Annotated in this window: 45 protein-coding genes (2 of these 45 running past the window's edge); 12 read left to right on the plus strand and 33 right to left on the minus strand. The window is 37.0% G+C overall.

Annotation, left to right across the window (positions count from 1 at the left end; translation table 11 throughout):
- The 9 genes from K350_RS0111310 to K350_RS0111350 form a co-directional block, all read right to left on the minus strand.
- On the minus strand, positions 1–404 hold the start of the coding sequence (locus K350_RS0111310) for an efflux RND transporter permease subunit (protein WP_028980017.1). It extends 2794 nt beyond the left edge of the window; 404 of the gene's 3198 nt are visible here — the first part of the coding sequence; its start codon is at positions 402–404; its stop codon lies beyond the left edge, outside the window.
- Between the two features lie 12 nt (positions 405–416).
- Positions 417–1376: an efflux RND transporter periplasmic adaptor subunit gene (locus tag K350_RS28355; RefSeq protein WP_051313056.1), complete on the minus strand. Its 960-nt coding sequence runs from the start codon at positions 1374–1376 to the stop codon at positions 417–419.
- A gap of 12 nt (positions 1377–1388) precedes the next feature.
- Positions 1389–2642: a TolC family protein gene (locus K350_RS0111320; protein WP_028980018.1), complete on the minus strand. Its 1254-nt coding sequence runs from the start codon at positions 2640–2642 to the stop codon at positions 1389–1391.
- 74 nt (positions 2643–2716) lie between these two features.
- Positions 2717–3112 (minus strand): hypothetical protein, encoded by a 396-nt coding sequence (locus tag K350_RS0111325; RefSeq protein WP_028980019.1) that lies wholly within the window; start codon positions 3110–3112, stop codon positions 2717–2719.
- Between the two features lie 428 nt (positions 3113–3540).
- On the minus strand, positions 3541–5403 hold the full coding sequence (locus K350_RS0111330; RefSeq protein WP_162144160.1) for a fatty acyl-AMP ligase: 1863 nt from the start codon (positions 5401–5403) through the stop codon (positions 3541–3543).
- 276 nt (positions 5404–5679) lie between these two features.
- Entirely contained in the window at positions 5680–8010 is a 2331-nt protein-coding gene (locus tag K350_RS28360; protein WP_156027006.1) for a PAS domain-containing sensor histidine kinase, read from the minus strand.
- A gap of 259 nt (positions 8011–8269) precedes the next feature.
- Positions 8270–8899, minus strand: a complete 630-nt coding sequence (locus tag K350_RS0111340) for an FISUMP domain-containing protein (RefSeq protein ID WP_028980021.1) — start codon at positions 8897–8899, stop codon at positions 8270–8272.
- Positions 8900–9054: 155 nt separating this feature from the next.
- On the minus strand, positions 9055–10263 hold the full coding sequence (locus K350_RS0111345) for a patatin-like phospholipase family protein (protein ID WP_028980022.1): 1209 nt from the start codon (positions 10261–10263) through the stop codon (positions 9055–9057).
- Between the two features lie 110 nt (positions 10264–10373).
- A complete protein-coding gene (locus K350_RS0111350) occupies positions 10374–12770 on the minus strand; it encodes an endonuclease MutS2 (protein ID WP_028980023.1) in 2397 nt (798 codons plus the stop codon).
- Positions 12771–12962: 192 nt separating this feature from the next.
- Between K350_RS0111350 and K350_RS0111355 the strand changes: the two genes are divergently transcribed.
- Positions 12963–14222, plus strand: a complete 1260-nt coding sequence (locus K350_RS0111355) for an anthranilate synthase component I family protein (protein ID WP_028980024.1) — start codon at positions 12963–12965, stop codon at positions 14220–14222.
- A 257-nt stretch (positions 14223–14479) separates the two neighbouring features.
- Here the strand turns inward: K350_RS0111355 and K350_RS0111360 are convergent, their stop codons facing one another.
- The 3 genes from K350_RS0111360 to K350_RS0111370 all read right to left on the minus strand — a co-directional run bounded on the left by K350_RS0111360 (position 14480) and on the right by K350_RS0111370 (position 16707).
- A complete protein-coding gene (locus K350_RS0111360) occupies positions 14480–15496 on the minus strand; it encodes an alcohol dehydrogenase catalytic domain-containing protein (protein WP_028980025.1) in 1017 nt (338 codons plus the stop codon).
- A gap of 139 nt (positions 15497–15635) precedes the next feature.
- Entirely contained in the window at positions 15636–16445 is an 810-nt protein-coding gene (locus K350_RS0111365; RefSeq protein WP_028980026.1) for a hypothetical protein, read from the minus strand.
- A gap of 1 nt (position 16446) precedes the next feature.
- The gene (locus tag K350_RS0111370) at positions 16447–16707 is read right to left on the minus strand and encodes a hypothetical protein (RefSeq protein WP_156027007.1); all 261 of its coding nucleotides are present in this window, start codon (positions 16705–16707) and stop codon (positions 16447–16449) included.
- Between the two features lie 721 nt (positions 16708–17428).
- Between K350_RS0111370 and K350_RS0111375 the strand changes: the two genes are divergently transcribed.
- The 4 genes from K350_RS0111375 to K350_RS0111390 all read left to right on the plus strand — a co-directional run bounded on the left by K350_RS0111375 (position 17429) and on the right by K350_RS0111390 (position 23890).
- Entirely contained in the window at positions 17429–19162 is a 1734-nt protein-coding gene (locus K350_RS0111375; protein WP_028980028.1) for an amino acid permease, read from the plus strand.
- A gap of 67 nt (positions 19163–19229) precedes the next feature.
- On the plus strand, positions 19230–19706 hold the full coding sequence (locus tag K350_RS31045) for a DUF2062 domain-containing protein (protein ID WP_051313057.1): 477 nt from the start codon (positions 19230–19232) through the stop codon (positions 19704–19706).
- A gap of 215 nt (positions 19707–19921) precedes the next feature.
- Entirely contained in the window at positions 19922–23149 is a 3228-nt protein-coding gene (locus K350_RS0111385) for a caspase family protein (RefSeq protein ID WP_028980029.1), read from the plus strand.
- Positions 23150–23311: 162 nt separating this feature from the next.
- Entirely contained in the window at positions 23312–23890 is a 579-nt protein-coding gene (locus tag K350_RS0111390; RefSeq protein WP_028980030.1) for a hypothetical protein, read from the plus strand.
- An 84-nt stretch (positions 23891–23974) separates the two neighbouring features.
- Here K350_RS0111390 and K350_RS0111395 read toward each other — a convergent pair whose 3' ends face one another.
- The 3 genes from K350_RS0111395 to K350_RS0111405 all read right to left on the minus strand — a co-directional run bounded on the left by K350_RS0111395 (position 23975) and on the right by K350_RS0111405 (position 27354).
- A complete protein-coding gene (locus K350_RS0111395) occupies positions 23975–24181 on the minus strand; it encodes a heavy-metal-associated domain-containing protein (protein WP_028980031.1) in 207 nt (68 codons plus the stop codon).
- Between the two features lie 85 nt (positions 24182–24266).
- Positions 24267–26480: a heavy metal translocating P-type ATPase gene (locus tag K350_RS0111400; protein WP_028980032.1), complete on the minus strand. Its 2214-nt coding sequence runs from the start codon at positions 26478–26480 to the stop codon at positions 24267–24269.
- A 307-nt stretch (positions 26481–26787) separates the two neighbouring features.
- Positions 26788–27354 (minus strand): AraC family transcriptional regulator, encoded by a 567-nt coding sequence (locus K350_RS0111405; RefSeq protein ID WP_028980033.1) that lies wholly within the window; start codon positions 27352–27354, stop codon positions 26788–26790.
- 179 nt (positions 27355–27533) lie between these two features.
- Here K350_RS0111405 and K350_RS31050 point away from each other — a divergent pair, with 179 nt between their 5' ends.
- Both K350_RS31050 and K350_RS0111415 read left to right on the plus strand, forming a co-directional pair.
- Positions 27534–28043: a heavy-metal-associated domain-containing protein gene (locus tag K350_RS31050; protein WP_051313058.1), complete on the plus strand. Its 510-nt coding sequence runs from the start codon at positions 27534–27536 to the stop codon at positions 28041–28043.
- The gene (locus tag K350_RS0111415; protein WP_037575269.1) at positions 28040–29008 is read left to right on the plus strand and encodes a hypothetical protein; all 969 of its coding nucleotides are present in this window, start codon (positions 28040–28042) and stop codon (positions 29006–29008) included. The genes K350_RS31050 and K350_RS0111415 overlap by 4 nt, the downstream gene beginning before the upstream one ends.
- Here the strand turns inward: K350_RS0111415 and K350_RS0111420 are convergent.
- From K350_RS0111420 to K350_RS0111430, 3 genes are read right to left on the minus strand one after another with little or no spacing between them, the layout of a single operon-like run.
- The gene (locus tag K350_RS0111420; RefSeq protein ID WP_037575270.1) at positions 29005–29517 is read right to left on the minus strand and encodes a hypothetical protein; all 513 of its coding nucleotides are present in this window, start codon (positions 29515–29517) and stop codon (positions 29005–29007) included. The genes K350_RS0111415 and K350_RS0111420 overlap by 4 nt on opposite strands.
- A 44-nt stretch (positions 29518–29561) precedes the next feature.
- Positions 29562–30041, minus strand: coding sequence for a nucleoside deaminase (locus tag K350_RS0111425; RefSeq protein WP_028980036.1), 480 nt, complete (start codon positions 30039–30041; stop codon positions 29562–29564).
- A gap of 49 nt (positions 30042–30090) precedes the next feature.
- Positions 30091–30477 (minus strand): DUF7793 family protein, encoded by a 387-nt coding sequence (locus K350_RS0111430; protein WP_028980037.1) that lies wholly within the window; start codon positions 30475–30477, stop codon positions 30091–30093.
- A gap of 190 nt (positions 30478–30667) precedes the next feature.
- Between K350_RS0111430 and K350_RS28375 the strand changes: the two genes are divergently transcribed.
- On the plus strand, positions 30668–33010 hold the full coding sequence (locus K350_RS28375) for an arylsulfatase (protein WP_037575271.1): 2343 nt from the start codon (positions 30668–30670) through the stop codon (positions 33008–33010).
- A gap of 153 nt (positions 33011–33163) precedes the next feature.
- On the opposite strand, the gene K350_RS0111440 is transcribed toward K350_RS28375, so the two are convergent.
- From K350_RS0111440 to K350_RS0111455, 4 genes are all read right to left on the minus strand, one after another.
- A complete protein-coding gene (locus K350_RS0111440; protein ID WP_156027008.1) occupies positions 33164–34282 on the minus strand; it encodes a chromate efflux transporter in 1119 nt (372 codons plus the stop codon).
- A 152-nt stretch (positions 34283–34434) separates the two neighbouring features.
- On the minus strand, positions 34435–34890 hold the full coding sequence (locus tag K350_RS0111445; RefSeq protein ID WP_028980039.1) for a chromate resistance protein ChrB domain-containing protein: 456 nt from the start codon (positions 34888–34890) through the stop codon (positions 34435–34437).
- Positions 34891–34905: 15 nt separating this feature from the next.
- Positions 34906–35661, minus strand: coding sequence for a DUF2490 domain-containing protein (locus K350_RS0111450; protein WP_037575272.1), 756 nt, complete (start codon positions 35659–35661; stop codon positions 34906–34908).
- Positions 35658–36326 (minus strand): response regulator transcription factor, encoded by a 669-nt coding sequence (locus tag K350_RS0111455; RefSeq protein WP_028980041.1) that lies wholly within the window; start codon positions 36324–36326, stop codon positions 35658–35660. Before K350_RS0111455 ends, K350_RS0111450 begins: the two co-directional genes overlap by 4 nt.
- A 255-nt stretch (positions 36327–36581) precedes the next feature.
- Between K350_RS0111455 and K350_RS0111460 the strand changes: the two genes are divergently transcribed.
- Positions 36582–36995, plus strand: a complete 414-nt coding sequence (locus K350_RS0111460) for a DUF4345 domain-containing protein (RefSeq protein ID WP_028980042.1) — start codon at positions 36582–36584, stop codon at positions 36993–36995.
- Here the strand turns inward: K350_RS0111460 and K350_RS0111465 are convergent.
- Together K350_RS0111465 and K350_RS0111470 are read right to left on the minus strand one after the other, a co-directional pair.
- A complete protein-coding gene (locus K350_RS0111465) occupies positions 36985–37587 on the minus strand; it encodes a Crp/Fnr family transcriptional regulator (RefSeq protein WP_028980043.1) in 603 nt (200 codons plus the stop codon). The two genes, K350_RS0111460 and K350_RS0111465, sit on opposite strands and share 11 nt — an antisense overlap.
- Positions 37588–37737: 150 nt before the next feature.
- Positions 37738–38145, minus strand: coding sequence for a DoxX family protein (locus tag K350_RS0111470; protein WP_028980044.1), 408 nt, complete (start codon positions 38143–38145; stop codon positions 37738–37740).
- A gap of 116 nt (positions 38146–38261) precedes the next feature.
- Between K350_RS0111470 and K350_RS0111475 the strand changes: the two genes are divergently transcribed.
- Positions 38262–38600, plus strand: a complete 339-nt coding sequence (locus K350_RS0111475) for a winged helix-turn-helix transcriptional regulator (protein WP_028980045.1) — start codon at positions 38262–38264, stop codon at positions 38598–38600.
- A gap of 126 nt (positions 38601–38726) precedes the next feature.
- Here K350_RS0111475 and K350_RS28380 read toward each other — a convergent pair whose 3' ends face one another.
- The 4 genes from K350_RS28380 to K350_RS0111495 form a co-directional block, all read right to left on the minus strand.
- Positions 38727–39350: a glycohydrolase toxin TNT-related protein gene (locus K350_RS28380; RefSeq protein WP_051313060.1), complete on the minus strand. Its 624-nt coding sequence runs from the start codon at positions 39348–39350 to the stop codon at positions 38727–38729.
- Positions 39351–39455: 105 nt separating this feature from the next.
- On the minus strand, positions 39456–39794 hold the full coding sequence (locus K350_RS0111485; protein ID WP_028980046.1) for a cupin domain-containing protein: 339 nt from the start codon (positions 39792–39794) through the stop codon (positions 39456–39458).
- A 160-nt stretch (positions 39795–39954) separates the two neighbouring features.
- A complete protein-coding gene (locus K350_RS31055) occupies positions 39955–40428 on the minus strand; it encodes a GNAT family N-acetyltransferase (RefSeq protein WP_051313061.1) in 474 nt (157 codons plus the stop codon).
- A 49-nt stretch (positions 40429–40477) separates the two neighbouring features.
- Complete coding sequence (locus tag K350_RS0111495; protein WP_028980047.1) at positions 40478–41224, minus strand: hypothetical protein; 747 nt, start codon at positions 41222–41224, stop codon at positions 40478–40480.
- A gap of 313 nt (positions 41225–41537) precedes the next feature.
- On the opposite strand from K350_RS0111495, the gene K350_RS0111500 reads away from it, so the two are divergent.
- Positions 41538–42164, plus strand: coding sequence for a T9SS type A sorting domain-containing protein (locus K350_RS0111500; protein WP_081670969.1), 627 nt, complete (start codon positions 41538–41540; stop codon positions 42162–42164).
- A gap of 13 nt (positions 42165–42177) precedes the next feature.
- On the plus strand, positions 42178–46950 hold the full coding sequence (locus tag K350_RS0111505) for a hypothetical protein (protein ID WP_028980049.1): 4773 nt from the start codon (positions 42178–42180) through the stop codon (positions 46948–46950).
- A gap of 129 nt (positions 46951–47079) precedes the next feature.
- Here K350_RS0111505 and K350_RS28390 read toward each other — a convergent pair whose 3' ends face one another.
- The 5 genes from K350_RS28390 to K350_RS31060 form a co-directional block, all read right to left on the minus strand.
- A complete protein-coding gene (locus K350_RS28390) occupies positions 47080–48954 on the minus strand; it encodes a sulfatase family protein (protein ID WP_051313062.1) in 1875 nt (624 codons plus the stop codon).
- A 157-nt stretch (positions 48955–49111) separates the two neighbouring features.
- Positions 49112–51421 (minus strand): arylsulfatase, encoded by a 2310-nt coding sequence (locus tag K350_RS28395; protein WP_051313063.1) that lies wholly within the window; start codon positions 51419–51421, stop codon positions 49112–49114.
- A 17-nt stretch (positions 51422–51438) separates the two neighbouring features.
- Positions 51439–53292 carry an arylsulfatase gene (locus K350_RS0111520; protein ID WP_037575278.1) on the minus strand — a complete coding sequence of 618 codons (1854 nt, stop codon included), beginning with the start codon at positions 53290–53292 and terminating at the stop codon, positions 51439–51441.
- 428 nt (positions 53293–53720) lie between these two features.
- A complete protein-coding gene (locus tag K350_RS0111525) occupies positions 53721–54077 on the minus strand; it encodes a hypothetical protein (protein WP_028980051.1) in 357 nt (118 codons plus the stop codon).
- 233 nt (positions 54078–54310) lie between these two features.
- Positions 54311–57671, minus strand: the 3' portion of a protein-coding gene (locus K350_RS31060) for a M48 family metallopeptidase (protein ID WP_051313064.1). It continues 455 nt past the right edge of the window; only the last 3361 of its 3816 coding nucleotides appear in the window; its start codon lies beyond the right edge, outside the window; the stop codon is at positions 54311–54313.

Consider the following 57671-nt stretch of genomic DNA (forward strand, 5'->3'; position numbering starts at 1 on the left):
CCTGTGGGGGAAGAAAGAGGCCCAAGCTCAGGCGTCACTCCGGGTGGAAGCTCAGCATTCTTTAGCTTTTCTGAAACATATTGTCTGGCAAAGAAATCTTCAACGTTGTCATCAAAGGTAAGCTGCACCACAGATAATCCAAAGATTGTTCTTGACCTTCTGAATATAACGCCAGGTACACTATTCAGACTTCTTTCAATAGGCATTGTCACTTGTTGTTCAACCTCTTCTGCTGCCCTTCCCTGATATTGTGTTATAATAACAACATTGGTATCAGATATGTCCGGATAAGCTTCTATCCTTAGAATGGTATATACATATATTCCCCCCACAATGATGGCAAGAACACCGGCGATAGGCACCCATCTGTTCTTAATCGAAAATGCAATAAGTTTTGAAATCATCTTGTCAGGTAATTAATAGCCAAAACTTAAACCTTTCAATAACATTGCACCCTCATAAACAATGGAATCGCCCTCTTCTATTCCGTCCAGCAGAATAATATCTTCGCCCATTTCATTTTCAGTAATGACTTCCTTGCGCTTAATAATGCTGTTGTTTTTTACAAAAACATAATTTTTTCCTTCAACAGATATTACAGATGAAACCGGCACGGATAAAGCATTTTCTTCTTCGATAGGGAATTTTACTTTAGCATACATACCTGGCTTAAATCTTTCCCCAGGATTAGCAAGAGTAATTCTCACCTTTGCTGTACGTGTCTGTTTGTCGAGAACATCTCCTACTGCAGTTATCTTACCAGTGAATCTTTCACCCGGATAAGATGTAAAAAGTACCGTGCAAGATTTACCATTTTCAAGACTTCCGATAATATTTTCAGGGACGTTTGAAATAAGCCAGATGTTGCCAACAGGTATATCTGTCATTGTAACAGGGTCAAATCCACGCATCCGTAATTGGCCTTCTTTTTCGGCCATTTCCGTTGCAGCGTCAGTAAGCCCTGTTTCTGCCTGCTTCAGCTCGGTGCCAGTTGCTGCCTTGTGTACATACATATCCTTTACCCGTTGCAAATAATCTGAGTCTCTTTTATAATGTGCTACACTTTGCAAGTACTCTGTATAAAGCTGATTCAACTCTTCATCGTCAAACAGAATAATGGTATGCGCCTCTTTTAATCTTGGCCTCAGAATACTGGCGACGACAGTAGCAGGAGCCATATATTCACTGTTAAGAGCTTTTTTCTTTGCTACCATAGTTTTAAATACTCCATTTTCACTTTTCAAAACTATGACCTGTCCATTATTCTTGACAACAGGGTCTAAAAAATCACTATTACTTGTTTTCTCCTCGTTTTTGGAGCAAGAAACAATCAACAGAAATATGATTATATAAATAATGTTTTTATAACCGAACATAAACCAATGATATTAAATTGTTAATCTGTCTAATATTGACGCCACATACAACAATTCAATCTGACTTCTTTTCAGATCATATTGCGCCTGGTTGTAAATGAGCATGGCATCATAAAAAGTTCTCTGCGCTTCCAGGAAATCAATGATAGTGGTATTGCCTTTCAGATAAGCATACCTGACTATCTCAAGCACCTCTTTAGATTGATTTAAGATCAATTGAACCTGAACTACATTGTCCTTTTTCTGAAGATAGGTGTTATAATTATTTCTCAACTCAACCATCACTTGAAGTTTCAATGCCTCCAAAGCTACTTCAGACTTTAGCTTCATTACTTTGGCCTTTTGAATCTCACCTTGATTTCTGTCAAAAAAAGGAATAGGTAAAGTGAGATAGGTCCCATAGTATCCAACTGAATTCTGAGGATTGTAAATACCTCCAGCTTCTATGTTTGGCATTGCATAGGCTTTCTGAAGTTTCTCATTGACTTTACTCAGATCCTTTTCATAATTCGAAGCAGCAATATCCGGTCTTTTCTCAAAGGCAAGTTTAAGCATAGTATCCAATGGTTCTATCAACGACTCTGAAAACAAGCTATCGGAATCTTCAATTAAAACCGAATCACTGGTACCTAAAAATATCTCAAGCGTTTTAAGCTCATTAAGGTAGGTCCTCGTGGTGTTTCGTTCCTGCAAGGAATATTGTTCGAACAGGATTTTAGTTCGGATCAATTCAGATGGTGTGATTACCTCATTTTTCAGCCTTACCTTATTAATATTGACTAGCGTATCAATATTGGCTTTTACTGTTTCCAGAAGATTCAGATTCTTTTTATAAAGCCAGAGTTCGAGGTATTTGAGCGACACGTTCAATAACAAACTACGCTCTGTCTCCTGAATATTCTTTTTAGTGATATAGGAGTTTACCTCAGCATATTCTATTTTATAATCTCTTTTGTGAAATGTCTGAAACTGCTTGGTAAATTGATACCATACCTGCCGATTGGTGGCATTTAAATAACCACCTGCTTTTTCAGGGTATGGATTGTTTCTTGCAGCACCAATCTGAAGAAATTGATTATTAAATACGGGATTTGGTCTTAGTCCTGCAGATACAATATCAGCATTTGCCATCGAGGAATCATAAACAACAGCTTTCAAAAAGAGGTTGTTTTTTCTCGATAAACTTAAAGCCTCTTTGAACGAAACCTTTGTTTGGGCAAAAACAGAATGTACGCATAGAATAAAAACCAGATAAATGTTTTTCATTCTGATGGAATAATTTAAAAGAAGTAATAAAAGGGATTTTTGTTTTCTGAATGAGGTTCAGAAATTTAGTCTATTCAGGAAAGTACCAGCAGTGAAATGTATCGAGGAACACCTTTCCTGTAAGAGATAAAATTAAGTTCTCTTATATTTTCTGATAGAATCTTACTATTGATCTGATCTTTGGGAAATAAAAAATCTACATCTAAAAATGGAAGTACGACAAAGCAAACCTTTATAAAGGAGACTGATTCTTCTTCCGGAGAAATCTGATAATCATATTCATCATCATCCTCATCTTCCGGATTTGAATCAGACATACCAAAAATATCTTCAAAGATTAATTCAGTAACCGAATTAATCTCTTCTTTTTCCAGACTCTTCCTGCCCGAAAGGGAAGAAAATTCCGGAAACAAGAGGCTTGAATTCAGAATAAGAATTACAAAAAGATATTTAAGAATCTGAAAATTCATTTTAGTTATACAAAACTATCCATTTTACAGAAATATTAAAATCCGTTTTTTACCGAAGTTCCCCGTCAATCTCAATAAAAAACAATTCTGAATTATTTTTTTCCTATAGCAACTTTTATCTATTCTGTATTTCTATAGTGACTATTGTTCTGAAGGTATACGGTCATTTACTACATCAGGACAAATTGTCAATACTTTTTTTTACACACAGATTATAGGATTTCTTCTTTGGAAGATAAAGAAGTACTCTTAAAGTTATCAATATGACAAAAGACAAAGTGTACAAAATTGAGAGGGCAGTTGTATCTTCAATAACTCCGTCAAATAGAAAGTGCAAGGGGCCCGCTATAGTTGGCCCGAATTGTAGTTGTTAAAAATTTACTTTCCGGCAAATAGATTTCGATACTTATAACGCCTATTTGCCGATTTTAACTTATGGTTATAGCTCCTCTGCTTCTCCCCTCAGTCAATTGTGGTGGCAAGTACTTTAGAGCTGAATAGTTTATCTCCTTAGATGGAGTAAAGCCACTTTGTCGGCAGGCAACTACTTTCAAAGTGTTTTGTAAAAACTGTGCCTTCGTGGAACTTCTCTGGATTTTCCCATTGAAAGTTTTAGGAATGGAGGAAGGGAATGTTAGGCACACCATAGAAGGCTCTATACCATTTATTGTAATAACTTCGGTCCGTATTTTTTCCAGAAGCTCTTCCAGATTCACTTTATTTACAGCATCTCTAGAAATTTCCTGTACTACGACTAAGAATTCTTTATTCTCCCTTGTTACTGTAAAAGCTGCACAGCAACCTTTTCTTAAAGCAGGATGACTATGAGATACGCTGTATTCAATATGATGCGGATAATGAAATGCACCATTTAATACAATAAGATCTTTCAACCTTCCAGTTATGAACAATTCATTATTTTTAATAAATCCAAGATCCCCTGTTTTGAAGAATTTGATTCCATTGTAAATTTTATAAAAAGACTCTTTTGTGAATTCTATATTGTTATAATAATTCAAAGTAAAACATGGATCAGCAATCAAGATTTCTCCGACAGATCCATCTTCAAGCTTCTGGCTGCTTTTGGAATCAATGATCATAATCTGATAGTTATTCAGAATATTACCACTACTTGTGAGCTTTACGCTATTACCTCCATGGGGTGTTTCAACTGCGATATTATTTCTGAAAAGAGTTTTACTGAAGGAGCATGTTGTTACTCCTTTTCCGATGCTTCCTGCAGATATAAATGAGCTAGCCTCTGTAAGTCCATATACAGGAACAAAAGCTTTTGAAGAAAATCCACAAACGGCAAATTTATTTATAAATCGTTCCAGAGTTTCCTGTTTTACTGGCTCACCACCATTAAAAGCGACTTTCCAATGTCGCAAATCAAGTTCGGCAAGCTGTTCATCCTTGATTTTATGACAACACATTTCAAAGGCATAATTCGGCCCTCCGCTAACTACTTTGCCTTTGAGATTACTTATTTCCTTTAGCCAGTTGAAAGGTTTTTTGATAAAGGTTAATGGAGCCAACAATGTTGTTTGTATGCCTGAAAAAACAGAAGCTATAATTCCTCCTATGAGTCCCAAGTCGTGATACGGATGAAGACAGCTTACCAAATGTGTTTCAGAGTTTAAATCAAAAGCCTTAATAAATTGCAAAGAATTTAAATAAAGATTTCTATGTGTTACTTCTATCCCTTTGGAAAAGCTTACAGTTCCTGATGAATATTGTATCAATGCTATTTGATTATTGCTATAGGAATCTTCCTTTTTTTTCCTGAAAACGCCATTTGCCTTTATTAGATCTGAAGGTATCCAAGGTAAATCGTACAAGGCTTTAAGTTTTCTCTTTCTTTCTATTTCAGCGGAATTTTGCATTCTTGTCTTTGACTCAAAATCATCCAGTGTGGAAAGTACAGAATTAGTGCAAAGGACAAGGTTAGGGTTGCAATCGTCAGCAATAGTAATAAGACGATCAATATTTTCGCTATCAGGAGGATAGGCAAGCACCGGTATAATATCAGCATATAGACATGCGAAAAAAGCGACTATAAAATCAATACCTGAAGGATATAGCAGCAGGGCCTTATCTCCTGAGACTGTCTTTTCCTTTAGCGCAAAGGCAAGGGTTTTAGCCTTTCGCCCCAACTCTTTATAAGTCAGAGAAACATATCCTTCCTTAATTTCATGTAGAAATCTGAATGCTACAAAATTTGGTCTTGAAGTAATCAGCGAATCCAGCTTGTCTGTGAGAAAAATATAATCTTTTGCTGTCGTTTCCATATGGTTTGACTTTATTGACTTGTCAAAAGTAGAGACGATGAATTGCAAAATCCATACGGCAAAATAAGGATTTGAAAAATATCCCATTTTACGGGAGGAGTGTGACTCAGCGGAAAGCTGAAAGCTTAAAGCGAAAAGTAAAAAAAGCAGCATCAGTTAGGGCAGGAATAATATTCACAGTAACCCTACTGATGCTAATGACTTTAACATTCTCAAAATTAATGGAGTTATACGATCTTGACTTTCAGCTTTAAGCTTTAAGCATTCCGCTTTCCATTATTGCAGTTCTAATTCTCCTTTGGGCAAAAAAACTTTAAATACAGAACCCTCGCCTTCTACACTTTCCACATCTATTCTTCCACCAGCATTTTCTATGATTCTTTTAACTATATATAGTCCGACTCCACTCCCTTCTACATGATCATGAAATCTTTTGAACATATTAAATATCTTATCTATATTTTCCGCCTTTATACCTAGTCCGTTATCCTGACAAATAATAGTATTATAATATTCATCAGAACTGCACATTATTTTTACAATCGGATTCCTTTCAGGACTCCGGTATTTGATACCGTTGCTTATCAGGTTATAAATAATACTTTTAAGATTTTTTCTCACAAACTTGATTTCATTGCAATCATCAAGATGATAAATTATTTCTGCATTATTTCTGGATATCTGATCTGAAATAGTAATTTTCACATCATCTATAAGCTCTGAAAGGCCAACTAATTCTACATTTTCAAGACTTTCTTTCTGAATTTTAGCGATCTCTGTAAGATCTTTAATTGTAATCTGGAACTTTTCAACAGATATACCAATCATTGCCTTTATATCTTTAAGATCCAGGTTTAGAGAAGAAACTTCACCAAGCTCTTCGAATAAACTATTGATCAAACCTTCAATATTAGAGATTGGAGCTTTTAAATCATGTGATGCCGTATATATGAAATTATCCAGATCATTGTTAATCCTCTTTAACTCCATAATAGTTTTTAATAATTCATCTGTCCTTTCCTTTACTTTATTCTCCAGGTCGGCATTCATTGTTTGTAGACTTTCTTCAAGGAATTTTCGCTCAGTAAGGTCTCGGGTAATTTTGGAAAAACCGATTAATTTACCTGAAGTATCATGTAAAGCAGTAATTAAAACATTTGCATAAAATGTACTTCCGTCCTTACGTACTCTTAATCCTTCATCTTCAAACTTCCCATGTTTGGTTGCCTGAACAAGTTCATATTCGGGATACTTTTGTTGTTTCTTCTCTTCAGTATAAAATATGGAAAAGTGTTTTCCTATTATTTCACCTTCATTGTATCCTTTGATTCTCCTAGCACCCTCATTCCAGGAAGCAATAGTTCCATCAGGCTCAAGCAAAAAGATTGCATAATCCTTTACCCCCTCTATCAGGGATCTAAATCTTTCTTCACTTCTTTTTAATCTTTCTTCTGCAAGCCTTCTTTCAGTAAGGTCTCTGGTAATTTTGGTAAACCCTACCAAATTTTTATTTTCATCAAATAAAGCTGTAATAACCACATTTGCCCAGAAACGGGACCCATCTTTTCTAAGCCTAAAGCCTTCCGCTTCAAATCTGCCATGCAGCGTTGCCTGCTTAAGTTCATATTCAGGAAAGTGTTTTTCCTTGAGATCATTTTCATAAAATATAGAAAAATGCTTTCCGATTATTTCATTTTTCTCATAACCTTTTAATGACTCAGCTCCTTCATTCCAAGAATTTATATATCCTTCAGGAGTCAGCTTAAATATGGCATAATCTTTAACTGCATCAATGAAATTCCGGAACCTTTTTTCTGCCTCTATTCTCTCAGTGACATCAATACTAAATCCAATTACCCCATTGTTATCCTGAATAAAATAATTCTGAAACTCCCTGACTTCCCCATTTACAGCTTTGGCTCTTCCTAAATAAGAAACAGGTTTTCCTCTCAGTGCCTGTTCGATATTTTCAACGTTTTCGGGGAATATAAAATCATGATAAATGTTAATGTTCTTTAAATCATTTTCTTTATGTCCCAGGGATTCCAATCCTTTGCCTGCAGAGTATGTGATTTTACCTTCTTTGTTAAGTCTTGTTACTATAACAGGAACGCTAGTTAATATCCCATGAATGATTTCATTTTTATCGCCCAGCTCTTCGGCCTTAATCTCTTCAAGAGCTTTAAGTTCCATTTCGGTAGAGGTTTGGAAATAATCAGAGATTTCCTTTACCAAGCAAATCAGTTCTGATTTGGAGCATTCATAGTATTTTAAATAATCCAGCAGAACAGTCTTTCTTATATAATGAATTGAAGTAATATCACTTACAGTAAAGGCATTTCCGGGTATTGAGCTTTTGCCATCCTTCCACAAGTCTATTTTCTCAGTTGAAGCTTTAAATGGAGTATCATTAATTATACCCTGTAAAATTTCCTCGAATTTTCGTTTAGTATTTGCATAAAGAATCTCCTCTGGAAATTGTATTAAAAACCTACGGGCTGAGAAATTCCCCTTTTTTGCCACTGCAATCGCATCTTTAGATAAATCTTCGATGTAATTTTTCAACAAAAAAGCTGAATAAGATTTTAGATAGTTAGGATAATTCATTTTTTGAGATCAAACCTTTCGGTGTAATTTTTCTCCTTAAAAAAACACTTTAAGTGGAGAACCACAAAACTAGATAAAAAGATTCATCTATGTCCTGGATAAAATTGACGAATTTTTATAATTAACTATTTTAAGGGAAATAAAGCTAAATTTAAAATAAAAAAACTTCACCCAGATACAATTACCTAAAAATCAACCACTTCAAAAAATATAATTAAATAAAAAATGTCCCAATTAGGACATTTTTTATTTAATTCAACTACTTGTTTTTCTTTATAAAGCGGATATTAAACCTACTTGCGTCATTTTCCAGGTATTCATAAATTCTAATGTTATGATTTTTCAAATCTGCACTTTCCTGAATACTCACTGTTGCAGTATCATTAGTCCAAAACTCGCTAATATCGCCCTCTATAGGAGATTCGACAGAAATTGCATAACCGCCTGGATAAGCATTAAATCCTGACTTATTATTCCCATTAATATTTAACCAGCGCGTTTGAGAAACAAGGTTTTTTATGGCATCCTGCTTTATTGCATTCTGACCACTAAAAACAACACCTTGAGATTCTGCAAGCTCAATAAAATCCTCAGTCGTAGGAATTTTCCAGCCAACTGGTATTGTGATATTCTGAAGTTCCTCGAAACTATAATATTTACCATATTCCGGTCTTGAGTTCAAATTATCATAAGGTATCCCACCGGGACCTTTGTAATTGCCCGCTGTCCAGGTCTGATTGCCAATAGTTACTATTGGGTATTGCTCCCCGTTGATTTCTACAAACTGAGCTTGAGGTGTAACTTCCTTTTTATCATCCTTTTTACAGGAAAGCAACAGACCTAAAAATACAATTGCCAAAACTTTGAATGAAACATAATTAGTTTTCATACTGATTATTTAAAAATTTAATAATTTAAAAAGCTTCCTAAAGTTAGTGAATTCATTTAACAATTCTGTTTTAAAAAAACTGTATATCTATATACCTGTCTGCTCAAGATTCCTTCTGAACACTTACTAGTAGCGATCAAAAAAGCAATCATTAATTAATTACATCGTTTGAGCCATTCGATTTTTGCAGCAGAGAAATTACTATGGCCTATCTTACATTGAAAAGTTTTAGCACTATACCGAATGCTTTGATTTACCACTTTGTCAGTTAACCACCAGTTTCCAAACTTAACAATATTATCCATTTCAGATTGTTTCAATGCATCTATTTCATACTTTGTCAACGCTAAAAAATCCTTTTCTTCATTGGGTAAAATACCTTCAGGAAATATCCATTTGCCTCCTTTTAGAATAGGCTGGATCATAGGGTTCATCCGGATGATACATGGCTTATTTTCAGTTTCATTTCCGCCCAAAAGCATGTGAGCCATAAAATTTGCAGCATCAGGTGGCTCCGAAATGATGGACAGACTTAATTTTCTCATATCTCTGGCGAGATTGGATTTCCCTATTGGCAGAATAAGTTCTTTTCTCGTTGCAACTGAAGAGTCAGTAAATCCATCTACAGGCAGCAATAACCCGGAATTTCCTATACTTAGCACCTGTATATCTTCTGAATTACGTTTAAGATCATCAAAAATCCTCAATGCTTCCGTAATGCCTATCAGCACAGGATTGTTATTACCTGCAACTGCTCCATCCCAGTATTGATGTGATGTATTATGATCATAATTAAAACTTACTGGTTTGTCAAAATAGTTTACGGAAGCATTTGTAGACGCATTGACAGCTTGCGCTAAGGTATAATCATAATTGCTTCCATCCTGTGCTGTTTTGAAAAATGCACCTCGGCGTAAGTCATAATCAAAACTGGTCAAGACGATATGAGGTTTAATATTTAATTTCTCCCTAATCTCGCACATTTTGATTTTACCGGATTTTTTCAATGCTCCTTCAAGCCCGTTGATCTTCCTTTTCGCTTTGTATTTGGGTCCAACGTTAAACAATCTGGACAAGCTTTCAAGATTCCAATCCCAAAAAGTTAACTTACTGAATATCCTTTTCCTTAGCTCCTCATCAAGGAACAATTTTATAACCTCATCAATGTCTTCATCAGCTTTTTCAATCAAGCCTGCAAGCACAAGACTCCCGCCTGAGTTCGCCGCTATAACATCAAATTCATTCAAAATTTTCCTACAATTAGTGCCTACGGACTTTACATCTTTATATATTTCTTTCAGAGCCATAACCTGTAATACAGCCCAGGTACCGCCTCCATCAAGTGATAGTACTTTTTTTCCCATAGTGATTAATATTAAAAGTCTGTTTTAAAAATCAAATAAATCCAAAGCAAAGAAAATAAAAAAGGATTGCCTTTAATCAACAATCCTTTTAAATAATAATCAACATTTTTTTATTTCATTCCGACGATACTGACTCCCGGCCCTCCTCGGTCAGCATGCTCATCCGTTATTGACCTGATCTGTTTATATTTTCTCAGATGCTCTCTTACAAGATTTCTAAGTATTCCATCGCCTTTTCCATGAATGATTCTTATTTCAGGAATACCCAGCATGATTGCGGAATCCATAAATTCTTCCAGATCTTTCATCGCTTCATCCCCTCTTTTGCCGCGCAAATCCAGGTTAGATGAGAAAGACATCATCTTCTCATTCATAAGCATAGCAGTGCTTCTTCTGGAAACCTCGTCAAACTGTTTTTTCACAGTTCTTCTGGAAACCTTCTCAAGACGATCAAGCTTTACTTTTGATTTTAAATCCCCTATTACTATCTCTGCCGTTTTACCTGATATTCCCAGCACCTCACCAACAGTATCAGTGCCTTTTAATCTTATAGAATCTCCTATGTTGATTTCTCCTTCAAGAACTAATGTCTCTTCTTTCGGCTCTTCCTTTGTCAATAAAGCTTCTGGCTGAAGCTCAATATCTTTATAAAGATCAAGCTCCTTCCTTAGTGTTTTGGTGATTTCCTTGTCAGCATCACTGCTGCGTATAGCCCTTATGGTATTTTCTATCTTTTGATTTGCATCAGCTACAAGCTGTTTAGCCTGCTGCTTAGCCTCGTTAAGCAAACGTCTTCTGTTTTGTTCAAGATCCTCCTTCAGCTTGTTATATTCCGTAAGCGTTTTATCAAGCTGCTGTTTATCCCCTCTGGCTTCCTGATTTTGCTTTATCAGCAAATCTTTTTCTTTCTGAAGTTCATTGGCAAGACGCTCAAAGTTTACCTGACTTCTTCCCAGCTTGGATCTGGAACGTTCTATAGTAGCTTTGTCCAACCCTATTTTAGCCGCAATTTCGAATGCAAAAGAACTCCCCGGACGACCTATTTCAAGTTGATATAAAGGCTCCAGCATATCCAGATCAAACCTCATGGCACCATTGGTAATACCGGGAGTTTTCTCTGCCATTGTTTTCAGGTTGGAATAATGGGTAGTAATAACACCCCATACTTTCTTTTCATTAAGTCTCTCCAGCACTGCTTCCGATATTGCAGCACCAAGCTGAGGCTCTGTTCCGGTTCCAAACTCATCTATCAGCACTAGTGATTTCTTCCCTGAAAAATTAAGGAAAGCCTTCATATTGGTAAGATGAGAGCTGTAGGTACTCAAATCATTTTCAATGGACTGTTCATCACCTATATCCAGGAAGATATCCTGGAATATACCAAACTCAGAAAATTCATCTGCACTGACAAGCAAGCCGCACTGGAACATGTATTGCAATAGTCCTGTCGATTTCAGGCATACAGATTTACCTCCTGCATTCGGACCTGAAATAACGAGAATCCTGCTTTCTTCCGTAAGCTCAATATCCAAAGGAATGATTGTCTTTCCTGATTTCTTAAGGTTAAGAAATAATAAAGGATGCCTTGCACTTTTCCACCTCACTACTGGTTTGTCGCTGATCTTAGGTAATTGAGCCTGTATCGCAATGCCAAATTTTGCTTTTGCTCTGATAAAATCTATAATACCAAGAAAGGCATATGCTTTTTGAAGATCAGGAACAAAGGGACGGATATGATCTGTAAGTAGAGTAAGAATCCTAATTATCTCACGTCTTTCTTTGTACTCCAGTTCTCGAATGATATTATTCCCTTCCAGAACTTCTGCAGGCTCAATAAAGACAGTTTGCCCTGAGGCAGATTCATCCTGGATAAATCCTTTCAAACGTCTCTTGTGCTCAGCCTGCACAGGGATTACCATTCTTCCATTACGGATCGTAATTTCCACATCCGACTCTGTATACCCTTCTCTCTTGGCCAGCTTTAACAGCCTATCCAGCTCTCTTCTGATTCGACTTTGCTCGGAGATAAGACTCCTTCTGATTTCAAGCAACTCAGGAGAAGCATTGTCACGCACCTGACCGCGATCGTCGATAATTTCATCAATAGCTTTATAAATCTTCTCGTCTGCATTTACTGACTTCGCCTGCTCTTTCAGATAAGGATAAGCTTCATTCTCATCAAAGAATTCAAGGCAACGGATAATTGTCCTGAGAGAAAGCTTTATATCGAAGAAAGCTGAAGGCTCCAGAAAAACTCCATGAATTCTGATATTCTGGAGGTAAGGGGTAACATCGATATAATTAGAAGAAGGAAACAGCACCTGCTCTGTAAGTATCCTTGTAAATTCCCAGGTCTGGTTCAGAAGACGGGAAACAAGTGATGCATCCGTCGAATAACGGATTCTCTCTACATAATGCTGACCAAGAGTACTAAGGCATTCCTGCTTTAACAATTCTCTGATCTGATTAAAACCTAATTTGGTTTCTATATTTTCGGGATAATTCAATGCTAAAAACGCTAATATTTTCTTTGTGTCTACCTGACAACATTTTAAACAGCAAAATTATCACTTTTTGCTTAAGAAATATGGAAACCAGGGAGAGGATTTGAATTATTGATTTTGCGCCAGAATATTCCTTTGGTTAGATTTACTGACTCAAATAGCACAATAGCACATAATACACTCATTATCAACTGCATGATTTTTAATATTCATAATAGGGAATTATTCAGAAAAAAGGCACTTCAATGGGCAGAAACTTTTTCTCACTTTGCCTGGCTTGATAATAATCAAATTCCCTATCTATACAATGGTTTTCCTAATGTACTTGCAGCTGGAAGAAAATCAATTATTAGTCCGAATCAAAACGGATTCACTTTACTTCAAGAATGGATAAAAAAGAATAATGGCTGGTTATTTGGATTTTTGACCTATGATCTCAAAAATGAGATTGAAAAACTCCAAAGCAAAAATCCCGAATATATTCAGTTCCCTCAAATCTGCTTCTTTGAACCAGAACACCTGCTCTTGATTCATGACAATCGAGTGACAATTCATTCTGATAATCCTGAATCTATTTTTCAACAAATAAATTCTATTGAAATAGATCCTGCTGAAATCATAAAAAAAATAAATAACGCTCCTGTCTCTTCTGTTTCTAAAGAAAGCTACATTCAGAAGGTAAATAAGATCAAAGAACACCTAGGTGACGGGGATATCTATGAACTGAACTACTGCATTGAATTTACGGCAAAAGGTAGCATCTCCCCACTTTATACTTATATTAAGTTGAATGAAATTTCACCTATGCCTTTTTCTTCTTTAATTAAGGTTGATTCTCTTTATCTGATATCAGCTTCACCCGAGAGATTTCTGAAAAAGGAAGGAGACAAGTTAATTTCACAGCCGATCAAAGGAACACGTAAAAGAGGCGCTACACTTGAAGAAGATGTTGCGTTGATTGAAGAGTTAAAGACAAGCGAAAAAGAGATTGCGGAAAACATGATGATTGTGGACCTTGTCAGAAATGATCTTTCAAGAAGCTGTAAACCAGGCACAGTGGTTGCTGAAGAGCTTTTCGGAGTTCATACCTTTAAGCAGGTACATCAGATGATTTCAACCATTACAGGTATTAAATACGAAAACATAGATTCTGTGCAGGCGATTAAAAATGCTTTTCCAATGGGCAGCATGACCGGAGCGCCCAAAATCAGAGCGATGGAGCTTATCGATGAAATAGAGGAAAGCAAAAGAGGGATATTTTCAGGAGCTGCAGGTTACTTTAATCCCAATGGAGATTTTGATCTCAATGTAATCATCAGAAGTATTTTTTATGATCAGCAAAATCAGAAGATTTCATTTCAGGTGGGAAGTGCTATAACCTATGAATCAGATGCAGAAAAGGAATATGAAGAGTGTATGGTGAAGGCGGCAGCGATGCTTAAGGTCCTTTCATAAAAGATGGACCCAATTTGTCATAAACAAAATGTCTACGTAGAGACGACATGCATGGCGTCTCATAACGTTCAATTGTAAGAAACTTTTCTATTTTTTTTCAATGCTAATTTTTCAATGCTAAAAATAAATTTCCTTCTCAATTGATGTATCTATTAATGGATTGGACCATCGTTATTGACATATGAGACGCCAGCATGGCGTCTCTACGAGTTGATCAATATCAAATTTAAGAATCAATCTCCCATCTACTTTACGACCTATACCTTCACTATCAATTTCCCAATTGTCCCTCCCGCTTTGAAATCTTTTAGTGCCTGAGGCAGCTCATTAAATTCATAAGTTCTGCCTACTATAGGAGCTTGCAGGTTCAATTTAAATATATCATTGAGCAACGCCTTCATTATATCAGCTTTTTCATATAACCATATAAGATTGAATGCCATCAGAGATTTATTAGCTTTTATCATCGATAAGGGATCAACTCTGGGACGAAACAAATATTTAAATATTAAAAGAGGATAAAAAGGCGCCTGGCCTGATGGGGTAAATTGTGCCGAACCATAGGATATTACCCGGCCCATAGGTGCAAGCAAATCATAACTCCAATGGAAAAACTTATCCCCGGTTGTTTCCATCACAAGATTTAATTCTCTTCCCTCTAAAGCATCGGTTACATCTTTTTTAAATTTCCCTGAACGAATTAAAAAACCATCATAACCTTCTTTCTTTAAAATTTCAAATTTTGATTCACTACCAACAACACCAATGGTATAAGCACCCATCTTTTTTGCTATTCTATTAGCCAGCAGTCCCACTCCACCGGCAGCACTGTGGATCAATACTGATTGTCCATGTTGCAGATTACCTAGTGTCACCAGACCATAATACGCGGTAAGCACTTGCACAGGAAAGGCTGCACCTTCTTCAAATGACCAATGCTCCGGCAAATGTATAATGTATCTGTGATCAATATTCAGGAGTTCGGTATATCCACCAAAGCGGGTTACCCCCATTACCTTGTCACCAACTTTGAAATCGTTTACATTTTCACCGACTTCTTCAACGACACCTGCATATTCCAGCCCGGGAATAAAAGGGTCTTTCGGTGTCGCACTGTATAATCCCATGATGGCAAATATATCGGCATAGTTAAGTCCTATCGCCTTTACTTTTACCGTTACTTCTCCCTTTCCAGGTTTGCCAAGACTTTGCGAGGTTAACTTTAATTTATTTAAAGATCCTGGTTTAAATACTTTATAACATTGATAGTCCATTGCTAATATTAAATTACAAATAAATATAAATAAGGGTTTAAGGATTAACGGGATTACTTCTCGAATCCTGTCTATCCTCTAATCCCATAAATCCCTGTTCAGACCTTTTAAATCTATTTGATGGCAAGACAGGAACATTTTAATTACTCTTTACAGCTGTCAAAAACTCTTTATCAAATATGTGTGCATATTTATCATAAGGAATGATAACTTCCTCAGCAGACGAACGGCCTCCCCAACTTAATTTCCAATAAATAGCTACTCCTTCCTTTTTTACTGCTATAGGAAAATTGAGTGTACTTGTAAAATGAAATAATTGAGGATTATCAATTTCTCCATACTGCTCAAATAAAGAAGGCACAGCTTTTCTCAATTGACTTATTGAAATATTATAAACATCAGTATCGAATTGATCTTTTATAATATCCTTTAACAATAAGGTCTTACTACTAACCAGATCAAAAGTCAATGGTACCTGATCATGAGCAGAACCACTTCCCGCGCCCGAATACTCTTCAGTGGAAAATATAAAACTGAGATACTTTGAGTTTTTAAAGTTTAAAGCATACTTCAAATAAAATTCAGATGGCCTGTCTTCACATTTATAATTCCAGTTCACCTTTTTAAAAGAACCTTTCAGCTCATTTACTCCAGTCATTTTTCGAATGGTGTTATTCAGGAATTTGTTTAAAGTTTCGTCCGGAGTTTTAACAAAGGGACAGGATATTACTTTTTCATCACTAATGACCGAATCATAATCAATTTCACACACAGCCTCATGGTCATATTTATATTCAAAGTACTGCTTAGTTGTTATGCTGATTTTATTTGTATCAATCTGTCCGTAAACATTTGTACATAAAAGGAAAAGAAAAAACACCCTGAACATCTTAAAATCCCTATTTATTTCAATACCAGATAGTGTCACTTCATAATTAGGTTTACTCATATTAAAAGTCCAATTCCGATGAAGAACTGCCATTCCTAAAAATTTCAATCCTTCCATTTCTACCAAGTGTTGCAGGAAACAACTGAATATAATCTCTTTCATGTCTTATTGTCCATGAAAACCCCAGAGATGCATTTTTAACAGAAAAAGTTAATTCTTCTCCCGGATTAACAGTAAGTATAAATGCTTCTGGCTCTAATAGTATTTTCAGATGAGGATCACCTTCCCAGACAGTAAAAGTTATAGAATTTTGATTTATCATTCCCATTCTCCCTCTTATAAATATTGCAAAATTGTATATTTTTTCATATTCAATTTACCCAAATACTTCAAATCTTCAAAAGCAGCCCCTCCTCATTGATTATAAGTACTTTAATTTTATCGAGGGATTCCTGCAATCAAATTTCCGGACCATCAATTCCGTTTAAGTGTTCCGCATTTTCAATTTGAGGTACTCAAAATCCAAATTGCGAAACCGCAAATTCATTTTAATGTCCCCTCGGACCATTAGAGAGGTCCGCAAATTCAATTTGAGGCTCTTCCGATTCTTCCGGAAGTTCCGATAATTCAATTTGCGGATGGCACAATCTAATTTGCCAGGCCGACAATCAAATTATCCGGTCCGATAATTCAATTTACCGAACCGAATTTTCAATTTACGGAACGACAGATTCAATTTGAGGTTCCGATAATTGCATTTGCCGCTCAGATAATTCGATTTGTCATTCCGATAATAGAATTTACTGCTCAGATAATTCAATTTGCGGTTCGGCAAATTGAATTTGCCGTCCGCACAAATCAATGGGTAGGTCCGCGAATTCAATTTGCTGAACCGCATTTCCAATTTGCGGAACGCCAGATTCAATTTGCCACCTTCCAACTTCAAATTTCCATCCCCCAATCCGGTCAAGATCCCATTTCCCACCCTGGATTTTTCAGTTTAAGCATTATGCTTTATCTTTCATGTCAGAAAGGACAATCCATTGAAAGCAAAAGATTTTTTCAGAAAAAAGACTATTGAGGATTCTATCAGGAGCACTGTAGAAATCGAACAACTTGAAAACCATACACTCTCCAGATCTCTAAAACTTAGAGATCTTACTTCTTTTGGTATTGCTGCAATTGTGGGAGCGGGAATATTCAGTACCATTGGCAATGCGAGCGCCTCAGGCGGACCTGCAGTTTCTTTGTTATTTGTTTTTACCGCCATTGCATGTCTTTTCTCAGCTCTTTGCTATGCAGAATTCGCTTCTTCTGTACCGGTTGCCGGAAGTGCTTATACTTATGCTTATGTGTCATTCGGAGAACTACTGGCATGGATCATAGGGTGGGATTTATTGATGGAATATGCAATCGGCAATGTTGCGGTTGCAATCTCGTGGTCAGATTATTTTACGTCCTTATTGAGAGGTTTCGGATTGCAACTTCCCGAATACCTTACCATGGATTTTCTGACTGCCTCCAGAGCCTATACCGAAGTGACTGCATTACTAAATGCAGGCACTCCTTCTGCCAATATTAAACCTTTACTGATGGAAGGATACAATGCCTGGAAAAATGCACCATCAATAAATGGTATTCATATCGTATTTGATTTCCCTGCTTTTATCATCACAGCTCTTATTACCGCGTTGGTGTATGTTGGTATAAAGGAAAGCAAAGTCACCGGAAATATTCTTGTGGGAATTAAGTTATTGGTAATATTGCTTTTCGTCGTTGCAGGTGCATTTTATGTTCAGCCTGATAACTGGAGTCCCTTTGCCCCTAACGGAATCAGTGGGGTGATGAAAGGAGTTTCTGCCGTGTTTTTTGCCTATATCGGCTTCGATGCTGTATCTACTACTGCTGAAGAAGCTATCAATCCTAAGAAGGATTTACCCAAAGCAATGTTCTTTTCCCTTCTGATTTGTACGATATTATACGTAATCGTAACGCTGATCCTTACTGGTATGGTAACTTACAGCGAGCTTGCAGTGGGCGATCCATTGGCATATGCTTTTGAGAAATACAATCTTAGTTTTCTTTCCGGCATTATTGCTTTTAGCGCTGTCATAGCTATGACCAGTGTATTGCTTGTATTTCAGCTGGGGCAGCCAAGGATCTGGTTAAGCATGAGCAGAGACGGACTGCTGCCTCGAGTTTTTGCCCGAATTCATCCTAAATTCAAAACACCATCTTTCTCCACTATCGTCACTGGCTTTGTTGTAGCTCTGCCTGCGATGTTTATGAACCTTACCGAAGTAACAGACTTGTGCAGTATAGGTACTTTATTTGCGTTTGCTATTGTATGCGCTGGTGTGATGATAAATCCACCCAAAGCGGCAGACTCCTTTAAAGTGAAATATGTCAATGGGAAAATCATTCTCCCGATTTTGTTTTTTGCAACATTGCTCTTTGTCCTGATAGCAAAAAGTGAGGTTTTAATTTATATCAATATGACAGGAGATTATTTGTATCCATTACAAAAAGAATTCCCTATTATCATCTTTATTATAATCTTTGCGATTACTGGCTGGTATGCCTTCAGAAAAAATTTATCCCTTATTCCGGCTCTAGGTTTTCTTATCAATTTATACCTCATGACAGAACTTGGAGCAACTAACTGGAGCCGCTTTCTGATATGGCTTGTACTCGGATTGATCTTTTATCTTTTTTACGGAAGACACAGAAGTAACCTGAATAAAAAGTCAACAGACCAAACCTCTATCACCCTGTAATTGAAGCCCTTTTAGCTTCTGATGATTAAATTAAAAACAAATAGGAAAGGATTTTACTTTGCTTAGTATGAACCTTTCTTTACTGCGTAAGACTAAGTTTGTCCGATTTCTTACTAATTTCATTAAACAGGGTGCAACTCCTGAAAAAATTGCTTTGACTGTAGCTCTTGGAGTTATTTTAGGAGCCTTTCCGGTTATTGGTCCTACAACATTGCTTTGCACACTAGCAGCATTGATATTCAGGGTAAATTTGCCAGCTATTCAGTTTGTAAACTATACAACTTACCCCATACAAATAATCACGATTCTGCCTTTTTACAAATTCGGCGCTTATATTTTCGGAGATAAAACCTTTGATATTCCATTGGAAGAGTTTACCGGTATGTTTCGTCAGGACATCTGGGGTTCTCTGCTTTTCTTTGGAAATGCGATATACCATGCTATAGTCGCCTGGTGCTTGGTAGCGCCCATTGCTGGAGGACTGATCTACTTTTCAGTTTTATATTTATTCAAAAAATTTTCAGGGAAAAAGCAGATTGTTTAGCGATAACTGTATCTGCGAGAAATGATCAATAGATACACAGAGAACACTCAGGAGGCACAGAGAATATATTGCTATTTTTAAAATTTTCTTCTTAGATAAAACTCAGTTTCAAACCTTTAAAAGAGGATATAAAATTTTCACTTATATTATGAGGAAAGCAGCGTAATTCAGCTTAAAAACTTGTAAATTAGAATATTATTACTTTTATCTGATTTATGAAAAAGCTGTTACTCACAGTATTCCTTTACTCCGTTTTAATAACAGGACTTATAGCTCAATACAATGTCGAAACTGTTTTACAGAAAGGACATTTTGCTTCCATTAAGTGCATCGAAATCGATCCTGAGGGTGCATTACTTGCTACAGGAAGCAAGGACAAAACAGCTAAACTCTGGGATATCAATTCAGGTAGGGAAATAAGAAGTTTTATCGGCCATACACATTCTGTAACCAAAGTCCGATTCAGCAGCGATAGTAAATATCTTGTAACAAGTAGTATTGACGGCACTGCCAAAGTCTGGGAAGTAGCAACAGGCAAATTTATTTTCTCTACGCCTTCTTCTGACAAGGTTTTAACCGACGCAGTATTTTCTCCGGATGGAAAACTACTACTTACTTCCGGCTATGCAGATGTTGTTTCTATTTTTGACTTCCCGACCGGAAATCTTGTTAAAACAATAGAAACCAATCCTGATCAGGGATTAGGACTTGGTGTACATATTCAATTCAGCAAAGACGGAAAACTTTGTGCTATAGGAGAAGATAATCGCACTACCAAAGTTTATGAAACATCAAGCTGGTCTCTGTTGAATACATTCAAGCCAGCGCAGGGATGGTGCGGTGGATGTGGCACATATAATGTATTCACCAAAGATGGAAATGCTCTTATAAAACTTTCCTCTAACAGTATAGCTGAAGAATATGATATTAAAACAGGCAAACTCCTGATGACTTATGGTAGTGAGTTCAAAGATGTAACTGGGGTTGATCTTAGCAATAATGACCGTTTCATTCTCACTGGAGAAGAAAAAGGTGTTTTGATTTTTAATCGGGGACAAAAAGATTCCATGGCTTTTTTTCCGGCTCCCGAAAATCATGAAATCACCGCTGCTGCTTTGGGTAAAGGCAATGAATCTGTTTTTATAGCATCAGATGACAATCTTGTTACTGAATACAATAAAGTAACAGGTAAAAAGATCAAAGCATTTAAAGGTTTACTAAATGAAAATGATGACAATGATCTGGGCTACGACCCTAATAGCTATTGGCATTCCCATATCACTAAATATTTAAGGTTAAAGAACAAAGTCGTTCTTCTCCCTAATGGAAAAGAGATTATAAGAACCAAATCCGGGAAAGAAGTTAAGGTCTGGGATATTGCAACAGGTATACCACAGACCAAATTCTCAGATCATGCAAAACCTGTTATATCTCTTGATATCACTAAAGACGGAAAGACAATCGTCTCGGGTGATTCCAAAGGAGGAGTAAAAATCTGGTCATTGGATAAAGGTCAGAAATTATTTGATCTGAAAGGTCACAGTGAGCCTGTTTTTGATGTAAAATATAGTCCGGACGAGTCTACCATTACTACAACAGGTTGGGATGCCACTATCAATGTTTTTGATTCTAAAAACGGAGCCCTCCTTAATCGCATCGATCTTAATAACAATTCAGCATACACATTTTCATACACACCTGACGGATTATATCTTGTGCTTGCAAGACTTGACAAAACCCTTGAACTGTACGAGCCTGACTCTAAAACAAAGGTAAAATCTTTCATAGGTCATACGGATATCGTTTCGTCTATCTCTTTCCATCCTGCTCAGCCGCATATAATGATGAGCAGTTCATGGGATGGTACGACACGGGTGTGGGATATCAAAACAGGATTGATGCTAAAAAAGCTTAACGGAATCTCTAATCCTGTTCATGCGGCATTATTTACGCCTGACGGTTCTCAGGTAATTACTGCAGGCGATGACAGAATCATCAGAATATGGGATTGGCAAAATGGAAAAGTGGTCAAACAACTGGAAGGACATAAAGCAGAGATTAGCAATCTGACCCTTAGCACTGATGGCAAAATGTTGCTCAGCTCTTCATTAGATGGATCTGTTAAATTCTGGAATCTCGAGAAAGGTCAGGAGTTTTTCGAGCATATATATATCAAAAACAAAGACTGGATGGTATTAACGAAGGAAGGTTATTTTAATGGTACTTCAGGAGCTATGGACTATGTTCACTTTGTAAAAGGAATCCAGTTATATTCTACAGAGCAGCTAATAGAAAAATTTTATAAGCCGGACCTATTGCCTTCCTTATTCAACAACCGAGGAACAGGCATGCATAAAAGTGTAGATGATTTACTAAAGAACACTCCTCCACCAGTAGTAAAAATCACCGCCTTAAAAACTGAAGGAAAAGCTGAAGCTGAAGTATACATTAAAGTAACAGATAACGGAGGAGGCACAGATGAAATTAAAGTATTGCATAACGGAAAGCGGATATCTTTTGGTAATGTTAAAAACCTACCTAATAAAAAAGGGGAACATGTCGTATTGAAAGAAACAGTATCTCTTGTCCACGGAGTGAATATTTTTGAAGCAAGTGCTTTCAGCAAAGAACGTATAGAGTCTTCTGCATCTTATTCAGAACTGCACTCTGAAACCGGAGAGTTTGCCAGCACCTGTCATATCCTGGCAATAGGAATTGATAAATATAAAAATCCATCTATGACACTTACATTTGCGAGAGAAGATGCTGAAGCTATCGCTGAAATGCTAAAAGAAAAAAGTCAGAAGATGTTTAAGAAAATTGAGGTCACCTCACTTTATGATGAAGAAGCGACAAAGGTCAATATTTTAAAAAAACTAAATGAGCTTACCAAAAGCATTCAAAAGAATGATGTATTTATATTTTACTATGCAGGACACGGAAGCATGACAGATGAGCAATTCTTCTTCATCCCATCTGAATGTACCAGATTATACGAGAAGAATACACTCGCAAAAGAAGCTATAGAAGCATCTGAACTACAGCAGAAATTCAGAGAGATCAAAGCCCTCAAACAAATCATAATTATGGATGCTTGTCACTCTGGGGGATCAATAGAATTCCTTGCATCCAGAGGCGGCATTGAAGAAAAAGCTATTGCTCAATTAGCAAGAAGTTCAGGTATACATGTACTTGCTTCTGCAGGGAGCAATGAAACAGCAATAGAAGTTAGTGAACTTGGACATGGATTATTTACCTATATTTTACTTCACGCACTAAAGGGTGAAGCAGACGGAGCACCAAAAGATGGAAAAGTTACGGTGTATGAATTGAAATCCTTCTTAGACGATCAGATTCCGGAGATGAATAAGAAGTATCATGGAAAATCTCAATATCCGTACACCTTTTCCAAGGGACATGATTTCCCGATTGTTATAGAGTAATAAATCAACAAACAAGACACCAAAACCATTTGTCTGAAAGTCCAGGCAAATGGTTTTTCATTTTAAACTCATTGATAAATCACTCATTCAGAGCAAAAAACATCCCTCAAAAAACTTCATATCTATTCCCTGAGTTACTCCTATAGGGATTGTGGGAGTGATATGGTCAGGAAATATATAAACATTGCAGCACTTTACATTTTGCTGTCAGCAGGCAAACCTTCGGAAAGCTTATCTTCAAAAGACTGTTGCAGGCCCAGTCTTTGGGACGAAGTGTTGCATATCGATACATTAAAAATCGGGACAGTACCAGCCTATACAGATACACTCACTTTGCTTTCCAGCTTGGGAGCGCCGGAGAAAACAAGCGTATGTGGAGCTTCAGGATTATACAGACCTGAAAAATTTCCTGTTTCAAATCCTATTTACATGTGGTCATATAAGGGAATTGACTTTCTTGTAAACGGAGACAAAGTGAATCTTAAGCTTGTCCGATTTACCGAAGCACCTTCAACGTTGAGACTAACATATCCCTCATTAACATTATGTCATGCAACCAGACTTGCAGATATAAAAAAGATATTCCCAGTATCAGTCAGAGTATCCTATGATTACTTTGATCCGGAAAGAAAGGAGACATTCAGATTGGTAAGGATCAATCCAAGGGAGGCATGGACTGATGAATGGATTCTGAGATTTAAGGGAAACAGACTATATGAAGTTGAATTCTGGACTCCTTAAAATGCTTTACTATGTCTTCTCTGCGAAAGAAAATATTTCACAGAGAAAACACAGTAGATTTAACATTGCTTATTTCTAACAATCTTAAGAAACGATCTTATACCCTGCCTTATCAAGTGTTTTCTGCACTATCTCTGGAGAAATATTATCTCCCTTTACAGTCAGAATTTTATCGTTGGATTTTATGTCGACATCCCATTCTTTTATTTCAGATGCTTCGTCTAAAGCTTTTCCAGCCTTTTCTACGCAAGCGCCGCATTTGATATTTGTTTTAAACTGTAGAGTTTCCATGACTTACCTATTTATTTATTTCTATAAAGTTAATGTTAATCTCACTGATGGCTCTTATATAATTTTGAATATTATTTACATTTAGTTAAAGCCTTACTGTTTTTAACCTCAGGCTATTCAATACAACAGACACGCTGCTTAATGCCATTGCCAAACCGGCAAGCATTGGATTTAGAAGAAACCCATTAACAGGATACAATACTCCCGCAGCAAGAGGGATGCCGATAAGGTTATAAATAAAAGCCCAGAAGAGATTCTGACGAATTGTATTCACTGTAAATTTACTTAGCTTAAAGCTTTCAGGAATCAATCGTAAATCAGAAGACATCAAAGTTATCTTTGCTACATCCATTGCTATGTCCGATCCCTGAGCCATTGCAATACTAACATCTGCGAGCGCCAGAGCTTCAGCATCATTCACGCCGTCTCCAGCCATAGCTACAACTTTGCCATTCTTCTTCAATTCCTTTACAAAGCTTGCCTTATCAGATGGCAATACTTCCGCTTTATATTTTTCAATTCCGGTTTTATTTGCTATTGCCTCTGCCGTCTGCATTGTATCTCCTGTAAGCATGTAAATCTCAATGCCAAGATCCTTAATCTTTTGAATCGCATCATAAGAACCTTGTTTCACTTCATCAGCAACTGCTATCAGAGCCACAACTTTTTTGTTTTGAGCCAAATAAATTAAGGTCTTAGCTTCCAAACTATACTGATTGGAAATATGATCCATTTCCCTTGATAATTCTGCCTTGATATCATTCTTAACGAAATTTCGACTTCCTATAAAATAAATATCGTCTTTGTATTGCACCTTAATTCCTTTCCCTGTCTGGCTTTCAAAATCATCTAATGCAACTTCATTAGTATTCCTTCTCTTATAATATTGAACAATGGCCTCTGCCAATGGATGGCCAGATTTACGCTCTGCTGTCAGAATGATTCCCTCCAGCAAAGTTTTATTATCAACATTCTCCTCCCAGTAAACATCTGTTACTTTAGGTCTTCCCATTGTGATAGTTCCTGTTTTATCCAAAACAAGCACCTGCGTTTTCTTTGCAAATTCCAGGCTCTCTGCATCTCTGATAAGAATACCTTTCTCCGCCCCTTTACCAATACCAACCATTATTGCAGTAGGTGTGGCTAATCCAAGAGCACATGGACAAGCAATTACAAGAACTGTAATCATAGCCAGTAATGCATGTGTGAAACTATGTTCTCCTCCAACTATAAACCATACCAGAAAAGTTAGAATTGCAATACCTATGACTATCGGAACAAATATTCCCGCTATCTTATCTGCAAGCTTCTGAACAGGTGCTTTTGACCCTTGAGCTTCCTGAACAGTTTTAATGATACCTGCAAGCAATGTTTCAGCACCTACTTTCTCTGCTTTCATTGTAAAGCTTCCCTTCTGATTCAGAGTTCCTGCAAATACCTTTGCCCCTGTTATTTTTTCTGAAGGAATAGATTCACCTGTTATTGTACTTTCATCAACAAATGAATTACCTGAAATCACCAGCCCGTCGACGGGGATCTTTTCTCCCGAACGAATAATAATTTCATCACCTTTCACTACTTCCTCTATTTTCAATTCAACTTCAGAACTGCCTCTGACAATCTTTACGGTTTTAGGTTGTAAGCCCATTAGCTTTTTGATAGCGCTTCCGGTTTTCTGCTTAGCCCGTTCTTCAAGCAATCGCCCTAATAAGATAAAGGCTATTACCACAGCAGCTGCTTCAAAATAGACATCCGGATGTACTCCCTGGCTTAACAGAATTTGCGGAAACAATGTATTGAATGTACTGAAAGCAAATGCAATACCAGTACTCAAAGCAACCAGAGTATCCATATTGGTTTGACCATGTTTCAGCAATCGGAATGCATTCACAAAAAACTGTTTACCAAAAATCAATATGACCGGTGCAGACAATATCAGCATGATCTGATTGGCATATGGCGCCATGTGATAAAACATACCTATCACTACTACAGGAAGAGCAAAAGTCAATGACAAGAAAGCATTTGTCTTAAGTTTTTTATAATGAGCAGACTGCTCAGCTTCTGGTGATTTATTCTCTTCTGCTTCCAGAATCAAATCATAACCTATGGACTGAACAGCCTCTTTTAACTTCGCTGTAGGATATGAATTATCATAAGTAACCTGGGCAGTAGAACCGGCATAATTCACATTAACATCCTTAACCTCAGGGATTGATTTCAAAATCGACTCCACGCTTACAGCGCAGGAAGCACAGCTCAACCCTTCTACTGGAAAAATTTTCTTTATAGTACTCATAGTTATTATCAGCTAATTTCAGAAGGACACACTTCCTCCTAACCCTAGCAAAGTAACAATTAAATGAAGGGATTTTGCTTACAGAATTATGGGAAAGAGTTGTAGATAAAAGCGGAAAGCTTAAAGCAGAAGGTTTAAAGAGAAAGCCGTTGCATTAAAACCAGAGTATATTTTTCTTTATAGTAAGTTTAAGGAATTAAGTATAAAACAAAAGGAGCTTTTTTAGAAGTATCTAAATAATAGAGCTAAGCTTATTGTCACCTTCTGCTTTCCGCTTTAAGCTTTTTGCTTTAAGCTTTTCTCTCTTTCAACTTATATCGTCCAGAGGCTTGCGCTGGTGCGCTTTAAGCTTTTTAAATTCAGAAGGAGAAAAACCAGTTATCTGTTTGAACTGATTACTGAGGTGTGCTACACTGCTATATCCTAACTTATATGCCAATTCACTCAAGGTAAGCTCGTTATATATTAAATATTCTTTTACCTTTTCTATTTTTTGCAGGATTATATATTTCTCAATTGTAAGGTTTTCTATTGAAGAAAATAAATTAGATAAGGTATGATAATCCTTTCCCACTTCCTTTGCCAGAAATTCAGAATAGTTAACATCAAGCTCTCCTTCATGATGATGTATCTGTTCGATCAGAAGTGTTTTAATTTTCTCAACTAGTTTAACCTTCTTATCTTCCAGTAATTCGAATCCATTTTCTTCCAGGACTTCCTTTATTTTAGGCATATCAGGTTCTTTAGGAGAATCGAGTATTACTTCTCCCAAACGTATATCTTTAACATTTATGGAAAGCTTTTCCAACTCATCCTTAACCACTTTGATACAGCGATTACAAACCATATTTTTGATGTATAAATGAAATTCCATAAGTCTTCAAATTATTTAACAAAATAAAAGATCGCTTCATTACTTCACAAATCTTTTAAAAGAAAGCTTATAATTTCATGAATTAAACAAATAATTTTCCTTAATTCACAGACAATTAAAACAGATGAATAAGTTTTACAACAAAGTTGGAGTTTAGGCGTTTCCACTTTTTATACCCTATGAAAACAAAATTCTTCCTTTTTACATTTTTGATCTTTTCAGGCTTCACATCTATTGCCCAATTCAAGTCAGCCAGGATAGGAATAGATGGTCTTACTTGCTCCATGTGTTCCAACAGCGTTGAAAAGCTTTTACTCCAACTGGATTTTGTAGAGTCTGTAAAAATGGATCTGAACACAAATGAAGCTACTATTAATTTCCGTAAGAAATATAAAACTGACTTTAAAAAAGTTAGTCAAAAAATCTATGATTCAGGATTTTCTGTCAGAGAAATTTCAACTTCCCTTAATTTTGATACTATAAGCCTTGAAGGAAATTCCTTTCAGGTTAACGGAGATAAATTTTACATTTTGAGCGAAGAGAAAACCAACCTTTCAGGTGAAAGATCTTTCCGGTTTCTTGATAAGAATCTGATCAGCAAAAAAGAATTCAGTCATTGGTCTTATTTCATTAAGGAAAATGACAAGGTTCATAATGAAAAACAGAAAGCATACCACATCAGTCTATGAAAAAAATACTGATTATATTTTTTCTTGTTCTATCATTCTTCAAAGGCATTTGCCAGGAGCTCTTCCCTTATGCTGAATCTGCAAGTAATATCCCTAAAAATGTTCTTGGTATGCGTTTTTTGTTTGAAGGATATAAAGAAATTCCTTCGCAAAGACAACGAAACTGGGGAGCATTGAGGGCAATGTATGGCATTACAGGAAAAACAACTGTGATGCTAACGGCTGCAGGATCGAATCACCATCTGGCGAAATTCCCTGCAAACCTTCAAAATTATTTTGCAAATCACCATCAGCGAGTCTATAAACCAAATCCTTATCTATTGGAAGGTATAAATATTTATCTGAAACAAAGAGTGATCAGCATTGACGGCTTCCAGAAACATCTCAGAGTAGCTTTGTTCGGACAAGCATGCAAGTCCTTTGTACCACATGATGAATCAGAACCTTTTCTAATGGGAGATAATTCTGGCTATGGCGGAGGAACAATTATCACAGGATTGTACAAGAGATTTGCGATATCCTTCACTTATGCATACGCTCATCCCTTGCTATATAAAGATAAAGCACAACAGATAACATTTCAGGCTGGAGACGCAAACAACTATGATATTTCATTAGGATATCGCCTTTTCCCTTCAAAATATTCCACTTACAATGATTTGAATATAAATCTATATGTAGAATGGGTGAATAGAAGCTATGGTGCTGCGGAGATGACTGTAAGAGATGCTCTTTATGACTTTAGCTATTTAAAAAACTTTGACCAGAATGTTTACTATAGTCTTATTGATGGTAAATATTCAGAGATAAGACCTTCAATACAGCTGATCCTGAACTCAAACAACAGGATAGATATAGGATGTGCTTATCCTTTCTATGGCAGGTCATACACACACTTCTATCCTCTTTTTTTCTTTAATATTCAGAAGTATTTTTATTTCTCAAAAAAGAAGAAAAACGTTTAACTCTTTCTTCCTGATTTAAGCAGATCAAACACTACACCTGATACAAGCGCATAGACAATGTGATGTATTCCGCTAGCAGATATTTCCTTTACGCCCCACTCCTTTACCGGAGGAGCAACTTTTAAACCAGGAAGCATAACCAACTCTGTTCCGAAAACTGAAGAAAAATGTAGGGCATTTGCCGGAATACCTTTAAGACCCATAGCTCCTATAATGCCTCTGAAACCTCCCCATGCTGTGCCATAAGTATAATGTATTCCATTTAACAATTTACTTTTAGCCTCTTCATTATCTGCATGAATGTCGAGTACTTTTTCAGCTGCCTTTAAAGGTGAATCACTTCCTTCCCTTTTGGTAATTTCCATTTCTATGAACTGTGAAAGGCTCATAGCAAAAGTACCAACTAATCCGGCAAATAAGCCTCGACCAAGGTCTCCAGTAAAAGTTCCAATTGACTGTATAGCTTTATCCTTAATTTTTTTTTCCTTTTTTCTGAATATTCGAATCATCAGTCTATCCTCCCTCTAACAGAAATAAAACAAGTGAGAAAGTATCAGGGTTCGAATTCAGAAGGACTACTAATTTCTTTCCAGACAAAGTAAGGCTTTTCAGCATCTGCCACATTCAATTGATGTAAGGGATACTGTCTTTGCTCATTAGATTTACCTACTTCAGAATATATATGACTGACACCAAAACCATGTATTGCTGCTTGCTCCAAAGAGGAGCCATAATAAACTGTTCTTATCCCTGAAATATAGATTGCGGCAAGACACATGGGACAGGGATGTCCGCTTGCATATATCACACATCCTTCGAGAAACTCCGAATTTATTTTGGAAGAAGCTTTCCTGATTGCCTGAATCTCTGCATGTGCAGTTGGGTCATGAGTGTGAAGTACATCATTTGTCCCCATAGATATGACTTCTCCATCCTTTACTATCAATGCTGCAAAAGGTTTCCCTTCATTCAACCTCACATTTTCAGCAGCATATTCAATTGCTTCCTTTAAAAAATCTTCATTTGTTTTCATACAACTTTTCCAACCAGAAAAAAGAACACATGTTCATGCTTCAAGTATCTCATATAAAAAATTTAACCCACTCCTTTGCCTTTTCTGCACTTCTAAACAGTTTTGTCGGCAATAAAGGCTTATTTATGCTTAGGTAGACATTTCCCAGTATTTCACTGACATGCGATCCGACTATAATAGCTCCACAAAGCAGTAAGGCATTCCCTTCTTTTGACAGATATTTATTGGCATCGCTATGGACATATTTGATTTTTCTTATATCTGCAATAGCAGGATAAAGTTTCCCTTGTTGAAAGATGATTCTATCTCTAACAATCTTTTTAGCTTCTTCCAATCCAATAACAACCTCTTTGTATTCTCCCCATAAGATTTCATCTTCAATCCAAAGCTTTACAAAGTTATTTTCAAATACAGAAAATGAATCCTTTTTAGTCATAAAGTAAAAGACGTAAAACATTTTTATGAAAGAAAATTTTGAATGACTATTCTTAAAAATTTAAAAGAAACAAATATTTTCTCCCTTGATTTTTTATTGTTAAAAAGGAACACCAACATGTTTTCACTTCAATAGTTGAAGATATACTATTTATTGTATTGAACAATAAAACGCCTTAAGATCTCCAATTATGAAACGAAAAAACCTTAACTTAAACAGATACCAACTCCCAATACCTAAAATCTATCCTAAGACAGTAACTCCTCTGGATATTCGCAATGCTCCCAAGCCTGATCCTATAGAAGAACTAAGGCCACCTAAGGATGCTCCTAATATCCTAATCGTGCTGATCGATGATATGGGTTTCGGTGCTAACAGTGCTTTCGGGGGACCATGCTACATGCCTAATGCAGAAAAGCTTGCTCAGAATGGACTAAAGTACAATCGTTTCCATACTACAGCATTATGCTCTCCCACGAGAGCAGCACTACTTTCAGGAAGGAATCATCATTCCGTTAATATGGCTGGAATCACGGAAAGCGCCACACCTAATCCAGGTTATAATTCAGTGAGGCCTGAAAGTATGGCTACAATTGCACAAACCCTTGTTATGAATGGATACAATACTGCTGCATTCGGAAAAATGCATCAAACTCCAGTATGGGAAACGAGCATCGCCGGGCCATTCGATCGTTGGCCTACAGGAGAAGGTTTTGAAAAATTTTATGGATTCTTAGGAGGAGAAACCAACCAATGGAATCCTTCTTTGATAGCAGACACCATCCCTATTGATGCTCCGAATGATCCTGAATACCATTTTAGTGTTGATATTACCAATAAAGCGATTAACTACATCAGACAGCAAAAGACAATGGTTCCGGATAAACCATTCTTTGTCTACCTGGCATTCGGGGCTACACATGCTCCCCACCATGCACCAAAGGAATGGATAGAAAAATACAAAGGAAAATTCGATCATGGATGGGATAAGCAAAGGGAAATTACCCTTGAAAAACAGAAAGCCCTCGGCGTTGTTCCGAAGGATTGTGTTTTATCTGCAAGACCGCAAGAAATACCTGCTTGGGATAGTCTGAATGAAAATGAGAAGACGACAGCCTCAAGACTCATGGAAGCGTATGCCGGATTTGCAGAGCATACTGATCATCAAGTGGGAAGATTATTATCTACACTACAAGAAATTGAAGCTTTGGACAATACCTTAATATTCTACATACTCGGAGATAATGGAGCTAGCGGTGAAGGAGGCATTAATGGAAGTGTAAACGAAATGGCAGCATTGAATAATTCTCCGGATACAACTGAAAATATTTTGAATCATTTAGACGACATAGGAACTCCTATGGCTTATAATCACTATCCTGTTGGTTGGGCTCATGCTATGGATACACCATACCAATGGACCAAACAGATTGCATCACATTGGGGAGGAACAAGAACAGGAATGATTACTCATTGGCCCAATGGTATAGCTTCAAAGAACGAAATACGCCAACAGTGGTGCCATGTCATTGATGTGGTCCCTACAATACTAGAAGCAGCTAAGATACCACATCCTCAGTTTGTTAATGGCATTCAGCAGGATCCTATAGAAGGTATAAGTTTTGGATATAGCTTCGATGATCCGCAAGCTCCGGACAGACATACCACTCAATACTTCGAAATTTTCTCCAACAGAGGTATATACAATGAAGGATGGTCAGCTTGTACTATTCATTCTATCCCTTGGGTTCTTAGCGGAACGAATAAAAATTTTAATGATGATTATTGGGAACTTTACGCCCCAGGTGATTGGAGCCAGGCTTATAATGTGGCATCTGAATATCCTGAAAAACTTAAAGAACTTCAGGCATTGTTCCTGATTGAGGCATCCAAATATAAAGTTTTCCCCCTAGATGACAGAAAAGCAGAACGTTTCAATTCAGACCTTGCCGGCAGACCCGATCTTCTGCAGGGCCGTACATCTATGACATTGTATCCTGGTATGAGCCATCTGAATGAGAACACTGTTCTTAACATAAAAAATAAATCATTTTCAGTTACAGCTGAAGTTGAACTTAAAGATGATACTGCTAACGGCGCTATAATAGCCCAAGGAGGAAGATTTGCTGGTTGGTCACTTTATATGAAAAACGGCTATCCCGTTTTCTGTTATAACTGGTTTAACAGACAACATTATTACATTGGCAGCAGAGAACAACTTAATGCTGGAAAACACTTTATACACTTCGAATTCAAATATGATGGTGGCGGAATTGGTAAAGGAGGAACAGGGATTTTATATGCAGACGATCATGAATTAGCTCAGGGACGTATTGAAAATACTATTCCATTTGTATTCTCTGCTGATGATTTTATGGATATAGGAAAAGATTCAGGAGCTCCGGTTACCGAAGATTATGGTTCTTATCAGGGAGTTTTTACAGGCACTATAAACTGGGTAAAAATCAACATCGGCTCTGAAGTAAATGATGATCCTGTTGGGAAGGAACACGCATATTTGGTAAGACAATAAAAGTTGAAAGCTAAAAGTTTAATGTTATTCAAAAATTAGTGATTGAGACAAAGGCTTTTATTCAAGAATAATTATTTATTTTAAAAGCAAAAGACCTCTGAAATTTCAGAGGTCTTTTGCTTTTATACCAATTATGAATATTTTTTGATTCATTTAGAAATTAAATACAAGTTTTAATAAAAGACCGACCCCTGCCATGGCAACAATAATGAGGGGTTCTTGTATTTTTTTGAATTTAAATAAAACAAAAGCTGTGGATAACGCAATCAGCAATGTAGGGATATCAACGAGTGTCCTTTTACCTATTACAAGAACAGATCCGGCAATTGCGCCTATGGCTGCTGCAGTGACTCCATCCACAAATGCCTTGATAGCAGGATGCTTACCAAACTTTTTAAAGTAAGGAGCAGGAAGAACAGTAAAAAGATAACATGGCAAAAAAGTAGCCGCTGCCGCTGCACATGCACCCCATATGCCAGCTGCAAGGTATCCGATAAAACCTACTGTAATTACTACAGGTCCTGGTGTAATCATGGCCACAGCAACGGCATCCAAAAACTGTTGCTCGGTAAGCCATTGATATTCTTTGACAGTTCCTCCATAAAGAAACGGAACTATTGCCAAACCACTTCCGAATACGAATGCTCCTGCTTTTGTAAAAAATAAGATGATCTGCCATATCCTGTTATTCTCAGTTTCAAACAATGAAAAGCTTAACAATAACGGTGGAGCAATCATCTTAAAACTTTTAGCCATCATAAATTTAGGAGGAGCTTTCATAAACCAGACAAGAACTCCAGCTGCGAGGATCAGCCACATATTCTCTTCTTCCAATAAAAACGTAGAAATAGCCAAGACTGCAAATATTCCCCAAAGTACCTTATCACTCCCGATGCTTTTTGTCGTAAGTTTATAGCTGCTTAAAGTTATAATACCAATAACACATGCTCCAACTCCATAAAATATTGCCTGCATCGCTGGTATTCCACCAAATTCCGCATAAGCGTATCCAAGAGCAAGAACCATCAGAAAAGACGGCAATACAAAAGCTAACCCAACTAATGTGGCACCAATAAATTTATAATGCACATACCCAAGATAGATAGACATCTGTGCAGCCAATGGCCCAGGAGCAAGCTGAGACAGAGCCATTCCTTCCCGATAATCATCTTCGGATATCCATTTATATTTGTCTACAAGATCCCGGTGCATATAACCTACTAACGCCACAGGACCTCCAAAACCAATGGTTCCAAGTTTAAGGAAATACATTATTAAATCCTTAAGAGAATATGAGACTAAATTAGTTTTTCCTTCCATAGTATATTTTTTCTTTTAGCTTCAACTTAACTTTAAAAGAAAGTTTTTATCTTTTAAAGCCAAATAACTTATGTTCATTAACTTTAAACTTATAACTTACAACTTTAAATTCCTTTAAATTCCCACCCATGCGTTTCTTCACTTACATGCTTACACCAGCTGTATAGAGCATCATAAATAATCATTCCCTGTTTTAACATTTCATGATCATTTTTAAAATTATAAGACAAGCCAGCTGATATTGCAAATAGTCCGGAGGCCTGAGGTGCCAGATCATAACGGTCTGTATCAGCAGCTCTTACTATTAACGCAAGCCTGAATAATGCCTTATCCTGAATCTCATGTTTTTTCAAGAAATAATCAAAAGTACATTTATCACCTTCATGTGTATACTCAACTCCGGGGATATCATAAGGAATCGCATTGAGCTCACTTGCTTTTTCTATTACCTGGTTTGTCGGAACGAATACGAATTCAGGCGAATCATCAATAAACCTGCTGATCAACCAGGGACAAGCAATCCTGTCTATTTTGGGGCGTTCTCTTGTTATCCACTTCATAATAATACATAGATTTTATTCATCATGCTTTCTGAAATCCAATGAGTGGAAAACAAATAGCCGCACTGCATTCGTTGAAATATACTTATTTCCTGAAGCTTCCTGTTGAAAGACATTCATATAACCTAAATGAACATTGAGATGAGGAGTAAACTGATATCCAAATCCTATAAAGAACCTGTTCTGATCAAAATAATTATAGACTATATTTTTCCCAAAGTTTACAAACACTTCATCCATAAGTATAAAGAATGGTGTTTTTGCAACAATATCTTTACCTTTCAGAGGAACGAATAAAGATAAATTATATCTGAGCCTGAAATTGAATGATGTTGAATTTTGTAACTTGTCATTAACTACCTTTTTGGAAAATCTTTCTTCAAGTCTTATCCATTGCAATGTCTGAAACCTGACATACTTCTGCCTCCACCATATCTGCTGCCATGTCCGATTTTCCGGGCGTATTGTATTTAAGCCTTTTCCAGGGAAGTGATCTACAAAAGCATATCCCAGATTTAATCTGAAATTGTCGCTGACAAAATAAGTTAAAGCTGGTCTTATCAACAATTGAAAAGGCCTCTCAACAAAATGATCTGTCTGCCTATAATGTAGATCCAACCAGAGTCCCCAGTGATTTGACAATCTGGTCTGATTAAAATAACCTAGCCATAATTGTTCCCTTTCATGTGTTTGTTTCGTCGATGTCTGCGCTTGCATATCAAAGGATACAAACAACAAAGTGATAAAAATAGATAAAAATACCTGCTTCATAATTCTATGATCTGATAACCTACTTTATATACATTTTTTATTTCCACTCCTGATTTGGAATTAAGGAGCTTCTTTCTCAAGTTCTTAATATGAGCAAACAGAATATTAAAAGATTCAAGATTATCCACATCATCCCCCCATAGATATTCTGCTAAAAGTTCTTTTGAAACAACTCGGTGTTTGTTTGCATGAAGGTGAAGCAGAATATCGTATTCTGTTTTTGTTAATTTTAGAGGCTGATCCCAAACAAATACAGTTCTTGCATAGAGATCAATAACAACGTTACCTATATATATCTTTGAATTGCTCTGAAATTTTTTCCTTCGTGTAACTGATTTTATCCTGGCAATAATTTCTTCGTTGTGCATCGGAAGTACCAGGTAATCGTCTACCCCCAGTTCAAAGGCTGACAGCTTGTACTCCAGGGCACCGTTGGTTGATAAAAATATTAATCCTTCATTTCTGTTATTTTCAGAGAACTGTCTTAGCCAGTCATAGGACTCAATTTCAATCTGGTCTATGTTAATAACAAGGCAGTCATATTCATAAAGCAAAAACTTTTCAGACGCTTGCTGAATGGACGATACACTGTCGTGTAAAAAATCCTGACTGATCTTAAGATCAGGTAAATCCGTGTCTGAAAAATTTACTAAAAGGAGTTTCATTTCCACAAACATACGATATGATTGTGAAGATTTGCTGAATTGAAATGCAACTAAAATGACCTCAAAAGTAAAAAATCAGATATTTTAATTTTTTTCGGAAATCGTACCACTAAAACTTTAAAGGATAAATTATTCACATAAAGAAATCCCTTTTTCAAATTCATTTTATAGAATTCTCTCCTTTCTTACCTTAAGTCAAGGTTTTTATCATTTCGTAACAAGATATTTGCCCTATCAATAATTTAAATCTCAAAAATGAAAAATTTAAAATCAGTCAAAATATTTTTGTTTGCTGCAGGCTTGATCGGGATGATAATTGGAGCTTCTCTACTAATAATTCCCATTGCATTTGAAGCATCTGCTGGTATTCGCCTTGACAACGAGGTAAATATTCTAAGTGAGGTAAGAGCTCCCGGAGGAACTTTAATGGCTGCAGGAATACTAATCGCCTCTGGAGCCTTTGTATCTGGCATGACATATATTTCTATTGTATTGGCAGCATTATTCTATTTATCTTATGGCTTATCAAGAACGATCAGTATAATATTAGATGGATTACCTACCGATACCCTCGTGATGGCAACCGTGAGTGAAATTATTATAGGATTAATCAGCTTATATCTATTATTTAAGTTTCCAAAGCCTCAATATGAGAGGTTTAATCAATAATACCTTTATTGGATTTATCATTTTCCAGTAATCGTTTTCTGATCCTACTGAAAGATTCCGGGGTAACACCGATATAGCTGGCTATTTGATGCAAAGGCACTCTGTTTAAAAGCTCAGGTTGCGTGTTAATTAAAATCCGGTATCTTTCTTCAGGTTTATGATGATTGAGCAAATTCATTCTATATTCAATTTTCGAATAATCCTGAGACATTAAAGTATGCACCAGATATTTCAATTTGGGATATTTTCTATGCAACTTATATTCTTGTTCACGAGTGCCGGTGATCAATACACAATCTTCCGCACAAACCAACCAGTACGCAGAAGGAGCCTGCTCCAGATAGCTGGAGTAAAGTACAGCAGGTTCACCCTCAAGAAAAAACCCTGTAGTTCTCTCTTCTCCATCAGTCAGCTGATATTGACGTATACAACCTTTTAAAACAAAATAACAAGTATCGCAAACACTTCCTTCTCTTTGTATTATCGTTCCTTTTTGAAAAGCTCTGACATCAGTGTTTTCTGCAATAAATTGCATTTCATCTTCCTCAAATTTATTTAATGAGTCTATAAAATCAGTCAGTAGTTTTTTCATAAAAAGTGAATTTGTGCTCTGTCAGCTCTAATAAAAATAGTATACAAGATTTGACAATCCAATAAGAACCCAGGTATATATTACAGAAAATTCATTCAAGCTTTAAGATACTTCTCGATTAATTCATTATTAATTCTTTCCTTCAACTAATCATCTGGCACTTATATGGGCCTTAACATTTCTCCCCCATGCTATAAATGCAGAAGTTACAGCAAAGAAAATATTCACACCTATCTGAGCTACTTCTCCTCTTGAAATGTGAAAAATAATTGCAGCAATCATCAATACAATAGTTGCCAATGCTATATAAACAGTAAACTTTGAAACTCTCCTCAATAAAGCCGGAAGTACAAGGCCTAGTCCTGCCAGGATATCCAATATACCGGTAAAATTTACCAGACCTGGATGGGCTGCTGTCCATGGCCACATAGCAGCAAGTTCTTCTGCTGGTTTAAACAATTTCATTGCTCCAGCCCAGGTGAACCCAGCAACTAACAGGATCTGCGCAAGCCATAAAGTAATATTCAGTAATACAGATTTCTTTTCTCCTTTAATCATATAATAATTCTTTTTAATTCACTACAAAATTAACGAAATTCACTTTCGTTCAGATAGTACTATCCTCTTGGATAGCGCTATCCAAGAGGATAGTATAAGGAAAAAACAGAAATAAAATGCTTGCAAAAGGTAGTTGTCCCAAAACAATGTTGTCTATCAGAGATGCTCTGGAAGCACTTGAAGGAAAATGGAAGTTACTGATTCTATTTTCATTATCAAACGGACCGAAACGATTCAAACAAATCTCTAAGGATGTTGGCAGTATTACAGATAAAACTTTATCTAAGGAGTTAAAAAGTCTGGAAACCAACAAACTGATTAAACGAGAAGTTTATGACACATTTCCTCCGACTGTGGAATATTCCATTACTCCCCATGGTTTGTCACTGGAAAAAGTTCTGGACGAGCTGCATTATTGGGGATTGTCTCATCGCAAAAAAGTTATTGGCAAATAATAAATTTATTCTTCTATCTTAATTTCAGAACCTGTAAAATATTATTTAGATATCCTTCAGAATATTATCACCATCAGCTTGAGCAATAGTTGATGAGAAAGACATTTATTTAATTCTTTCTCTGATCTATCTGACTACTTTTATCAACCTAAAGCCACCGACTTCAGCTGCTTCAGAAAAACCTATCTCTTTTTCATTATAAATAAAATTACCATTATCAAATTTAATTATCTCCTTATTCAATAGAAAAAAGTAGTTGTCACAATCTTCAAAAATATCAGGAGTAGAATCTGTTAACTCTATCAACTGTATATAACTAAGGTTGTCATTTGCCACAAGTTCCTTTAGTGGAATTTGTTGCCCATTTGACTGAAAAAAATATTTGATACCTCCTCCAGGCATTCCAAACCATGGTATCGCCGGACCTCCAGAGGCAGATACAGATGGTGGAAGATCATTGATAATAAAAATTTTATATTGTAAACCATTAAAATGAGGTGGCAAGGATTTCTTTTCAAAGGGTTCATCATTTCTCCAAAAGTAAATAGCTTGATTCTGCCATTCAGGATTAGAAAAATTTTCAACTAAATTGTCAGACGAATAATGCATAAACAAATCATGTGTCAACAATTGTAATGTTGACGATTCTATTTTATCCCTTAATTCTGAAGAAAACTTTGATAGAGAATTGTCTGCTGCTCCCTTAGAAACAACGTCTTCTTTTTTCTTTCCAAATAGTCTTTTAAACATTTTAATTATCTTAAAATACAAATTCAGGCTTGATAACGGTTAATATACTCCCAATCATATGCTAGGTTTGATTAATTTACTAACAGTTAGCCATTCTATAACAATTTAGCAATTCACTCTGTCTCCATGTGATTTAGGCTCTGATATAACTAAAAAATGTAAGTCTTCAGAGTTATAATTAGAGATCTTATGTTTACTCAGTTTAGGGACATGAATGCTTTCATGAGCATTTACAACGTAGTTCTTTCCGTCAATTTCAAAAGTTGCTATCCCTGATAAGATAAAAAATAACTGCTGGGAATTATGATGATAATGTAATTGTTCGAAAGTCCCTACTGGCATTCGTTCCTGAATAACACTCAAACTGTCAGACTTTAGAAGATGCCAACCATCACAATCATTTCCCCATTTGTAACTTTCAGAATTTAGGATTGAATTGATCATAATTTTAAATCCGGGTTATTTTTAAATAGCATAGTTTATTATCTGATATTTTATCGAATTGATTCAACAATCAGACTGTTAGAAATAACAGCGACTCCCCGTGCAACGCTATGTCTTCTCCGTGTAATTAAGAATCATATTATTGAAGTCAGGGAAAAATTCATATAGCAATTCTAAGCTTGGGCCCTTTTTCTTCAAATCCATTCCTTTTATAAAATTCAATTGTTCTAGGCCATTCATCCTTGTTAGGTGCACCCACCTCCACCTTCTTCCAGTTCTTTGTTTTAGCGAACCCTAATGCAGCATTTATTAATAGTTTTCCAATACCCTTGCTTCTGATAGTTTCATCAACATACAATTCTGTTATTACCCCGAAATCTCCTCCATTATATATTGCAGTTGCCTGAGCAATTGTTATTATACCAATTGCGTTATTTGTCTTATTATCTATAGCAATGAATCCTGCAAAATTATCTCTGATCAATAATTCTTTACATGTCATTTCTATCTTTGCAGCATCAATGACAAAATTACTTCCACTCCTTTGATTGAAGCCTCTTAATAATTCACAGATTAATTTGGAAAGAACAAGAGAGTCCTTTATTGTAGCTTTAGTTATTGAGAAATTATCCATTTTTTTATCATCATAAATTTCGGAGGAATGAAATAAAATAGGTTAAAATTTAATTATCCTCTTTCTTTTTTTCATTAAACTCAACTTGGCTATAACCTAACAGCTGTCTGATTGAAGCCAGGTGGCCCAAAAGAACTATAGGTACAATAAAGGTTGGCAACCAAATAACCGGGAAATATAATATAGCAATGTTTGGTTGATCAAATGCAAATTTTTGAAAAGGAGAAGGAGTAGCTAAAATGGCATTTACCACAATATTCAACAAAAGTCCCAGACAAATAAAGTTCCAGATTAAAATAGCCTGACGACTCAACTTTCCTTTACTCAAACCAAAGTATGCAACAAATGGGGCAGTAATTCCTGCAATTATATCAAAATTCCTCCCTTCGAAGGTCATTAGTTCAGGTACCGCTCTACTTAGATAAAGCCAGAATAAGACTATCTCAACAGGAATTCTGACAATGTTTATGTAGGTCAAATTTTTAAGTGGCAAACTATCTACAAATTTTCGTCCTGGTTGAGTTGTAAAAAGATATACAATTGTTAAAGCAACGGGCAATATACCCAGAAGAAATATTTTAGGAGGTATTGAATTTGTATCCGAATTATAGATTCCTTTTAAAGCCAAGGTTGCTTGAACAAGCAACCATATTATAAGTCCTGCTAAAATCATCTTTGATTTAGAACTTACACTTTTCCAATTACTGCTTTTGATTGCAAAGATAAAGAGTATCAATGTTCCTAAGGTCGTTAATACAAAAGTAATAGTAACGTAATGGGGCAAATTTTCTAGCATATTTTCTTTATTATATATTTTTCATCAAAAAATAATTACAAAAATATTCCGGTAAGAAGCATATTATACAATCACTCCTCTTACTGATATCACAAGCCAATTTTAGTAATTAAAATATCTGTTTCAGGGTAATAGTAAATAATTTTACTTTTAGAAACAACCCCAACAAACAACTCTGTTCCAAACTCTTACACAATCTAACCACAAAAGAGAACTTCTGCCTGTTTTATATTCCTTTAAACTGATAATTTTAACAACTTTTCAACAAAACTTTGATACGATTGAAAACGTATTTATTAGATTTCAATTGAATATGAGACTAATCTACACGATACCACTTCTTTTACTTCTGGTATCTTTTCAAATGAGGGCACAGACTACATTAAATTTTTCTGTTACTCAAAATCCCAGCATACTTACATTGAATGCCGGGCCAAATAAATCAATCGCCAATGGACAGCAGGCTATACTTGGAGGGTCGCCGAGTGTGAGTGGCGGTACTTCACCTTACACATACAGCTGGTCTCCTTCACTGGGCCTGAACCAGGATAACACATCAAATCCTGCTGCAAGTCCTGTAGTTTCTACAGTTTACACTATGACAGTGACAGACAGTAAAGGATGCAGCAATTCCAAAAGCGTAACAGTTACAGTCAACGGTGTACCTGTTGGAATCTTTAATGGATATGCTTCTTCAATCAAATTATTTCCAAATCCTACAAGTGGCTCCCTGTTTATATCTTCTGACCTCATTCCTGGGAAAGACCTTAAGCTAGAAGTTTTTAACTCGCAGGGTATTCCTGTTTATGAAGATATTCTTTACAGTTCTAATGGAACTCTGGATGCAGATATAGACCTCCCTGAAGATATCAAAGGTCTGGTCATGATCAAACTGTCCAGCAATGATTTGCAGGTAGTTCATAAAATAATGGTTGAATAGTTTGTCTGGGATTATGATAAAGAAATACAAAAGTTCATTCAATATAACTAGTATAATATTAACTCTGTTCCTGCTTTCCTTCACTGGAAACCTAAGAGCCCAGAATACTATAATATATAAAGGAGATTCCATAAAACTATCTCTCGATACCTACAGAGGACAAGTAGTCTGGCAGAAGGCGGCAGAATTTAGTGGTATGCCCGTTACATGGTCTGATATCCCCGGAGCAACTTTCAATAATTATTGGGTAAAACCGACAGAGCACACCTTTTACAGAGCGAAGGTTACAGAAGGCACTTGTAATCCAGTGGTTTACTCTCCTGAAAAGGTTGTATTGATCAGTTCTCAGCCAGGAGTCTCCATAACTGTGACAGCACCTGCAAATATCACACATAGTACCGCGGACATTGCAGCACTCGTGCAGCGTGTAGGCGGAGATGCAAAAGTTACAGCAAGAGGAGTATGCTGGAGCACAAGTATCAATCCCACGATAGAAAACAGCAAGACTATCAACGGCACCGGAACCGGTTCGTTTAATGCTACTCTTACAGGACTTCAGGAAAATACAACATATTATGTAAGAGGATACATTACTGCAGATAACTTATATAGCTACTATGGTGCTGAGCCACCCCTTATTGCTTATTTCACTTTTAAAACACCTTATAGGGTAAAGGTAACAGGAAATATAGTAACTGAAACATCCTTTACCACAGCTACCCTGAAAAGTGACCTTTCGTTCAATGGAACGAGTGTTCCGATTGTTTCAAAGGGTATTGTCTATCGTACTGTTTCTGACTACAGAATTGATAAACGCTATCCGGATCTGACAGACATTAGGACCGTGGATGGTTCAGGAAACGGATCCTTTACAACTAATCTTACTAACCTAAAATCGGGGGGATATTATATATACAGGTCATATGCCACTACAGCTGATGGAGTAACCTACTACAGCGATGGATGGACGTTTAAAACACTTCACCCATTAACAGCAGTGCTATCAGGCTTGGGCCGCCTTGAGAGCAATCGTGCAGACATAGGAATGACTGTTTATGGAACAGGACCTTATTCTGAAAAGGGAATATGCTACGGACTTTCTCCTTCACCAGCCATTGCAGGAGCGCACTCACAGACAGGGATTATTCAATCTTTAAATCCTAACACCAAATATTATGCTCGTGCTTATGTAATCGATTCTAGTGGCACTGTTATATATGGTAATGAAATTCCATTCACAACCCTTCCACTAAATTCTCAACCTCTGACAGTAACAGCCTATGGGGCGACTGTGGAGGCAGGTAATGTCTATACCAATTCTATCATTGAAGGATCAGGAACAGTCACAAACAAAGGAATTTGCTATGATGTACCTGAAGATCAACCGACCATAGTTATAACTACCGACAACAATAAAACTATAGAAGGGCCTGGAAGTGGCGCTTTTTCAAGTGCACTTAAAGGACTTACAAAAGAAGGCACATATTATTATCGAGCCTATGCCACACTTAACAATGGAACTACTGTCTACTCCGGTTACAAATACTTCTTCTTTTACGACTTCATCGATGCTGAGGTGCAGATTAATAAGATTGTTTCTATTCAACATAATGCAGGAGTATTAAGCAGCAAAGCAGAACTTATTGAAGGAACAGGCAGAGGCACAATCAGCGCAAGAGGAATTTGTTACAGCACTGAGCCAAATCCTTCCGTGGGAGATTCAAAAGTCATCACAGCTAACAACAGTGGTGATTTACAGACCACTATTACAGGTTTAAAACCGAACACAACTTATTATGCGAAAGCGTATGTCATAGTCAATGCATATGGAGAAGGATATTCAACATACTACAGCGATGAGCTTTCCTTTACTACATTCCCTTCTCCAGTGGCATCGGTTACTACAGAAACTCCTTCTTCTATCGCTAATACCTCTGTTATTCTGGGTGGTAAAATTATAGTTAGCGATATTGTAACTGAACGCGGAATCTGCTGGAGCTTGTCTCCTTCCCCTTCCATACTAGGTAACAAAGTTGTGGAAGGTGCCGGTGCCGGATCTTTCAATCTTACATTAACAGGACTAACACCTGGCATGAAATATTATGCAAAAGCCTATGCGACTACAAATAGCGGTAGCACGATGTATGGAGATGAGGTTTCATTTACTACCGAAATCAATCCTATAACGATTTTAACCACAACTGTAAGCGGTATTACCTCCAATGGTGCTATGTCAGGAGGCTCAGTTATATTGGAGGGTGGCATGACCGTCAATGAGAGAGGTATCTGTTATGGAACAACAGGAGGCCCTACAATCAGCAACAGTAAAACCAACAATGGTCAGGGTGCGGGTACTTACACAAGTACATTAACCGGTCTTACGGCCAATACAACTTACTATGTAAGAGCATACGCAACAGATCACACAAATAAGACGCATTATGGAGATGAGGTAAGTTTTACTACTCCAGTGGCTGCCGCCTTTCAGGTCACAACTACTCCTATGACTAACATTCAGCTGCTAACTCCTACTTACAGCGGCACTTCAGGAGGATCTGTAAGTGGAACAGGGACCATATCTGCAAAAGGAGTGTGTTGGAATACAGCTGAAAATCCAACAATCGCCAATTCCAAAACTACTAATGGAACAGGATTAAGTGCTTTCAGTAGCATTGTTACAGGACTTAATCCGGGAAGTACATACTATTACCGAGCCTATGCTACCAGCAGCACGGGTACAACAGTTTACGGTGAACAGTATTCTGTGTATTATGCAACTACCATTACAACTGAAATGCCTTATAATATACAAGGTACGACAGCATCATCAGGAGGCAACATTCCTACTCCGGCTTCCGGAACCATTACTGCAAGAGGAGTTTGCTGGAGTATTGCGGAGAATCCAACAATCGTGAATTCAAAGACATCCGATGGAACCGGACCGGGAACATTTTCAAGTTCACTGACCAGCTTAACAGTGAATACTACCTATTATGTAAGGGCATATGCTACATTAAGCACAGGAAGTACCTATTATGGAAATCAACATACTCTTACAACATATCAGGCAGGAACTGTTTCAGTAACTACCCTTGCAGCTTCCAATCTTACTGACATTAGCGCTGAAATAGGCGGAAAAGTTATAGGCCAGGAAAACATTCAGGCGCGGGGCATCTGCTATGGAACCATACAGGATCCTTCTTTAAGCAATAAAGTCATAACTGCCTATACCTGGACAAGTGATTATTTATTTAGTCTAAAAGCCACAGGGTTAACTGAAAACACTCTCTATTATGCCAGGGCTTATGCCACTCTGACTAATGGAACAACAGTATATGGCAATCAGGTTTCCTTTACTACACCAGTAGGTCCTTCCTATACGATCACAACTTCTCCTGTTACCGACATTCAGCCAAATTGGGTGATGGGAGGAGGAACCTATAGCGGGCCAGGAACTATAACGGACAAAGGTGTAGCATTCGGAACCAGCCCTAATCCTGTCGCTTATTCAATTGGATCAGGAACCAGCCAGATGCCATCTGAAACAACTGCTTTTCAAGGGCATCTTGGTCCGTTACAACCGAATACAGTATATTATGCTAGGGCATATATAGCTGCTTCAAGTGGAAAGATCTTTTATGGAAATCAAATCACTTTCACTTCCGGAAATATAGAAGTAAAGACTGCGGGTTCTTCTGTATCAGGAATGTCTGCCAGCTTACATGGGTATATTGCTGTTTATAATGGAGGAGCTATAACAGACAAGGGGATCTGCTGGAGCAGCACAAATACCACCCCAACTACTGCAGACTCGAAATCATCTCAGGGAACTGCTGCCGGGCCATATAGTACCACGATTACAGGGCTTTCTCCAAGCACTGTATATTCCTTTAGAGCCTATGTTATTACAAGCAGTGGCACAACTATATATGGAGAAGTGTTGGGCTTTATCACAAGAGATCATGCAACCATTGTGGTAGAAACCAGAGGTTCTTTTGAGAAAACTACCACCAGCTTATTAATAGGTGGAGAGGTTGTAAATGAAGGTAGTGAAGTAGTCACTACCAGGGGTGTTTGTTATGATGCGACAAACCCAACCCCAACAACATCAGATAGCAAAGTAATCAGTGGTTCCGGCAATGGCGCCTTTGGAGCTTTATTAAGCGGATTGCAGCCGTCTACAAGATACTACTACAGAGCATATGCTGTTACCAATGCCGGTAAGACAGTTTACGGAAGAGTTATTATGGGCTTTACCCTAACATATGATATCATACCTCCTCCTGCACCAGATCCAGAAGAACCAACGCCTCCTAATAATGGAGGTGGAAGTGACGGTGGTGGTGGTTTTACTCCGGGAATCGGGGATCGATATCTGATGTTTGGAAGAGTATTTGGCCCCGCTAAGCAGGATTGCCGTGAAGGAAGTAACTATTTCCAAGATTATAAGGCCTATGGAATATTGTATGTGGAAGGGAAACATACAAAGGCTTCCTATGATCAGGCAAGGGCAAGCCTGGATGCACAGATGAGAGCGAAATATTATGGTGACAAATATACTTACACTGTAGAATCATCCGCTGACTACAATGTTAGTTATAGATATGCAGTAATTATCGAGTATAAAAAGAAAATTTCAGGTTGGGATTGTTATAGTGTCTTCGTAACGATAGGATATGGGAACTCATATGATGAAGCTCTGACTCATGCATTGTCAAGAAAAAACAAGGATACTAACAATGGAAACAAGGCTCCTTATAAAGTGCTTAAACAGCTTCACTGGTAGTATTGAGGAGATAAAATTTTACGCTCTCTCCCCTATCTTTATTTATCTCTAAAAAACATTCATTGAATGATCATAAAAATCAAAAGCGTTTCACATTAACAGTGAAACGCTTTTTTTATCTTTATAAAACTATTTCTTTTCAATATTGGCATCATTCACAACAGCATTCTGTTGCATTCTTATTCTTGCTGCATAATCCCAATCAATCAAAGGATAAACATTGTATTTCTTTGCTTCACTTTCATAGAGCTCTTTCAACTCCTTTAGCTTTTCTGGATATTTTGCGGCCAGATTATTTCGTTCATTAAAATCTTCATTCAGATTATACAACTCCCACACATCTTTCGAAGGATCTGAAACAATCGATTTTCTTTCTCCTTCGAAAAAAGCAAAATCGATATAATCAGGATGATGTGCTGCGGCAGCTTTCCAGCCATCTTTATATATTGCTCTTGAACCCGCTATAGTATAGTATTGCTGAGTATGTTTTGTAGGAGCATTTGGATTTGCAAAAGAAGAATTTAGCTCTTGCCCTTCCAATGGTGCCTGTGCATAATTCTTTACTTTCTCAGGTAAGTTCAGTCCTACCAGTTTAAGTGTAGTAGGATATATATCTGTTATGTGCGCATACTGATTTCTGATTCCTCTTTCTTTGATTCCCTTTGGATAAAAGACAATTAAAGGATTGTGCGTACCACCTTCCGAAAAAGCATCCTGCTTCCAGTATTTAAAAGGTGTGTTGGTCGCCTGTGCCCACCCTAATGGATAGTTGGCTGAAGTGATGACGTCTTTTGTTCCTATTTTATCATACTCGCTTAGAACAAGCTTTCTATATTCATCACGTGTCACTTTATCTTTGCCAAAAGCAACAGTTTTTGTTGTTACACCATATTCAGTTCCTTCTTTACTGGCGCCGTTGTCACCAATTGAAACAAATACTGCGGTATTTTCAAGTTGTCCTGTTTCTTTTAAATAATTCAGCACGCGTCCGATTTCATAATCAGTATACTCCAGGAATCCTGCATATACTTCAAAGAAACGAGCGAATAGCTTACGCTCCTCTTCCGGAAGGTCTTTCCATGCTTTAACCAGGGAGTTACGTTCAGATAGTGTAGCATTCGCAGGTACTGTACCAAGTTTCTTCTGATTAGCTAATACCTTTTCACGATATATATCCCAACCTGCATCGAATTTGCCTTTATATTTATCACTCCATTGCTTGTCTACCTGATGAGGAGCGTGAGTAGCCCCAGGTGCCCAATAAATAAAAAACGGTTTATCAGGTGCTTTGCTTTTTAACCTTGTAATGTAGCTGATAGCTTTGTCTGCAAGCAGTTTATTCAAGTGCGTGCCATCTGGTTTAATGTGTTCATTGTCTTCAACCAAATCAGGTTTATACTGGTCAGTAGCTCCGCCAAGAAAACCGTAGTTATGATCAAATCCCTTTCCAGAAGGCCAACGCGTGAAGGGTCCAGCATCTGTTGTTTCTTCATCTGGTGTTAAGTGCCACTTGCCTAATTGAAAAGTAGCATAACCGTTTTCATTCAACACTTCCGCAATAGTGGCCTTTTCGCTAGGTATCTTACCATCATATCCAGGATAATCAGCCCTTACTGAATTACTAGGAAATAATCCCATGTGAGCAGAATGGGAGTTTCTACCTGTTAATAGAGCGGCACGTGTGGGCGAACAAATACCGGTTGTATGGAAATTGGTATATCTAAGGCCATTATTAGCAAGACTATCAAGGTTTGGAGTATTGACTAATCCTCCGAAAACACTAGCAGCTCCATATCCGACATCGTCTATTAAGATCCAAATGACATTGGGTGCACCAGCAGGTGCTTTCTTCCCCCCGTATATAGTCTTATAAGCAGGTTGTGACTCCTGCCATGAAATGGAAACTTTACCTTCACCTATTTTTTCTTCCTGTGCAAATGAAGGCGACAAAGCTGCCGCTGACAGGAATAAGGCAGTTGATAATAGTTGTATCTTTTGCATCATTTAATATATTTAGTAAACTATTGAGTGATTGATTTTTAATCAACAGTAGAATTACATTGATTTCTTTCGGATGGTTGAAAGCTACTGCTTGATTTGATAAATGTCATAGAAAAATAAAAGCGTTTCATATCAGAAACGCTTTTATTCAATAGATAAATTATTTTGCTGGCTCTTCTGCTAGCTTAGGAGTTTCAATTAATTCAAGCACAACTTCGTTTAACTTTCCGCTAAATGCGAATGGAGCTTTATAAGCAGGAGTAACCGTTGTTCCCAGATCTCTTCCTACTTCCAGTCCATCATAGCCGCTACTTGCATTACTTATCTTTCCAAGATTTTTTGAACCTACTTCTTGACCATTGATAAATAAAGAGACTGCTTTATTCTTTCCATCATTGCTATAAGAAACCTCTGCCTTTAAAGATACTTTTCCTGCAGGAATTTCTTTCTCAGATTTGACTTCGATCAACTTTCCATCAGCATTGTAAGCAAAGGCCAGTTTTTTATCTTTAACATAAAAACTTATTCCTGACAATACATTTCCAAAAGAGAACAATACTCCTTGAGTAGCAGGAGTTACTTCAGCACTGGCAGTTATAGAATATGAGTCATTATAGAACTTTGGCGCTGCACTTCTGGACAAGAAGTTATCTTTGTAAAGAACTACTTTTTTAGAATTGCCAAAAGCAGTTTGGTTCTTCACAGCCCAATCATCTTTTAACGGATACACATTGTACTTCCATGCTTCTGCTTCAAAAGCTTCTGCAAGTTCTTTCACCTTTTCAGGGTATTTAGCTGCAAGATCATTCTGCTCATTGAAATCTTCGCGTACATTATACAAATACCATCTCTCTTCAGATGCAGGAATTCTTTTTGTGCGGTCATGTGGGAATGAAGCCTTCCAACCATCTTTATAAAGACTATGAGAGCCTGTCATTTCCTGATATTGAATGTTATGTCTTTCTGCGACACTTTTATTTGCAGGGTCGATGGTATAGCCAAGACTTGTACCTTCGATTGGTTCCTGAGGATAACCATTAATGACTGTCGGTACTTTTACTCCGGCAAGTTCAATTGTAGTAGGGAGAATATCGTTTACATAAGAATATTGATTACGAATACCACCTTTATCTTTAATCTTTTTAGGATAAAAGAGAATTAAAGGATCATGAGTACCGCCTTCAAAGTTTCCATAACTCTTATAAAAACGGAATGGTGTGTTCGTTGCTGCCGCCCATCCATCAGGCCATAGAGCCGAAGAACTTTCAGTACCCAGTTTGTCCAGGTTTTTCACTTCCTGAGCCAATACCTGTTCTCGAGTATCATCAGGGCTTGTAGTGATAAACTTTCCAAATTCTTTTGCACCACCTTCTGCCCCATTGTCACCAATAAGTAAAGCTATAAGTGTGTTATCAAGCTGACCAAGTTTCTCGACATAGTCAATGATTCGACCGATCTCGTGATCTGTCTGGGAAAGGAAGCCTGCATATACTTCCATATGACGCAGGTAAACTTTTTTCTCATCTTCGGATAATTTATCCCATGACTTTACACCTGGGTTTGCCGGAGGCAATGTAGTACCTGCTGGAACAACACCTTTTGCTATTTGATTCTTTAATACAGTTTCTCTGTATTTATCCCAACCAGCATCAAACTTTCCTTTATATTTGTCAATCCATTCTTTGGAAACCTGATGAGGAGCATGAACCGCACCCGGAGCAAAGTAAAGGAAGAATGGCTTATCAGGAGCTGCTGCTTTCTGGCCAGCAATAAAATTAATGGCTTCATTGGCAAACAATTCGTTTACATGTCTTCCCTTTGAATCTTCCGGTTCCCTTTGTGTATCACGGTAAAGGATTGGATGCCACTGATCTCCGGCTCCTGTTTCAGGAGGAAAACCATAGAAGTGATCAAAGCCTCGACCTGTAGGCCAGCGATTGAACGGACCTGCCTGAGTAGCATCAGATGGATGGGTTAAATGGTATTTACCAACAGCAAATGTATTGTATCCGTTTTCACGAAGTATTTCTGCTGCAGTTGCTTTTTCGAAAGGTAAGTATCCGTCATAGCCTGGAGTATCATATGAGGTACTTGCGAAAAACCCAAAGTGTGCTGAATGGGTATTTCTTCCTGTTAGCAATGCAGCTCTTGTCGGAGCGCAGTAAGCCGCAGTGTGGAAGTTTGTATAGCGCAATCCCTGATTGGCCAGACGATCGAAATTAGGAGTTTCGATTAAACCACCAAATGCAGTAGAAGCTCCATATCCAATATCATCAATAAGTATCCATATAATATTAGGAGCGCCCTCAGGAGCTTTTGATTGGGTTTGTGGCCTGGACTCCTTAGTTTCCGAAAGTGTTTTTCCTATCTTCCCTTGAAACGGTTGTGTTGGACTGTGCTGTGCATTGGCATAAAATCCAAGTGTCAACAAACCTGCTGATGCAAGTATTTTAAATTTATTTGGTTTCATTATATAGTTTGGTTGTTTTATTTTTTCTGTTCTGCTGTAGTTTTGATGTTTTGCTTGATATAATACTCAATATCAATCAGAGGATAGATATTATATTTCGCAGCTTCCTGATCATACAGGGCCTTCAGCTCTTTTAACTTTTCAGGAAATTTCTTTGCTAAATCATTACGCTCGTTGAAGTCCTCGTTCAGATTATATAATTCCCAAACATCATTTTCTACATTGTTTACATAAACAGGTTTGGTTTCTCCCAGATATGAAGCAAGATCCAATGGATTAGGATGATGTGCCGCAGAGGCTTTCCAGCCATCTTTTACTATTGCTCTGTTTCCGAATATTGTATAGTACTGTTGCGTATGTGTGCTCGGAGCATTCTTGTCTTTAATAGCATAAGCCAAGCTGTTCCCATGTAAAGGCTTCTGAGCAACATTCTTAATTTTCTCCGGCTGTTGAACCCCTGATAGCTCAAGAATAGTTGGATAGATATCAATCACATGCCCGTATTGATTACGGATTCCACCTTTTTCACTAATAGCTTTAGGATAAGAGAAGATCAAAGGATTGTGTGTACCCCCTTCAGCATTCGCATCTTGTTTCCATAATTTAAATGGTGTATTAGTCGCTTGAGCCCATCCTAAAGGATAGTTAGCAGAAGAGATCACTTCTTTACCACCAATTTTATCGTATTCGCTTTGGATAAACTTTTTGTAATCTTCACGGGTCAAAGCATTGGTCACGCCTGAAGTTACATTAGGGTTTTGAGTGGTTACTCCATATTCCGTTCCTTCTTTACTTGCCCCATTATCTCCCACGATGACAAAGAAAGCAGTGTTATCAAACTGTCCGGTAGTTTTCAAATGTGAAATTAAGCGACCGATTTCATAGTCTGTGTATTCAAGGAAACCTGCATAAACTTCCATGAATCTGGCATTCACCTTTTTTTCTTCAGGTGAAAGATCTTTCCATGCATGTAGGAAATTGTTTCTATCAGGTAATTTAGCATTGGCTGGAATTACGCCTAACTTCTTCTGATTGGCGAAAACAGTTTCTCTATAAGCATCCCAACCTGTATCAAATTTCCCTTTGTATTTATCACTCCATTCCTTAGCTACCTGATGTGGTGCATGAGCCGCTCCTGTTGCGTAATACAGGAAGAATGGTTTATTAGGAGCTAAAGCTTTTTGTTTCGTGATGTAATTGATGGATTTATCAGTAAGCAATTTATTTAAATGACTTCCATCGGTCTTCACATGCTGGTTATCTTCTACAAGATCTAATTTATATTGGTCAGTTGCTCCACCAAGAAAACTCAAATTATGATCAAAGCCCTTACCAGATGGCCATCTCAGAAAAGGTCCAAGATCAGAATATTCAGAGCCTGGTGTTAAGTGCCATTTGCCAACCTGATAAGTACTATATCCATTTGCCTGCAAAACTTCTGCTACAGTTCCATTCTCAGGTTGAATATATCCGTTATAGCCTGGGAAATCAGCATAAATAAATGGAGGTGGAAATAATCCCATACCTACAGAATGATGATTACGGCCTGTTAGTAAGGCAGCACGTGTGGGCGAACAGATTCCTGTAGTATGAAAATTTGTATATCGAAGACCATTGTTAGCCAATGTATCCAGGTTGGGAGTGTTGATCAGCCCTCCGAAAGTACTGATAGCTCCATAACCCACATCATCTAAAAGGATCAGAACAACATTAGGGGCCCCCTCTGGTGCAGCCTTGTTAAACTCAAGTTTATACGGTAAAGACTCGGAAGCATTCTTGGCAACCTTGCCCTTCCACTCCTGTGTCTGTTGCCCTTGGGAAGTAAGCGTCCCAAGCATAAGCATGGAAGAAAGTAGTATTTGTTTTTTCATAGTGATTAAAATGAAGGTTAATTTATACTATCCCTATTGACTACATAGAGATATAATCCTTATAAAAGCCCTTCAAAAGTTTAAAGGGCTAATTACATTCTAATTATAATATATTTAACAAGTGTATCATTAATGCGGCAAGCTTAATATAATATGCTTGTTTACTATAAATACACTATAATTCATTGTCCATAAAAGGAAATGAAATTACAGTCTTAGCATTCATTGATATGCTAAGTATTCTTATTGGTCTTTTAAAACCTTATATAAATGAATAGAATATGAAAGGCAGTTGGTGGCTGAACGGCCTGGTGGTGAGCAAACATACCAAAAAGCAGGATATAAAAAAATAGATAAACGAATAACACCCTGATGAACACTAAACTGTTCTGAATTCATACCTAAGATTCCGGAAAGTATACCACTAATTAATTAGAATGGCTACATTTCTTTAAATACTTGTGAAATGTATTAATCAACTTCCAGATTAAAACTCCGACTCCAATTGTTGGAAGAATTAATCCCCAAATGCTCATCTTGATAAAGAATAATTCGTTATCAAGATCCAAGGACTTCTTCCGTCCTTCCTTGTCAATATAGTAGTCCTCTGCTGTCAGCCTAGTCCAGATACCAGTCACGATAAAGATTAATCCCACATAAACTTCTGTTGGTGCATTTGCCATTCCAAATATTTCAATAAATATTCGATTCAAAATGGCAATAGATACTAGGGTTAATATAAAATACAGGAATATCAATATTCCTTTTCCTTTCCCAATAATCACATTTTATATTTTTATTTCCTTAAAAAGACTGAAGTCAATGTTTATTAAATTCAGATAACACTTCACCGCTTATCTTTGATCAATTAAGCTTTCAAGCCAGTTTCAATACCACATTTGACCAAATAATATAAAGAAAAAGTGCAGTGTTTAAAGAGCTGCACCTTATCTTATCATCATTAATATTAGAAATATCTCCTTATCTTTCTTGAAGGCATTCGTTATAAACTATCCTTCTAATAAACAAAATAAGGCCTTTCTGTAATAAATAACATCTTGTCAGCTTTTTCCTTCCAGCTTTTAGGTGATTTATCACCCAAATAAACTGCACCTAAAACATAGGCATGTCCTTTCATTTGAATAGATAACCCTTTGATTATTTCTTCTGAATTCTCAGGAGTAGCTCCACTTTGAAGCGATTTCACAAATGCGTCAAACTTTGCAAAATCAGATCGTGAGTATGTGCGCAGAATAGACATATAAGGATTAATATCTTTTCCTTTTCTTGCTAATAATCCAATACTCGGAGTTATGCTATTCATGTTTAAGCCTTCTTCTGGAGTTAAATTCAGAAACTCTTGAACAATGTCTTCGGAAGCCCCGTCTGATGCAGCTACCAGCCTTAGAGCAAAAGATCGATTATCTCCGCTTCTGCCTGATACTTTCAATGCTTCATTGAGATTACCTTTAGCCAAATTAATATAAATTAAAGATACAGAGTCTGTCAATGTTCCTGACTCCAACTGGTCTAAATAATTCAGGTAATCAGAATTCCATGTATTCTCACCCCGCTTATTATGATTCAGCTTGTGTATTCGCGCAATATCCACGCAAACATTATTTAGGGAGGGCTCTTTTTCTATCGCATTTCTCAAGGCCTTTTCTGCAAGCGACCAATTCTCCTGACTTGTCAAAGCATATCCCCCTGCCAAAGAAAGCCATGCATTGTCAGGCCATTTCTGATAACCATTTATAAATGCTTTGTCTTGTTCAGGCCCATCTTGCATGCAGCGTATTGCCAGGTAATACAGATCTGCATTTTCAGGATTTTTCTTATACCTTTCCTCACAGTCACGACAAACCTTTTTAGCCTGAACCTCAGACACTACATCCTGCATGCTTCTGAGAGTGATTACTTCATTTTTGTTTCTCTTTAATCTGGAAGCAAGTAAGGTATCACCATCTTTCATATTAGAAACTAAAGACAACCAAGTGACAATATTCTGAGATTTACTATCGTCCCAGAGTATATGATTTCTGATCAGATTTAAGCTATCTATTCTGTCTTTAGCTAAAGCCAATACTGTTGAAGGATTTACAGTTGCCATTAGTATCGATTTTGTGGCAATAGATCCTTTCATTTCAATAGATTCCGGAGCCTCTTTAAACAAATAATCTGCATCGGACTTGAACCACCTTGGGGCTCCTATTATGTGTTGTTGAGGTCCATTATGAGGAACAAGTGCATTGTTCGTCGTGTAGTAGATAGTCCATTCCTGCATCCCTGCTGCAGACGCAATATTGTATACAAAGGTCCCTCTCTCACTATCGAGTTCTTGCTCGAATTTTTCAATCAGAGTACCGTCCTCTTTTCTTGATTCTATTGTAAATGTACCATCCACTGATATAGTAACTGTTTTATTGGACATTGGCTCCAACCTTATACTTTCATCTGCAATGTTTACTGATACTGGTGTTGATAAGCCGTTGTATATGATCAGATCAGTGTCGGTCACAGAATTTCCTGCAAAAAATGCTATACCTATAATGGATGCTGCAACTGAAAATCTGGCTATAGTAGGTAACAACCCATCGGCAGAATAAAATTTATCCCACAAATTCAGTTTAAGCTCTACTTTACTTTCATTGCCATTCAATAGAGAAGGATATTCATAAGATATACTGGAAACAGAAGGAGCAGCGCCAGGGTTGATAGATGTCTTATAAGCCAGAGTAAGCTTTTCTTCAGCATCAATCAGTTCTTCCAATGCTGCATCTTTCAGCTTTTCCAGACTGTTAATTGCAAGATTAATCCAACTATCTACCACACCTATCCAGCCATTGATATTTTCATTATTAGCATACCCTAATTTAAATTCTTCAAGTAAAGATGACCAGCTTTCTACGTTCATTCTTGCAAGTACCAAAGCTCCGGGATTTACGCTTGATGTGTTATTATAAACTACTTCAAGGGATTTGGTTATATTCCTGGCATCGCTCAATAATCTGTTCATTTCCGAAGATGAAACATTTCCATCTGCAAGAATTACTCTGAGAGTGTTGTTAAATACTCTTTTGTAATCCGCTATGATTGCAATGGAATGTTCTGCATAATGTATGAGATTTATAAGTCCCTTCAAATAGCCCCCCCACGAGCTGTCAAAACTTTCACCTATGTTAAAATGTAGTGATCTTAGTTTCTGATTGTATTTCAGAAATTTTTGTTGCTGATTTTTAACTTCTTTTTTTAGATGGGAAATTAATTCCGGAAGATCTTTTCTTTTTATCTCTTTGCCTTCATGCAATATTACACCTCCGGGAGCATCATATACTTTATCATATAATGCCTGAAGCATTACTATTTCTTCGTTTCTGCTTTCAAACAACTCAAGTTCCTGCTTTAATGACTCAGGATACAAGTCTTTCAGAAGTTCACCAATCTCTTCATTTTTATATTGATTAGAATAAAGCTCATCAACCTTTTCAACGTCCCTTGTAAGCGGACATTTCAGATAATACCCTCTGTATTTAGGATTATAGAAAACCTTATCATATCTTTTATCAATCTCCCCAATGGCTTGCTCATTGCTAATTTCTACTATTTGTTTATCTTTAATAACAATATTTTTGTAAAGATGCTTGGTCATCTTCTGCTTAAGCTCTTCAGCATCTTTAAATAATATCCAGGAGCTGCGTTCATCTTTAGGAGCATCAATATAAATTCGTTTAGCATTTTCCTCCCTTTCAAAACCTGAAGGGTGCGTAGACCACATTTTAGGTGGACTCGCAAGATGTTTCTTGAAAATCCTCTGAGAGGAAGAATTTTCGATTACCGGTGGATTTCCATACTCTGGTTTATCGATAATGATACCAATCTTTTTTATGAAATATTTCTGAAGGTTAAATACATCTGAAACGGCCTTTCCTTCATACAAGGCATCTACACCATATTGAACCGACTGATCCCATGCGTTATCAGCAGCTTCAAGTTTGTATAAACCATTTACAATTGCATCACTCCCTGTTAATGATACGGCAAGCAGATCTGCGTTAAATTCCATTTCTCTGGAAAGTGCTCTTTCAGCTAATATCACAATAGTGAACAAAGTATCCATCAAAGATCTTATCGCCCATACAAAGATACTTAAGAGCCATCCTATCCATGCTATTCTGAGGTCTACACTTGAAATTCCTTTAATCAATTTATCAAACCAATCTCTGGCTCCAACTATGTGAGAAGCTATCTGCCTGGATATATAAACCCACCTGCCCACGGCCATTGTCTTTTGGGCAAAATGTCCGAACTCATGTGCCAGTACGGCTTTAAATTCATTGAGAGTAAGCGAATTCACAAGTCCTAAACCTATTTCAAGATTT

Source organism: Sporocytophaga myxococcoides DSM 11118 (genome assembly GCF_000426725.1).
Lineage (GTDB): Bacteria > Bacteroidota > Bacteroidia > Cytophagales > Cytophagaceae > Sporocytophaga > Sporocytophaga myxococcoides.

Coding starts and splice junctions, on each gene's coding strand:
- K350_RS0111320 (WP_028980018.1), bottom strand. CDS start 2,642: ATGAAAAACATTTATCTGGTTTTTATTCTATGCGTACATTCTGTTTTT.
- K350_RS28355 (WP_051313056.1), bottom strand. CDS start 1,376: ATGTTCGGTTATAAAAACATTATTTATATAATCATATTTCTGTTGATT.
- K350_RS0111385 (WP_028980029.1), top strand. CDS start 19,922: ATGAAAAAGCTGTTACTCACAGTATTCCTTTACTCCGTTTTAATAACA.
- K350_RS28360 (WP_156027006.1), bottom strand. CDS start 8,010: ATGAATTATCCTAACTATCTAAAATCTTATTCAGCTTTTTTGTTGAAA.
- K350_RS0111390 (WP_028980030.1), top strand. CDS start 23,312: ATGGTCAGGAAATATATAAACATTGCAGCACTTTACATTTTGCTGTCA.
- K350_RS0111430 (WP_028980037.1), bottom strand. CDS start 30,477: ATGACTAAAAAGGATTCATTTTCTGTATTTGAAAATAACTTTGTAAAG.
- K350_RS31045 (WP_051313057.1), top strand. CDS start 19,230: ATGAACCTTTCTTTACTGCGTAAGACTAAGTTTGTCCGATTTCTTACT.
- K350_RS0111330 (WP_162144160.1), bottom strand. CDS start 5,403: ATGGAAACGACAGCAAAAGATTATATTTTTCTCACAGACAAGCTGGAT.
- K350_RS0111470 (WP_028980044.1), bottom strand. CDS start 38,145: ATGATTAAAGGAGAAAAGAAATCTGTATTACTGAATATTACTTTATGG.
- K350_RS0111495 (WP_028980047.1), bottom strand. CDS start 41,224: ATGCTAGAAAATTTGCCCCATTACGTTACTATTACTTTTGTATTAACG.
- K350_RS0111340 (WP_028980021.1), bottom strand. CDS start 8,899: ATGAAAACTAATTATGTTTCATTCAAAGTTTTGGCAATTGTATTTTTA.
- K350_RS31055 (WP_051313061.1), bottom strand. CDS start 40,428: ATGGATAATTTCTCAATAACTAAAGCTACAATAAAGGACTCTCTTGTT.
- K350_RS0111420 (WP_037575270.1), bottom strand. CDS start 29,517: ATGATTCGAATATTCAGAAAAAAGGAAAAAAAAATTAAGGATAAAGCT.
- K350_RS0111475 (WP_028980045.1), top strand. CDS start 38,262: ATGCTTGCAAAAGGTAGTTGTCCCAAAACAATGTTGTCTATCAGAGAT.
- K350_RS0111455 (WP_028980041.1), bottom strand. CDS start 36,326: ATGAAACTCCTTTTAGTAAATTTTTCAGACACGGATTTACCTGATCTT.
- K350_RS0111345 (WP_028980022.1), bottom strand. CDS start 10,263: ATGGGAAAAAAAGTACTATCACTTGATGGAGGCGGTACCTGGGCTGTA.
- K350_RS0111505 (WP_028980049.1), top strand. CDS start 42,178: ATGATAAAGAAATACAAAAGTTCATTCAATATAACTAGTATAATATTA.
- K350_RS0111520 (WP_037575278.1), bottom strand. CDS start 53,292: ATGAAAAAACAAATACTACTTTCTTCCATGCTTATGCTTGGGACGCTT.
- K350_RS28375 (WP_037575271.1), top strand. CDS start 30,668: ATGAAACGAAAAAACCTTAACTTAAACAGATACCAACTCCCAATACCT.
- K350_RS28380 (WP_051313060.1), bottom strand. CDS start 39,350: ATGTTTAAAAGACTATTTGGAAAGAAAAAAGAAGACGTTGTTTCTAAG.
- K350_RS0111355 (WP_028980024.1), top strand. CDS start 12,963: ATGATTTTTAATATTCATAATAGGGAATTATTCAGAAAAAAGGCACTT.
- K350_RS0111500 (WP_081670969.1), top strand. CDS start 41,538: ATGAGACTAATCTACACGATACCACTTCTTTTACTTCTGGTATCTTTT.
- K350_RS0111445 (WP_028980039.1), bottom strand. CDS start 34,890: ATGAAGTGGATAACAAGAGAACGCCCCAAAATAGACAGGATTGCTTGT.
- K350_RS0111450 (WP_037575272.1), bottom strand. CDS start 35,661: ATGAAGCAGGTATTTTTATCTATTTTTATCACTTTGTTGTTTGTATCC.
- K350_RS0111370 (WP_156027007.1), bottom strand. CDS start 16,707: ATGATAAATCAAAATTCTATAACTTTTACTGTCTGGGAAGGTGATCCT.
- K350_RS0111415 (WP_037575269.1), top strand. CDS start 28,040: ATGAAAAAAATACTGATTATATTTTTTCTTGTTCTATCATTCTTCAAA.
- K350_RS0111395 (WP_028980031.1), bottom strand. CDS start 24,181: ATGGAAACTCTACAGTTTAAAACAAATATCAAATGCGGCGCTTGCGTA.
- K350_RS0111400 (WP_028980032.1), bottom strand. CDS start 26,480: ATGAGTACTATAAAGAAAATTTTTCCAGTAGAAGGGTTGAGCTGTGCT.
- K350_RS0111485 (WP_028980046.1), bottom strand. CDS start 39,794: ATGATCAATTCAATCCTAAATTCTGAAAGTTACAAATGGGGAAATGAT.
- K350_RS0111365 (WP_028980026.1), bottom strand. CDS start 16,445: ATGAGTAAACCTAATTATGAAGTGACACTATCTGGTATTGAAATAAAT.
- K350_RS0111465 (WP_028980043.1), bottom strand. CDS start 37,587: ATGAAAAAACTACTGACTGATTTTATAGACTCATTAAATAAATTTGAG.
- K350_RS0111460 (WP_028980042.1), top strand. CDS start 36,582: ATGAAAAATTTAAAATCAGTCAAAATATTTTTGTTTGCTGCAGGCTTG.
- K350_RS0111360 (WP_028980025.1), bottom strand. CDS start 15,496: ATGGACTATCAATGTTATAAAGTATTTAAACCAGGATCTTTAAATAAA.
- K350_RS0111405 (WP_028980033.1), bottom strand. CDS start 27,354: ATGGAATTTCATTTATACATCAAAAATATGGTTTGTAATCGCTGTATC.
- K350_RS31050 (WP_051313058.1), top strand. CDS start 27,534: ATGAAAACAAAATTCTTCCTTTTTACATTTTTGATCTTTTCAGGCTTC.
- K350_RS28390 (WP_051313062.1), bottom strand. CDS start 48,954: ATGATGCAAAAGATACAACTATTATCAACTGCCTTATTCCTGTCAGCG.
- K350_RS0111325 (WP_028980019.1), bottom strand. CDS start 3,112: ATGAATTTTCAGATTCTTAAATATCTTTTTGTAATTCTTATTCTGAAT.
- K350_RS0111425 (WP_028980036.1), bottom strand. CDS start 30,041: ATGAAAACAAATGAAGATTTTTTAAAGGAAGCAATTGAATATGCTGCT.
- K350_RS0111440 (WP_156027008.1), bottom strand. CDS start 34,282: ATGTATTTCCTTAAACTTGGAACCATTGGTTTTGGAGGTCCTGTGGCG.
- K350_RS28395 (WP_051313063.1), bottom strand. CDS start 51,421: ATGAAACCAAATAAATTTAAAATACTTGCATCAGCAGGTTTGTTGACA.